This is a genomic window from Robbsia andropogonis (assembly GCF_034047095.1).
In the GTDB taxonomy this organism is placed as follows: Bacteria; Pseudomonadota; Gammaproteobacteria; order Burkholderiales; family Burkholderiaceae; genus Robbsia; species Robbsia andropogonis.
This window is the reverse complement of sequence record NZ_CP139169.1, coordinates 57672-115342: the sequence shown is the minus strand read 5'-3', so window position 1 is coordinate 115342 and position 57671 is coordinate 57672. Positions and strand designations below refer to the sequence as shown.

Genomic DNA, 57671 nt, shown 5'->3' with positions numbered 1-57671 from the left:
CCGCCTGTAAAGCGGTGTGCATCGTTTGCGCGTCACGGATTTCGCCAACCATGATCGCGTTCGGATTCTCGCGAAGTGCGGCACGCAACCCGCAAGAGAACGTCGGTACGTCGTCAGAGACGCTTGGTCCCACGCTGCGCTGCGTAATCAGAGACTTTTTATTGGCATGCTCGACTTCGACCGGGTGCTCCAGCGTGATGATGTGAAGTGCCCTGCTTTCGTTGAGATGATCGACGATCGAACCAAGGGTCGTGGTTTTTCCAGAATTGGTCGGACCAGTGACAAAGAAAATCCCACGGGGACGGTCCGTCAGCTTGAGCAGTATCTCTGGCAGCCCCAGCGATGCGAATGGCAAGACGCCGGCCAAGCGTCTAAGAACCAGCTTGAGCTTGCCCTGCGAAAGAAAGACATTGGCACGACACCGAACGCCCGCGATAACCACGGCAAAATCATCCGATCCATCGTTGGCCAAAAGATATTCATGCACATCTCGGCCTGGCGCGCGTAAATGCGCAAACCATGACCGAAGTGCCTCGCTTGGCACCTGTACATCGATAGGGACCAATCCTTCACTGCCGCGCGACCACACGACGCGATCCTCCGCGAGGTGAATATCAGACACCGCGGCATCCGCAATCAGAGCGGCCAGAATATCGTTGAGGGCAGAAGCCATTGCGTTCCTAAAGTTGATATCAATTTGGTTGCACAACCGCCATTTCGACGCTACTCCCCCATGGCGTAGTACTGCGCAAGGCCATTGAGAACGGCGATGCGGTCATAGAAGAGTCGACCTGGTTACTCACTTGGAGCGGAAGTCCCCAGGCATTGGCGGCATTGGACGTATCGAGGCCGAGGTCGATCAATATCGCCGTGCTGGTCAGATTGGTGAATGTGTCGACGCACGGCAGGCTTCCTGAATATGTCGTCGCACAACTCGCATCGCGAAAGTAATTGGTCTCGGAAGCCACATCGGCGTCCGCGATCGCCCGAGCCGCAAAAAAAGACCGCAACTGGCCCTGAACGGTCGCCATCGTAGTTGTCGTCTGCTGCATCAGTTGTGCCTCAATCGACTTGCCCGACACCTTTATCCATTGCGCTTTTGCATCCGGATTGAACGTCCCGGCGACAGCGTCCAAGGTCGTACCGTCAGCGCTCGACGCCGGCGGCAGCCACACGTAAATGTCGTGGTAGCCGATGCACGATGGGCTATTTGGCTCGTCGCACGGCAGCCCGAGCCGCTGAGTTGAGGCAACCTGAACGCCATACGCCGACGCGCCCATGACGCTTTTTATGTTCGAGACCTGGACCGCATCGGATATGGCATCGATACTCCCGGCTTGAGCGACGTACCAATTAGCGATTCTCATTTCTGTCGCATTCAGGTAGTCGAGCCTGGCGCGCGTGCTATTCCACGTGCTCTTGTGGACCAAGGCCGCAGCCGTCGCCATGCAAACCGCCAGAAGGAGGAGCATCAGGAGCAAGGAAGCCAACCCAATAAAACCTTTTTGGTGGCGCGCGGCCTTTGTCCGCTGCGAGGCGGTCGCCATGATCAGCTTCCCGAATCCTCGACCAGGACATCGAACGTACTGGACGCAGTAGATCCGGTGCTGATGGTGCCACGGCAGCGACCCGTGTCGAACGACGCGTTGGCGGTGGTCGAACCGTTGCACTTCTGTAAGGCCGTATTAACGATGCCGGCAGGCAGATTCGTCGCGTGCAAGAAATAGTAGTAGCCGTTACTGCCGCCAGTCTCACGGCTGAAACTGATTTCCGCGGAAGGAGCCACGTTCGACATGATGAAGGCGCTGGTAGTCGAGTCGTAATTGACCGGCTTCATATACGGACCATCCCATTGCGACTCGCCGTCTTGGCCACAATACATATTCGACGCGGTCGCGGTGGTCTTGGACCAAAGGGCCTTAGGGGAGATCGGGTAGCATCCGACGTCCATCTTCATCTTTTGCAAACCCGAAGATGCGGTTTCCATCGACTGCCACAACGCGGTGGCCTTGGACGAGTCGGTATTGAAGTTGTACATCAACGTGCCGCCGATGATCGCCATGATCGCTAGGCCCGCCAAAATCTCGATCAGCGAAAAGCCTCCTTGAGCGCGCTTCGACGATGAGCGCGCGGCTCGGACGCGCCGTTGGAGCGGCCGATTGAGGCGCGCTTGACCACGAAGAGACTTAGTTTTTAAGGTATCCATTTTCCGTTTTCGCTGACTTTTTAAAGGCTTGCCAAGACTGGGGCCGTCATCGGGTACACCGTGATGAAGAAAAATACGAGGACGATCAAGGCCATAAAGACCAAAGCGACCTTGTCGACAACATGCGCCAAGTTGTCCATCGCGAATGTCAGGTCTTGTTTGAGAGCAACGGTAAACCGCAAAAGCCCGTCCGCCAGATCGCCCGAAAGCTTGGCGCCACGAAAACCAGCTACCACCCAAGTAGGAAAACCGGCATTCGATATCGCACTTACTTCATCCGCCCCCGCCGACAACCGTTTTGCTGCAATGGCGATGGCGCGTCGCGTCTCAGCACGCGCGGCACTGCGCCCCAGAGTACGTAAGGCATCACCTTGCGGTATGCGCCCGCGGTACATCAGCGCGAACGCGTGCCAAAGCGTGATGTGATCGCGCTTTTCCGAGACGTTGCGCACGATGGGGATGCGTTCGAGCTGACTCTTGAACCAGGAAGAACCGAGCAGCACCTTCAGCCCGATCGGCAGGAGCAAAAAACCAAGGCCAAACGCGATTGGCGAGCCACGTAGCACGTCGATGAACTGATAGAAGGAGGTGACGGAACCGGGCATCGTGATCGCGCCGCCGAGTTGCCCGAAGAACTTTTCGATCTTCGGTGCGAGCAAGAAGATGTAACCGGGCAGCATCACGTACGCGAAGCCAAGCATGAATTTGGGGGTGCGGAGCATGACGGTAAAGCGTCGGCGCAAATCCTCCCGGGATTCCACCTCCTCGCTCAAGCTGAGAAAGGCTTGCCCGCGCTCCGCGCCATCGGAGAGTGCTTTTACGACCATTGCTTCGCGCTGATCGAAGCCTGCCTGGGTCATGGCGGTGGCGACCTCTTGCCCATCGTCCAAACCAGCATGAAACATGGCGACCATGCTTTTCAGTCGGCCGTCGAGCAAGAACGTCTGCGCCTGCTCAAGCGCCGCTTGAATACGACCCTCACCGTTTTGCAAGCGCTGGCCAACAATGCGATAAAACGTGCTCAATTGCCGCTGATCTGGCTTGGCGCCAAGCAGCTCCGAGACCGACTCCAGTACATTGAGTTTGATCCGGATATGAGACATCCCGGTCTTCTTGATACGGTGATGCGCGAAGTTCGCCGAACGCGCCGAAATGAGACCGGTGATCGTGTCCTTATGCCGAGTGCGCGCGACGAAGGAATACATGAGATTGCGCATTATTCCTCCCGCTCCTCCAGTCGCTCGACTTCCTCATAGGAGGTAATCCCGCGCGCCATCAGACGCACGGCGCGCGAGCGCAGTGTGCGATCGGCGGGGATGAACTCCTGTGCGATCAAGTACGGCGCCGTGCCCTGGGCAATCAGACGTCGTACACGCGGCGTCATATGCAGCATTTCGTAGACCATGGCTCGCGAGCGGTAGCCCGTGAATTTGCACGCCGCGCACCCCTCGGCGCTTGCGCGATAAAGCGATGCGGGTTGAGCGCCAAGCACGGCGCCCAGATAGCTGCCAGCGCGTTCGACTTCGGTAAGTACTTCCGCTCGATCGTCGGGCACGCGGCAGGTCACACATAACGTTCGAACGAGTCGTTGTGCAACGATCACGAGCAGCACGCCGCCGACATCGCTCATATCCAAGCCCAAGTCGCGCAAGCGAGACAAGGCGCTCGCCGCATCGTTGTTGTGGAGGGAAGAGAATGCCAAGTGCCCGGTGTTAGACGCGCGCAGCAATTGCATGCCAATTGGACCATCGCGCACCTCGGCCACATAAATGACGTTTGGGGCATTACGAAGCAAACCCTTGAGCAGGTCCGCCGTACCCTCCGCCTCGGACTTGGCCATCGGCACTTGATACTGCATCCACAGGCCTTTCGTGTACTCGATTGGTCGCTCGATCGACTGAATCCAGTTCTCGACCGGATCGATCTCAGACAGCATGGCGTATGTGGTCGTGGTCTTGCCCGAACCCGTTGGTCCGGTGGTCAGGATCAGGCCGTAGGCGCTACGCATCGCCTTTCGTAGCAATCGCAAGTCTTCGTCATCGAAACCCAGCCGATCGATATCGGTTGCCTCGGCGTTCTGATCCAAAATCCGGATGACGATCGACGTATATTCATCGGACTGCATCTCCGAGCGCCGGATCATCTGAACCCGAAACGCGTATCGGTGGTATATCTCAGCGTATTCGCGCTGCTGTTCCGGTGAAAATGCGATCTGCGCCTCGATAGGGCCTTTTTTGAGTGCATCCGTGTTGCCATTGCTCACCACCAGCCGATTGACGAGGCGCCGGTAGATATCACGTTCGAGATAGCGGAATAGTTCGCCCACGCCATTGATCTTCAGTCGGACGATGCCGCCGGTATCCTTGACCATCGCCTGCAAAGCGATATCGCTCGCGCCGGAATAGCAAGCGTGCCGAATCAGGGCCATTTCCAAATTTCCCAGGCGCACCGCGGCCTTATCATCATCTTCGCGCATCGTTCGTACCGCCTCGTAGGCTTTGTCGAAAGCTTCGTCCGAACGTGCGAAATAGCGTTGGTAAAGGGTTTGAACGGTGCGCGGCGAAGCAATCCGCCATTCGATGTTGAAGGCGTTGAATTCCGATCTTGCCCGATTCGAGTCGCGCACTTCGGTGAGCGCCACGACCAGATTATTCGGTGCCTGGAACTGCACAGGCACGAAGCCCGCGAGTTTGAAGGACGGCACTTTCGCGCTGACCGTATTCGCATCAATACAGTTAGCGTCATCCGGTGAGAAATACGCGAACCCCGACATCTCCGCATTCACCTGTGCAATGCGCTCGGGCGAGAGAAATCCGTAGTCGTTCGAACGCATAATGGTGGTCAACGCCTCGCCCGTGAGGCGCGCGCGCAGGATGGAGGCGCGGATGTGCGCCTCTTTGACCCCGTGCTTGCGTAACAATCGTTCCAGCTTTTGCGCGTCGGCGTCCTCGACGGACCCCGTCGACAATTCAGCCTTTTCCGTGAGCGGTGCCGTGACCCCTAATAGATTGACGCTCACGCCGATGCGCGCGCTGTCCTGCGCCAAGACGCGAGCGGTTTCAGCGGCACTGGCCGACTCAGCCAATAAGCCCTGACGGGTGAGCGGCCCGCCCGTAAAAAAGTCACTATCTAGCGGCATCTACACACCCCTTGCAGGTTCCATAAACGTCAATCAACAAGTCGTAGTCGTACTCATGCATGTGCAATTCTTCGAGCGCGATGCCCCCGTGCCCGATGCCGGCGGCAAATGCGACAAAGCGCGGCAAGCTCGTATATCGGCCTTGAACCCTTAAGGTCGAAACCCATAAGCCGCTTTCGGTCCGCTTAGCCGTCACCTGAATTGGAAACTCGTGCATTGCGCCATTCGCGCCCAGCAAGTCCCACTTCGCAATGGATACATAGGCGGCATCCGCGCTACGCGTGACGGCGCTAATCGTTTGCGCCACACCATCCTGGACACTCATGGCGGCCGTACCGTCTCCCTTCACACTTCTTAACGCTTGGCGCAGGTGTTCGAGCTGCACCGACAGATGTGTGTGAGCCACATCGGCATTCGCAATGTCGGTCTGTGCAGCAACGCGGTCCTCACTCACCCGGACTCCGTAGTGAATGGCCAGGGCCGAACAAACCAGCAAAGTCAAAACTATGAGGCGCACATTCATACGTTGCCTGGATCACATTTACATTCGAGTTCGTGGATAGCGGTGCGCGCTGACAACCAGGCGGCGCATCGCGGAAGTTCAACGCCGCCTTCGATTGGGACGGCGCGGTAACGACCAATTGAAGCGGGACGGCCCGGTTAAGCGTGACATCGACCTTCGCGCCGCTGACATACACGGCTTGGGCTTTTTGCAGGGTCGGGGTTGGATCTATGTTGGCAAGTTCGACAAATCGAGCAAAATTCGCCGTGACCGTGGATTTCAGTTCATGGTCAATCTGCTCAACTTGCTCTCGCTTTAATGCGAGCGTTGACTGCTCGCTATGCAACGCGGCGATTTGATATACGTCGTTCGCTATCGCGCCAGCTAACGCACACGCCGAGACCAATAGCGCACCAGACCAAAGTTGACGCACCGGGACGTTACCGATGTACGGCTCAGTCGGGTAGGCTCTGATGGAGGGCAGCACTTGCCGCAGGTCCGCGGACGTGAAAAGAACCAGTTGCTGAGACGTCCAATCCTCAAAAAGGGAGATGCCCTTTTCCTCGGCGAAGCTGCGTAGCGCCAATTCCATCTCTTGCTTGCCACCGGCGCGCGGCACAAAAGCCATGTTCCCGATCTGCGCGTTATCCTTGACTTCGTACAGCACGAGAAGGGGTGCGCTTGACTGCTGGAACATAAAACCGGCGATAGCCGGGAGGCGCTTCGGTGCGCGCTCCTTGAGAAGCGCACTGAGCGCATAGGTTCCCGGAAAAAGGCGCTGCGGCGCATAGGTCTTGATCCACTCGCCCTCGGCGCCAAAGGCCAGGGTGTCGCCCTTGCTGCGAGCAACGATCTCAACCTTGAGGCCTTCCTCGCGCTCAAAGCGGGCCGTGATCTGCCCCTTCATCTCGTTGCGCTTGATGGGTGCCGTGAGGTCGTGAATCGAGAACGACAGCACCGGCTCAGCGCGCGGTGCCGGGTCATGCTCGCCCTCATAATCCTCCGGTGGCACGCTAGAGGCCACTTCCGTAACGGTGTCGGCCACAAGGTCGAGCGACCACCAAGCCTTCTGTTCGCCCTGGTCTGTGACGACCAACACATCGGTTTCGGTGAGCTTTGCCGCGACCTGCCCAGACGCTCCGGCAGCCGACGACATACCTTTAAGTCGGGCCGCAAGCTGCGAGCGGGCGCGCTTCACACCTAAACCCGCACCCTGCTTGGATGAGGCTTTTTCTTGGAGGGTACGACGGCCCAATATGGCGCGCCGGAAAAGCGATCTGCGGGGCGCTTTTTGTGAAGCCACCGGGCGCGGGGCCTCGCTCTCGTTTCCAAGGCCCGGCTCAACGCGCACGGGTTCAACGTCCGTGATGTCGTAAAGGGTGGCTCGGCGCCGATTCCTAAAGTCGAAGAGACTCATCAGAGCGCCTCGCCTACCAATGGCTCGTACGCCGGAGCTGGCAGGATCTGCGCTTGCAACATCATGACGTTCTCGCGCGTCGTATGGGAGTTATTTACGCCGCCCAACACCTTGCCAAGCACGGGAATGTCGGTAATTCCGGGAATGCCGTTATTTGCATCATTTGCCGTCGAATAACGGTCACCCCCCATGATGACTGTTTGACCGTTAGGCACCTGCACGGTCATGTCCGACTGCTTATTCGTCTGCACAGGTGCGGTCACATTGCCGCTGTCGAAGGTCTGGAACGTCCCGACCGTGTTTGTCACGGGGATCAGACGGATTTGAACAAGGTTGTTACTAAGAATATCGACGGTGGCGGAGATATTGACGCCATCGAGCGCATACACGATGGTCTCGCTGCTCGACGAAAAGCTGCTCGTGCTACCGGATACGGTGGTGGTTTTCTGCGGCAGATACGGGATCTTGCGACCATCGAACAAGGTCGCTGGTGTGTGGTTCACCGCCACGATCGACGGCTGCGTGACCACGCGAACATCCGTGACCTGCTCCAACGCAGAGAGCACACCCGAGATCGAATTCGTCGTGAGTGTGCCTGTAAGCGCTGCCGTGCCGGTGACCGCACTGGTCGTGTCCAAGGCGATGCTGGAGCCGTTCGCGCGCAGAATCTTGTCCCACTTGATTCCGTACTGCATCTCCTGGCCAAGCGTCACATCCACGATGCTGGCCTGCAACTGGACTTGGCGCATTTCGTCCCGCGCGAAGATTTTAAGAAAATCGTGGATTCGCTTTAAGGCAATTGCATTGCCACGGGCGAAGATGAAACCCGTCGCCTTGTTGATCGCGACTTGCACGTTTTCCCCGCCCACACGCTCCAAATAGGTGGTCATCGTGTCGCCGGGTGTCGACGTTTCCGAGGTAATCACAAACGACGCGGTGAGGCTCGCGCCTTGCGAGCCGCCGGACGAGCCAGTGCTACTCGATGACTGTCCCGCCGACGAGCCCCCACCCGAACCGGAGCTGGACGAGCCGGACCCGGAATTAGACGGATCGCCACCGACGGTGCCAGCGGAGGACAATCGCTGCAGCAGAACTGTCGGCACTCGAAAAGTGTAAGTGCCAACCTTGGCGAAGGTCACCGTGCGACTATCGTCATTGATAACGGCCACGTACCCGGCCACCATACCTATCTGCCTGAGCGCTTCATCAAACGTCAGACCCGAGAAATCGACATTGACTGACGCTTGCGTGTCGACTTCCTTCATCGCCGAGACGGCATATCCGCGCGACTTCGCGATCGTGCTGGCGAGATCGAAAAAACGCGCATTGCTCACGCGCAAGGAGAACGTCTTGCTCGGGTCAGGGATTTGAGTTTCGTGAGCCAGAATGATGTGTTTTTGTCCGGTTACATCGTGCACCACGCCGCGGGCCGGACGGAATTGCTTGGCCCGCTCGATCGCAGGCTTGAGGGCTGCGTCGGTTTTGTCCTGGTTATAGGCGAGACTCGAGCAAGCCGACATGCCAACTGCCGCGAGCGCAACGGCTATTCGTTTCAAATAAAAGGGCATGGCTTATTCGGTCTGGTTGTTATCGTTACGCACGACAATTCGGCGGATCAATGCGGACGAGTCGACGTCGGCCGCAAAGCCATATCCAGCCAGAAGTGTTTGAAGCAAATCGCCCACGCTTGACGGGTGGAGGTTGTAGTCTTCATCGGAAACAAGATCGCGCAAACGACCGGGCGTGCCCGCCGTCGCGCTCCAATCCAGGTGCCAACCCTGCGGCTTGAGCCAGGCATCAAGCTTTGCCTGGATGTGATCGCCCTGATGAAGCACGAATGTAGGAATACCGCCGCTTGCCGACTGATCCGTCACCGATACCGACGAAGTTACGGCTCCATATGGCGAAACGTACGGTTTCGCAGCGGGCTGATCCTCCGGTCGAGGCGGCGCATTGGGCAAAATGACAGGCGGGCCGATCTTGCGATCCGCCGCAATCTGGGAATCAAGTGCGGACGGCTGCGCGGCGGATATTGGTGGCTGCGCCATTGCCGGTGCATCCAAGGATTGCCAACCTTTTCCCGCCGGCGGTGCAACGCTGCCCTGGTTCAGTTCCTGCGCGCTGGCATGCACGCTGAGCGCAAGCGCGACAGACAGGCTTGTAATCTGCAAAAGCTGAGCGATGTATTTATTGATTTGCATAGTTATTGGCCCGCACCCGTCAAACGGCGATAAATAGCCTTTGCGTAGATCATTTGTTTTTGGGGCGATCGCGCGTTGTACGCACCGACGGCACGCCACGATGGTCCAAATTCCCGGATATTCGCAGCGAGAATCCACGTTCCGACATACGCGTTCACGCAAGCGTTGAAAAGCTGTGCGCGACCGATGCCATAACGCGCAAGCGTCGGCAGCCAAGACGAATTGATCTGCATAAGCCCGATGTCCTCGCTCCCATCAGCGTTCACGTTCACCGCCCTCGCGTGCATCCCCGATTCGTGCTGCGCGATGGCCCGCACCAGAGCGGGACTGACGTGCTGAAACGCCGCTGCGTCATCGAGGCAGTCACCCCAAGCCGCATTGGCAGATATGAAACACATCGCAAATCCGATGAGCCGTCCTCTCACTTTGTGGCCTCCGGTTTGCGGTCGAAATAGCGCACGTCATGCCGACGCTTTACCGTCACCGACTGACCATCGCCGGTAGCGATGTAATCGGAGGCAATGCCATCGAATTTGTAGTACTGCCCCTTCTGCTCGCCGGTACCGGCGTGCGTAATATCTGTCACGCTTGCTTGAACGACGGTCGGGCCAAATTTGAAATAAGTCGCATTATCCTGGTCGAAAACCGCTTCCAGATGGGCCGCGTTATTGGGGGCGAAGTCATAGACCATGCCGTCCACGCGCGCCACTTCGACACTGTCGTGCTCATTGGATACGAAGAAGTCGGCGCTGCGATCAATCGTTAGCACCTTGGTGAGCTCATCCCATTTCGGATGGAGCGATCGGCCATCTTGGTCGAGCACTTTCGGCATCGGCTCCGGCTTGGCAGCGAACCGGATCTGCGTGTGGGTATCGTCACCATCGCGGATCGCTTGAGCACCAAAAACCGATGCAAGCAGCGAGTAATGGTTAGGGACCGCGAGCCCCGCCTCACCAGCGGTATTTACTTTTGCGGCAGCAGGTGGCACCGCGGTAGAACCTGCATAATTCACTGCATTGGACTTCGGAGGCAGCGCTGAAATCCTCACGTGCATCGCGTCGAAGTCGACACTCGCAAAGAGGTCCACGGCACCAAGAAGCCGATCGAGCGCATGAACCCAGTTCTCGCCCGCAGCAGAAGTAAACGTTCGCATTGCGCTCAGATCGACGCCACGCTCAGCGGAACCGCTCCATCCCTGTGGTACAAGGGTCTTCACGATAGCTGCCACCGGCAGCGTGAGCGTCAATGCACGCACGGTTTCGAGCTGCCCATGCGTGCCTATCAACGTCAGGTGATCAGAGAAACCCGTAAAGCCTGCGGGTTGGTCATCCTTCGCCACACCGGACGGGCCTCTTTGGCCGGCGAATTGATTCAAGCGATTCCAGTGTGCAGACGCCGGTTTCCCATTCACATCGAAGGAAAGGTCCATCGGCGTGCCGGCCAGGACCAAGTACGGACCTTGGACCTCGGCACCGGACGCCTTGATCGTTTGTCCCGCACGCGGTTGTAGATAGGTGCTGCGGCCATCGTTGAACACGAGAGCCGGGCGCGACGCCATATCGCCTGCGAGCGTATAGTCGAAGTCAAGCGGATCGGTGTCAGCGGCATACGCTGCCCGCAGGAGTGGCACGACAAGCAAGGCCAGGAGGCGTGTGGTACGCATTTATCGTCCGTTCTCGATCTGGGCGAGGTGTGTCACAAAACTAGCGAGATATGCTTGGCCAGGACCGGGGTTGGCGGAGTGGTAGTAGGCAATTGCTTTTGCAATGGAGTGCGTACGCGCGAAGTTTTCGTTGAGAATGTCTTCGGCAACGCGGACATTTGTCTGCGGATCAAGTGCATCCCACGCCGACGTAAATCGTTGTCCCTGATAGCACCAATTGATTTGCATAATGCCAACGTCGAAATCGCACCGACCGACGCGGCGCAGAGCCTCGATCGCTGTGAATGCTTCCTCGCGGCTTCGAAAAAAAGCACTACGCCCTGCCACGTTTAAGGTCCAAGGCCAGGGACGCCCATGCCAAGCGCTCTCGTTGAGCGCGATGCCGGCCAATACCTTGGGATCAACGCGCGAGTGCAGTGCATCGAATATGGTGGCCGTTGTGGCACACGCCCAGCCACCGCGCCCCTCAGTCATGGCGCTTTGGGCAGCATCCGACAGCACGGGCGGGCGCAGCCAGCCGGCCTGCGCAAATAATTCCGAAATCTCGACTGGCTTACCATCGACGTTCACCGTGGCGCTGACCCCCTTGGATGCGAGGACGACCTGCCCGACAAGCTGCTGTGCCCAGTTGTTGAACGGGCGAGCCCCGCAATAAAAAACCGGTGTGCCTGGCAAAGCCAGCACAGCTCGGCTGCTCTCGCCCTCAATCACGATGGCCGTCGGGCTGATTACGGCGGCAATACGCGCCTGCGCCCGGCTTGGCGTGGCCGCGGCCCAAAGGGTCGCGCCGAGGATAAGCCATACCCATCTCACGCTATTCATAGTGATAGGGCTCCAGCACGAGGTCGTGCGTCACCTTCAGCATGAAATGCTGACCTGGCTTCACCGTAAGCGTGGGCTGCATGTTCTGGTAGCGCTGCAGGACGGATTGAGCCGTCTGGCCCGCTACCTGGCCTGCCGTGCTGCCAACTTGCTGCACACCATATGCGCCGGTGGTGGTGGATGTCGTAGACGATCCGTCAAACTTGTTGACCAGTACGGCCGTTAGGAAAGAGACACCAAATATCCGGAGGAAATGATTATTCACATGCGCCGAAAAGCCGTTGTACCCGTTAGGGTCCGCGCCCGGTGCACCGTCTAGCGGTACTTCCTTGCCATTTGGCAGGCGCATCTCGGTCGCGGCGACTAATAAGCTTTCTTGGCCAGGTGCGATATCGCTGCTGTATGGAGCGGTGATCGTCGTGCCGCGCGGAATCATCAGGCAATCGCCGTGCACGCTGTCGTACACGTCTTCATTGACCATCAGCGCGATCGTCCCCGGGCGGTCGGAATTGCCACCCTCCATGGTCAGGACGTCAATGTGATGAGGTGGCGCCAATGTGCAACCACGTTCTTGCCCGACGAAGGTCGAGGTTTTGAATCCCGCGCCCGATTTCGATAGCGTCGCGGTGTCGGCCAAGAATTTTGAGTCATCGGATTTGCCGCTCGGATGGTTCGCACTCGTGCTTTGACCGGATTGCGCGAGCTTTGCTGCCATCGCTGCAGCCTGCGTTGAAGCGTTTTCGACAGCGTCCTGCCCTGCTTGCTTTTGCGCGAGCGCCATCGCGCCTGGTGTCAAAGTCGCTGCGACGCCAGCAGCCGCAGCGGCGCCGCCGCCGCCCTCACCCTCTCGACCTTTTTTAAAGATCGGCGCGCTGTAGATGTCATCCTCTTTTCCGCCAGACGACGCTTGTCCGCGGTTTGCCGCTTCCTCGCGCACAAAGCCGTCTGCCGTCAGCTTAGGTTCGTCATTGATTGCAGTGACTGGCGTTCTCGCCTGCGCCTGCTGCTTGCGCTCCTGCGTTAAGGCATCGCCTTGCTGTTGACGGATGATAGAGTCGACATCGGTCTCCGTGGGACTCGCTGCTGTCGTCTCGGCAAGCTTGGCGTCACGCGCAGCCTCTTTTTTACGCGCAGCCTCGCTCGCGTCCTTTGTTTGCGAATAAAAGCCGAGGGCGGCAACGACGATGGCAACCATGACGCCGATAATGATGAGCACCTTGCGTGGCGGCTTGCCCTTTTTCAGGGCCTCATCGTCCAAATTAAATGGGTTCTCTGCCATGATGTATTCGCTCAGAAGAGCCCAAGTACCCGGTGCTTGCCGCGGTACACATGGATTTCCTCTTTGCCGGAGCGCAGCACCATCTCGCTCGCCAAGCGTTGCACGATCAGATAGTCGCCGTGGGTGATGCTGTTCGGCGTTACCCAATCACCGTCTTCTTTCACGAGCGCGACGGCAAAGGGAGCGTTCGAGGGCATGCGCAGCCAAATAGCGTGTCCATCGTCAAAGACGGTCAGGGGCTTGAAGTTCGCGCTGCCTTCAACGGTGTAATCGAAGTTCAACTGATCCGGCGAGGCGTTGACCGCATTCGGGTTGCCCGACCCCACGCGCGTGGGCGAATCAGATCCCGCATTTCGCTCACGGACTTTATCCATAAGGGACTGCGGGTAGTTGAAACGGACGACTTGGTAGTAGAAGCCACCGATCGGAGAGGACACGACGGTAAAGTCGTACTCTCGCTTGTTCGTCGTGATGTGAACGGTATTAACCAGGCCCGGCTTAGAAGGCTTGATATAGATGTGATTCGCGCCGTCCGTATCGATGTCCCATCGAACCGAGTCGCCCATTGCCGGCGGACTGGCAAGCTGCTCCCCCGTCGCAAGTTCGATCGTGGTCAACTTCAGCGGAGCCGTAACTAGCTTGAAGATTTGATCCCGACTGTAGGTAAAGACAGCGATGCGTGCATCGTTGGGCAAAGTTGTCGCGTCCGCACCGCCATTAAATGGATTCGTTGCATTCATGGGATCCGTCAACGCTTGCACCAGTGCACTCGTACTGTCGACCGATGCCGCTGCGGGTTTGGATTCGCGCGCGTAAGCACCGTGCAACATAGAGGCGATCAAGAGCGCGACGCAGACTCGAACGCGGTAATAGGTCCGATGGCTCATTGCGTCTTTTGCAAAGTAAAGTAAGGATAAAAAACACCGAACGGATTGGCGGTGAGCGCGTCGACGGACGTTGGCGGGACGATCTGATACCGAATCGTCAACGCGTAGCTTTGCGTGACAGGTGTGGCCGTCGGATTGTCGGAGGTCGACGTGGTGAACTGCACGACGGCCGTCGAGTCGTCCAGCAATGAGACATCCGTGACTTTCGGCTCGCGCACCAGACGTGGATTGAGCGTGATCGACGTGAACGGTGCGTCGTTTTTGATCCAGGTGCCGAACTGATTACGCGCGTTGTCGGTCATTTGCTTGCGGACCGCATTGATGTTCTTGGCCATCCGCGAATCGTTAAGCGATCGCGAGAGAACCGGCTCGATCGTGAACCAGCTCACAACGGTGTCATGCAGTGCTTTACGGATTTCCTGGTCGCTTGGCTTGTAGGTCACAAGCTCGCGTACAACTGCGTTGCCATTGGTATCGGCGCTAACGCCGAAGACCTTGACGAGCGACGGCGCCGGGTTGCGCGTCAAGATCGCGCCGCCCGCTACGAAAACGAGGATGAAGCAAAACGTCTTCCAGTGGTTGGCCTCGACGCGTAGGCGCGTGCTGGTGTCAAAGATGGCCTGCAGAGGCTCATCTTCGGAATATTTTCCAGGCAGCGGCGAAAGCGCTTCCTTCTTCTTGTTGCGAAATAAGCGAGGCATGAACGCGTGACCCAATGGGGAACGGCGTTCATTTGATCAGGGAATGCAGTGCTTAGAGGGGGCAAAAGAGATGGTATTTCGAGCACGATTCGCTCGCACACGCGGACGATTCGCTGGCAAGATTGGCCGATATCGGTAGCTCCGACTTGACGGGACGCACTTTAATGAGATTCTCACAGGGCAAACTGCGAAAGCTCACTGTTTTTGGTGATCATTCGCAGTCTCATCCAATAGGAGTGAAACTAACGTAACACCCCAAAATATATTATTGCAATACGCTTTCAGTTGCGCATCCTTATGAAGTTCAACGTTTTGTTTATCGCGTTTTGATGAAGAATCTTCAAAATCACCTGACTTTTACTCAGACGAGGCAGAAAAATGACCGATAAAGCTGTTGTCTCCCAAGACTCGGTATGCTTGGACGCTAACCAGATTAAGTGGGGCACTTTTTTACGGGAGCAGTTCCGAGCAATTGATCGCTTACATCCCGGTCGAACGCAGACACTGGCTATTATTCACAAAAAAGCTGTGATGATGAAGAACAGCGGTGCTCTCAACGATCTCTCGTCTGACAAGATTGTGGCAAAAGCGCTAGACGAAAGCCAGTTCACCGCGCGTGCCTATCGGGAAATTTCCGGCTGGCCCGAGGGTTTGGTTTCATTTTTTAGTACTCCCACGCGCTTTAGCATAAGGCTAACCTACGACATCAAGAAGCTCATTAAAAAAAACGGCATGGACAAAGTTATCGAGATTAGTAACGTGCTTCTTCCATCCATAAGGCCAGAAATACCCTGCGACACAAGATTACATCTATTAGCGGAAAGTTTGGCGTTGAACGCGCCACTTCTCAAGAACAACAAGGTTATAAAAAGACACGAAGAATTCGTTATTTCTTTCAACCCGAAAATGAATACGATTTTCCTGCACCCTACGGACCCATTGAAGGCTGAGTTTTTTGCAGAGCGGACTTTCGAAATTTTATCCGACTTGATGGACCCGAGAAAACAGAAAGCCGCGTTCCCCAGGTAATAACCCGTAGGGTCCTGTTTTTAAATATCGGGGCTTCAAATACATTATGCCTGGATCGCATTCTTTAGCGGCAATGCGTGCTCTCAATCCATCATGGAAACCGAGCCTTTGTCGTTTAACCATTCAATTCCCGAAGGCTTAGGCAACGCGCCGGCGACGCGATTATCCGCATAAGATACATGCTTCCTCGCGCCCCCCCTGAAAGGCGAGGACTCCTCCTGTCAACGCTTAAAGTTAAAGTCGGGTGACTGCCCCTGGTAGCAAGCCTAAACTGGTTTTTGATCGGAATGCTCGTCAAACCCCGTCCTTCAGGGCGGGGCAGGATGTCAATAAAATGTTGAGAGCCAAGCCAGGGTTATTCTGGGTCTTGATCAAGGTCTAAGCGCTTTTGCGGGTTAGTGACAAATTGGAAGCTTAGAGAGCTGACGGCTCGACCATTTTTTAACGCCTTCCAATCGATAACCAAATCCGCCTTTTTGTTCAACTCCATCACAGCTCTATCAATAACTCGTCGCTTTATATCAGCAAAACGATAGGTGTCTGGAATTTCAAGTGAATGACGAAAATCATCGAGCGTGATCAACAGCCTGCCCCGATCCTTTTCTTTCATCAGTAACTCTAGCAGGCGCCAAGTATAGATTGATTGTATGCCCCGAGAGAACTCCAAAGGATAAGTGACAAAGCGTTCACGCAACATAAATATATGCGGTGTCAAATCCGGGGCGAATGAAATCTCCGCCCATCCCTCGCCCTCGTGGTACACCGCTTTCCAAACCCAATTCAAAACGACTTTTTTTCGCCCATCGAGGTACGTCAATGTTCTGCGTTGTAGGCTTGCGCATCCATCTTTAAGACCTTCGTATGCTGCGGTGGCTTGTCGATCACCTTCTCGCGGCGCCAGTGCAGCTAGAGCAGCGAATTCGTCGGCTCTTACCTTTACCGCAACGTAACCTTTGCCCCCATTTTGAGCCATAGGCGACTTTCGACTGTCAATGCAACGCATGGCTGCCATCATCACGCGCTTTTCATTCAAACTAAGCCCTTGTTGGGCCATGATAAGAGCACGGCTCATGGCCACCGTTCCTTTGACCTTTCCATCAATATCGGTAGCAGGACCATCATCGGGAGAAATGATGATCGGCTCCACGACCACTATCTCAGCCCCGCTATCGTCGGCGGTTTGCTCCGGAACTGGAGTGCCTAATTTATTCATCGAATTATGACAGGACGCAAATTGGTGTCACCATTATAAGGTGACACAGTAACAGCGCAAGTCACCTTTGTGGATAACGGTCGGGAAATGTCCACGCAAGGTCGGGAAATGTCACCTGGAGGTCGGAATTTGTCACACCCAGCCCGGAAAGTGTCACCTTTCGATTTCAGAATCTGTCAAAAAGATCAAACGAAACAATTAGATGCAGAGGGCTGGTGCGCGTTTACAAAAGGGTTTACAAAAGGTTCTACAAATTCTTTTACAAAAGAACGTTAATAAAAAATTTTCCAAACAAGCAACCCCCTTCAACCCGCTAAGCGTCCCATGAAATCTATACGCGTACAGCCGACCATGGTGAACGAGGCTAAGAAACCTTCGCAGTGGCCCGTTATCTTCAAAAGGTGACAAATTCCGACCATCTTTCTCGGATCGCGCATGCAAATGTGACAGATTCCGACCCGAAGATGGGTTCGAAGACTACCAATTACCTGAATGGTGACAAAAACCGACCCGCTTTTGCTTTGATCTCAACCGATGAAAGGTGACAGAAACCGACCTACGCTGTGAGATAGTGCTAATTGATGGCCAGCCCGGCTCAAGCACTCTGGTGGTCGGAATGTGTCACCTTTCATGGGTTCTCATACCGGTCTAATTCGGATACGTTTTCCAAGTGACCTTCCTGATCTAGTGTTTCTTCATCGTCTGGTCGGAAAATGTCACCGTTGTATTTTCAAGCCTACTAACGCGCCTGGAGGGGCAAATCTCGGAGATATGTTGCGCGTAAGGTCGGGGACCCACCTTGGCGTTCTTCCTCAACACAAGTCTCTGTAGCCTGATAATTACGACTTCAAGCTGCGCTCGAAATTTTATTTCTCCATTAAAATCAATGAGATAGACATTGCGCGGTAAATGAGCGATAGTATTTACGTGCTGGCCCCTTTCTAAACATGCCTGTAGAGCGGCGTTCGAGTCCAACGCGCCGCGGTTCGTGCGTAGTCTCCGACTCAAAGCAAATCCGTCTACCTTGCACCGCGTTTTCTGATTTTGGCGAACCGTGCCGACCGGCCGGGACTAAATCATGGATCATATTGCCCGTGCACTTGGTGGAAACCATTTCGCTGAATTATCGTGATCTCAAAGGTGACAAATTCCGACCAGCCGGTTGATTCTGGAGATCGGGCAAAATTCGCGTTGCTTTAAACGTCTTAGAAAGGTGACAAATTCCGACCGGACCAGCTACTACTCAGTCGATTCTGCGCTCCCTGAACCTTGCGGCCTTTCTAGGATCTCTTCAGGAGCGAGCGAGGACAACCACTCCTTAACGAGGCCATCAATTTTCTCCACTAGACGTTGTTGCGCCGCGGCTGTGACTCCACCTATCTTTATCTCAGCGCGGCCATCGGAAAACGCTTTTAGTTCGCCGAGTTCCAAGCCGTTAGGAGCGGCGAACTTCACCCTGGTGTCATAGTGATTGCGAGGGGATTTTGCTGCGAGTTTTTGTTTCGCTGCAACCTGTTCTAGTTTGCGAACCGAAGCACGTCCTTCGATCACCTCGTTAAGCCAGAAAAAAGCACGATCTTCGCCGAAATTATCAAAAATCAACTTGATGTTATACGCATGCGATAACTTCACAGTGTCGGCGTATGCCGCCATCTTGATAATTATTGATCTAGGGAGTTCATTTAACAGCAGCGTCTTATTTAGGACGGCCTTGTCGACGCCTACACTAGCGGCCAACTCTTTTTGATCGCGGTAAATCTGATGAGTCAGAACGCGACTCCAAGAGACGGCATTGTCAAATACTGTCTGGGTCTCTCGTTCGTCATTTGCTCGATACGCAATCTGGAACAGATCCCGGCTGGATAATCCCGGACGATAGGATCCCTGCATTGCTTCCCACCCTACCAGTCGCGCCGCACGTAATCTGCGTTCGCCGTCCACGATTACCTTTTTGCCCGGATATTCGACTAGGGTGGTGTAGATAACCGGTTGTAGCTGCCCGTCACTTTTCAGTGAAGTAGCGAGAGCTTGTGTACTGTGTTCGCTATAGAAGCTTCGAGGATTTTGGGGATTCGAGATGCAGTCCGAGAGTGCGATTGAGTGGACAGGGTGCGGGTCAACGGTCGAGACCGAACTTACCTTTCTGGTCTCATCTCTCTCTTCTTGACCACTATCCGATGGATGAAGCAGGTGATCTTGCACCGACTCGTGGCCGGCGAGGTTGGCAAGTCGCTGGCTGACCTCGCTCCGTTCAGCAGTCATCCCAGCGCGAACCCTGCTTTTAAGGTCGATTTTTTTTATCACCTTATTTTTCCTCCAACAATAACAAGAGTTCCGAGAACAGTGATCTAACCTCCTCCTGAGCTTCCTTTAAGGACCTGATTCCTTTGGCGTCGAATACTGTTCTGCCTAAAACGGCGGATAGTTGGTACGCTATTCGCTGTTTGATGGTCGATTTGAAAAGGCGGACATCGGACTCCGACAACAACTCTTTCATTTCTTTGTGAAGAGTTGTCTTAACGTTTGATCTGTTTAATAGAAGTGCATATTTGCCTTCCGGCTGTAGTGCTCTGGTCCGCTCCACAAGTTGCATCATCCCTTCACTGCTCCACAGATCCAGAGGGGAGGAATCTGTAGGGATTATGGTCGCGTCGGCGACCAAAAGAATTCGAGCGGTTGTGGGCGTTTCAATACTTGGTGGACAATCGACCAGGACTATTTCGGCGTCTTCGGCGAGTTTCACCGCCGCGTTGCCAATCTGTTTGCCGTGTCCCGCGATGCTGACAATGGAAAATGGTAAAGGTTGATCTTCGTTAGCAACCGCACTCCAGCGAAGACACGAATTTTGCGCGTCAGCGTCGGCCACCACTGTTTTATAGCCCTGTTCGTGAAAGGCCCCTGCCAAGTTCATAGTGGTCGTGGTCTTACCAACGCCGCCCTTTTGATTTGCAACAGCTATGACTAAACCCATGAGTTTTCCTTGCGATCACCGATGACGACGGCACAGCAAGCTAGCCGATCTCCACGTGGAGATCGGCTGCTGCCAATTACTACACGCTATCGAAATCTAACAAAAAAATCAATATTTTTTTAAATATATAGATTTTGCTATGTAATTTGAATAGAACAAGAACGACGATGTGCCTCTTCTCCGGATTTGGAACGTAACAATGTTCTGAAAAGATGGGGCGGCTCAAATGGTAGCTAGCGAGGCGCGGTCGTTCCGGTCATAGAAGGCCAACTGGTCGAGCTGATTGTGATGTGGCGGGTTACTGCACCGCTGGGAGAGGTGATAGATGGAATGGACGATCTCCACGTGGAGATTCTCCGCCGGTTGGTGTTCGCTACCCTACGGCGATTGGTTCAATCTCCACGTGGAGATTCCCGGGGTGGATGGGAGCTTCCGATTTTCGCGCTATATGCAACTAGCATCCAACGAATGTCTGACGTTTTTGTGAGCAGGAAAAAAGCCGCACGAGGATCTTGGACGGATCGCCGGGCGGTGACGCGACTTGTGCGAACCACGTAGGTGACTACTCTAAGTTAGGTGAACGACGATTTTGGTATTTCTTTGTTTCCGTCAAGACGCGCGTGATTTCGCTGTCGACGTATATCGTCGTGGTCTGAAGAGACTCGTGCCCCAGTATTTTCTGCATGACATCAAGCGGAATGCCTGCAGACACGCCTAATGTGCCGAACGTGTGACGCAGTGCGTGAGGTGTGAGGCGTCCAATCCGTTGACGTTGCGCGTCAGAAAGGAATAGCGGATCACTCAGCAGCTGTTCAAGTATCCAATTGACAAGTTGGTTGCCCACATTCGGATGGTAGCTTTTTGTGCCATCGGCATGCCGTGCTATCGCGCGGGGGGTGGGGGGCACGACGACTGGGGCGAGCAGTGGCCCACTCGCGTCTTGCGCGTCGAAGTCCAGGTTTCGATCCTGCCAATGGCGCCTAAGCGCCTCGACCGCTTCCTCGCTTACCGGAACTGTGCGCTCTTTCATCCGTTTGCCGATCACGGTGAGAGCCCATATTTCGTCTTCGGAATGAGGGATGGGTTCAAGGCGCAGATACTCCCTTTGGGCGGAAAATACCTCCTCGCGCCGTAGGCCGCAATCGCCCGCAAGAAGAAGAAAAGCCGCTGCAACGCGCCAGCGGACCGCTTCCGGCTGTAGAGAGCGGGCAAGCGCCTCGGAACGCACGATATGCCATAGCGTTTCGGGTAACGCTTTGTCGACCTTGATCTGACGCTCGCGTCGAACGATCGAGGGGTCACGTACCGCTTTCCAGGGGTTCCCATCGAGATACCGCACGTCCACCAACCACGAAAACGCCGCCTTGATGACCCGGACCGCGTAGCGCTGACTTTCAGGGCTGAGTGCAGGGGATGAGAAAGGGCGCCAGCGAGAGGACATCCGCGGCGCCTTCGGTCCGACGAAACGCTCAGAAGGATTCTGAAGAAAATCCTTATACGCCTCGCAATCCTCCACCAGGATTGAACTCAAGGGTTTTTGGCGAATGGTCACTGACCAAAGAAGAAAACGTTCCAGTTCCTTGGTATAGGCGCGCAGCGTCTTTGGTTGCTCCCGATATAGATGGAGATACGTTCGAATCGCTTCCAAGTCATTGGATGCGCCGATATAGGAAAAAAGCTTGGCGCGATTGATGCCGTCAGCACCGCTGAGCGGCGAGGCAAGTTTGATCCGCTCTAGCGGTATGAGGGTAGCGCTGCCGGGCTCGAGCGTGACCGTCTCGGGGAGGGCAAGAGGGTCGTTCGTCTCGGCCGCGATCGTTAATGCTTGCCCAATGGACGGACGATGCGTGTTGAGCCAGTTTTCGATGATCTGAGCGCGTCCGTAACCGATGCGCTGCACGGCTCGCCACCAACTACCCCCGCGGCGGTTGCAGAATGCGACCAATTCACCGAGCGTGCGAATGCCGGCACTTTTGATATTTCGTGCGACGAGTGGCCGGAACCACATGCCGACGCCGTGCTCCGCTTTGGGCGATGCGGCGGCGAGTTTGGCGGCTTCGAACACCATCTGAAGGCTAACGATGGTCAATCGCGGCTCGCCGTGCGTCCTGATTGAGGCTTTGAGGTGAGTGGCCAGGGGAGCGCTGCCATGCTCGATCGCAAGATCGACGAGCGTTTGGAGCATCTCCTTGAGGTATCGCTCCATGGCGCTGGGGGTGGCGGCATGAGGATCTTCGTCCTGATCGTAATAGGTGCGAGCGAGGACTTCAGGGCTGAGTTTCTGTACGAAACCGCGAAGCGCCGCATAGTCTTTTGCAGAATATTGCCGGGTGACGAGTAAGTTTTCGGTCATTGCAATTTGCAACTAACTGTCATGGGGAGGCGCTGGTTAAGAACGATGCCACGCGTCGGATCAAGCGGCCGACAACAGAGGGCTGAAATCCCGCGCAAACCCTTGCTGGACGGGACTTTCGGGCCGATGGATTTTCGATAGTGCCAAAAAAGGGAATCAAATGCAATGGTGATAATAATAGTTATCACCATTGAAACCAACCAGGAAAGTGCTAGAATTTGGACATATAGGATGACCAATGCACAGCTATCTGACCCCTGACAACATCGCGCTACTTTTCCCTGATCTCAATAGCGCAGCGCAGGGGATGACGATCAGCCACTTCATCGAGGTGGAGGACGGCATAGAGTTGGTCGGCATCGACTTCGCCGGTACCCACACGGTAATGTTCTTTTTTGAAGCGTACGCCTACGTCGGTAACGATGAGACAACGATCATCGACATGGCGCAGTCATGGGGACGGGGCGTCTTGCCGGCGCGCGGCGCGCGGATCGTAAAATTTTTTCGATTGGAAGCAGATCGAGAGACGAGCTTCAATCCTCAAAGTTGGCCATTGCCCGTGCCAGGACTGATCTGGCAATTTATGGATGCCTTGGAGATTGCGTTACGGGAGCACGCCGTTCTTTATGCGACTGTCCCACAGTATTTCTTCATCCCACAAACCGCGGCATTGGATCGCATGTATAATCGATTGGTAAGGCGATTCACCGACCCGTCGCGGGGCATGACCGTGAGGGTAGTCGCGCAACCAGAAAACGACGAAGGAGGCTTTTATGGCTTCGAACGCATCTAAGACGCTTCGTCCGGGCGTGGTGTCGCTGCAAAAGCAATCGTATGATTGGCTTGTATCCAAAGTGATGCGGGCGGAATCGGGTGCAAAAGTGTCGATCAACGAACGTAGTGTAGTGATCCGCAGGTCGGTGCGTGGGGCGATCTCGCCGCGAAGCTGCAAGAGCTGATAGGGGTTTCACCGTACAACAGAGCGGTTCTGTGAGGCTCTCTAGAATTCAGAAAAGAAAAAAAGCGCGCCAAGTGGTGCGCTTTTTTGTTAGGTTAAGAGCTTGGCAGACACGACAGCCACGCACGCGGTGTCGCAAATGGGGTCCGGGGAGCAACGGAATAGCCAATTCACTTAGGCGGTCATTTTGCCCGCCAGATAAGCGATAGCGCAATTTGTTGAGATCAGATTGGGGTTCCAAGCCGGAACCGCCGAAAATTCCGCCGTTCCACATTGTGAACATCAATCGGCTTGTTGCCTGAGGTGACGGAGGAGTCATTCAGTCAGTAAATGCCTGCCCGAACTGCCGCGCACGCTTGACATCATCGGTGTGCTGGTAGATCGAAGTGGTCGAGATCGACGCAAGAAGGAATTGACCGGCCGCACCGACATCGAAATCGAGAGCAGTAACCAGTGCGCCCGGCTGATCGCCAACGTGATCATCTTCTACAACTCGGCGATTCTGTCGCGGCTGCTGACGAAGTGCGAAGCCAGCGGCAACACCAAGGCGTTGGCACGGCTAACACAGATATCGCCGGCGGCTTGGCGACATATCCTGCTGAACGGGCACTACACCTTTCAAAGTGACAACAAAATCGACCTGGACGCGCTTATCGCCGGGCTCGAATTGGAGTGACGGAAATTTCGGCGGTTCCGGCTTGGCAATGGCATTCGGTTAAGGCTTCGGCGCGGCACCAAACGAATTCCATCGCGTGCGGGGCTTGAAGGAGCGTCGCGGGTAGCGCCGCCCCGGGCGATTGCGTTGCCTGATTCGGGCCACTGCCGCCATCGCCTTATCCAGCCAGTCCGCAACAGTACGCCCTGCCATCAGAACAAGATTTTCCAGGTGGCGTCCGACAACAGACAGGCAATGCTTGAAATTGATCTTCAACGTCTTGCCGGATTGAGGCCATGAGATCGTGCGGCAGGATTCCTCTGGCCGGCCATTGGAAGGTAGCCGGTTGCGGGTATCTATTTCAAACAGTCGGGCAAGGTTGATCAGCAGGAAATGCCCATAGATCTCATGCTTTACACCGCGCTCCGTTTGCGAATGAAAGTCCTCCATGCCGATGATCTCTTTCGAAATCTTGTACAGCTCTTCGATGCCCCAGCGCCCGTGATACAGATCCGGAAAACAGTCTGCAGGATAACCGGCCTGATCCATCAGGGTCGTGGCATACACGTGGGTTTCATCCTCGATACGGCACTTCACCAGCCTGACTGAAAGCGGCTGAGGACCCACGGTGTGTCCGCGTTTTTTGAGCCCATGTTTCACTGCGGGCGACGGGACGTACTCGATAATGGCGTCCCTGCGCTCACTCCCCCAGAACGCGGCCACTTGCGAATTGGTGGTCCCCTGCTGCAGGCGGAACACCGCGTATTGTCCGCTGGCCAGAACCTGATGCAGCATCAGGTAGCTGAAGTAGCCCCGGTCGAAAATGACCAGATCTCCCTCCTCCAGTTTTGCCAGATGGTCAGGCACACAGCGGCGTTCATCGTTGTGGGGTACCAGTACGAAATCGTAGATCAGTTGTTCCTGCAGGTTGTACAAGCCGCTCACCATGCCGCAAGGGTAATGCCGGGTCGTCTCCCGCGGAGTTTTATAGCCGTATTCCAGCAGGCCGCGGGGCGCATTGATTTTCGAGCCGTCTATGGCGAAAACGCGATGCCCTTTCCAGTTCGGGGTATCCCGGTGAGCATGCCACAGTGAAATCAGTTCGTTGTTGAGCGTTTTAAAAATGGCTTCTGGAAGCTTTTGCCGGGCCTCACACAGCGACGAAGCCGCAACAGCATCGGTACGGGGCAGAGTGATCCCTTTGTCCGAACAGGACTCCCAGAGTGCGCACAGACTGCTGCCATAGCCCTGCCGGTTTCTACTCAAAACCAGCTTCAGGATGAATACGACCAGCAGCCGGGTATCGATCACGCGCTTACGTTTTCGCCAGATTGGATCCATGGCTTGACAGGTTTGCTCAAACAGTTCGCCGGCTTTTGTCCAAAACACTGATATTTCTTCATGAGGCATCGGGAAGAGGAACCTTGCTCGATTTTTTGAGAAAACTAGCATAGCGCTTAACCGAATGCCATTGTCCGGCTTGGAACCCCAAATCCGGTTATACGGGGTTGGGCGAATTATCATCGGCATATTGTTGCGAAGCGGACGTTCTCGCATGTCGACCATCGGATCTTCTATATCTTGTGGCGTTGGGCGAAAGCTCGTCACCCCAAGAAAGGGCTACGGTGGATCAAGCAGAAATATTATGCGATGGTCGGCAATCGCGACTGGTGGTTCTCTGCTCGTAACCCCGTGCCTGATCAACGGCCTTCATTTTATCGGCTCTTCCATGCGAGCTCGGTGGCTATTGTGCGGCATATCCTGGTGCATTCGGACCAGAATCCGTACGATCCACTGTGGTACTCGTATGTGGCTAAAAGTGCCCAACGCCCATAAATGGAAAATCCATCCGTAACCCTTGTCAGATGAGGCTTTGGGGAGGGCGGGCGAGTCGTTACGCGGGCGAGCGTCGCGTGAAGACATGCTCGATCTGTTGCGTGCGCCGCACTTCGTCGTCGTCGAGATAGACCGAGGTCGTGGAAATCGATGCGTGCCGCAGGTTATCGCGCACGGTCGTGAGCGTTGCCCCACCGGCCAGTGCGTGTGTCGCGTGCGAGTGTCTCATCCAGTGCGGCGTGGCCTGTCGCAGTTTGTCTGCGAGAGGTGGATGGTCGGCTTCGATGGCATCGGCCGCGTCGCTAAAGAACCGGCGCAGCATCTGCCTCAGGCGCGGCGTGGTGATGCCGCACGGCTCGCCGAGGTGACCCAGTATCGGCGTATCAGGTGCCCATCGGGACGGCGTGACGGGCAAACCGCGTTGTGCCAGATACTGGTCCAGCGCGAAGCTTGCGAGTGACGGCAGGACCACCTTGCCGGGTTTCGCTCCCTTACCCGTGAGGTGAAGCCAGCGCTCACCGCGTGCGCCATGCTCGATGCCGCCGAGTGTCACACCAACCAGTTCGGCGGCCCGCAGGCCGGTCGCGTAACCGAAGTCGAGCAGAAATCGCAGGCGCTGTGCAGCCGGCACTGCCCAGCCATACGACCACTCGAGCCCGTCGGCGATCGTGCGTACCAGCTCCCATTCGCCAGTCGTAAAGGCCCGGGATCTGTCCAGTTTGCCCTTGCGGCGCGCACCACGCACCTTGAGACCCGCGAACGGATTGGCCAGCACATAACGTTGCTCGATCAGCCAGCGGAACATGGCGCCGAGCACCGACAGCGCATAGGCGATGGAATCCGACGACAGTTGTCAAACGAACTAAACATGGAACCTTGATCTGGACTGAAACCCGCGCCAGACAGGCAACTCTCCGGTCTGAGTTCCAATTTTGTGTCAATTTTGATTGACTTAAAGTTGGAACTTCGCATGAAATTGAACTAAAGTTGAAGCATTCTGGACGTTCCAACTTTATGTCATGACCAGCCCGATTCCCTTGCCCATTCGGCGCCTTCCCAGACAGACCCTCCATCATGCCTGGGCACCAAAACTGCGACGTCCGATTCTTTTCTCCTCGGTAATGCAGCTTCGCCTGTGGATCATTCTTGAGGCAAATCCCGGGGTATCGAGCTACTGTGAGCGGCCTGCACTATCCGTCGAGGCCGTGACGGAGCCGTTAGCTGACTTCTGGATCATGCGTGACGGCAGGGAGCGGTGGCTGAGCGTTGATGATAGTGCCGACGCACAGGACGAAGCACACAAACCGCAACCCGCCGCGCTAACCGGCCGGTCCGCGCCAGATGTCGAAATCATTTCCACGAAGGAAATCGAACGTCATCGCATCTGGATCCAAAACTGGATGCTATTGCTTCCCTATCTGGCGACAGGTGCACATTTGATCGAACCTACATTGCTCGCGAACGTCGTCGAGTTTTTTGAACGTTCCGCGACAGTGGATGAAGCGGAACAGGGCTTTCCCCGTATCGACCCGGTGCTTGTCCGAACGGCGGTCATCGCCGGACTGCATGGCGGTCAGCTCATCAGTCCAGATCTGGTCACGCTTGCGTTCAGCCGGCACACACGGGTGAACCGATATCATCGTGAGCAAACGCATGATGCGCAGTGACATTCCCGAACAACTGGCAGATTGCAGCGCGTGGCCCGGGGTCGATCCATCGGCAATTGATCCTGCTCGCCTACTGGTCTACCAGAAACGCGAAGGTGCCATCCAGGCGTACCTGCGTGGCACGCCGCCTGCCGAGCTGAAGCGGCAGTTCGACATCAACCGGAGCACACTGACGCGGCTTCTGAAGCGGTGTCTTGCGCCCCATCCCGATGGCAGGATCCAGGGCTTTCGCGCGCTCATTCCGCATTCCCGAACGAAAAGCTACCGCCGTATTGCGCCAGCGATTCGGCGCTCACAGCGCGGGGGTCTTACTGGCGCCTTGGGGCAGTTGTTCGAACGGCTGCCTCAACTGGCCCAGATTCTGGAGCGCGAAGTCGGTGCTGGTACGCTAGGTATTGCAAAGAACGGAAGGCTCTATGGGCTACGAAATATTCAGTCAAAGCTGATCGCCGCCTGCCGGGAAGCCGGTCTGGGCACACAGGCCTATCCCTTCAGCCAGGATGAGATGGGATACCGGTCATTGGCGCGCTGGGTGAAACGCCGCCTCGAAGCGAGGGTACCGGTACGACGCATGGACAGTCGCGAGTGCGCCTGGGAAACCACCATCCGTCCGTTTTCCGTGGTTGAACTGGATGGCCACAAGCTGGACCTGCGGCTGAGGGTTCGTTTTACTGAACCCTCCGGCATCAGCGTCGATCTTGAAACGGAGCGTTTGTTTGTAGTTACGCTGATCGATGTCTGCACCCGCATCGTGCTAGGCTGGCAGGTCGTGCCCGCGCCCGAATACAACCACCACGATGTACTTGCGGCGATGCAGGACGCACTGCGTCCACGCCGCAAACGTGACCAGCTACTCATTACCGGGCTGACCTATCGTCCGGGGGCCGGTTTCGCGTCGGAAGCCTGCCCGGAAGTCGCCGGCGCATGCTGGGATGTCCTGAAAGTCGATAACGCGGCGGCACACTTGAGCGAGGAAACTTTCCTTCCGGCCTGCAGGTTCATCGGTTGCCGGCTGGAAGCCGGGCCTGTCGGGCAACCAACGACACGACCCTTCATCGAGCGTTTTTTCCTGACGCTGACGGACCGCATGTCCAGACAGGTGGTTGGCACCACCGGTCGCAACTCGGAGGATCCGGCGGGCAAGCGCGGCAGACGCGTAACCGTGGAACAGCTGATCACCCTGCCCGAGCTCGAGGAGTTGCTGGATGTGACCATCGCGAACTATCACGCAACGCCACACGACGGCCTGAACGGACGCACGCCGCTGGAAGCGCTGCAACTGGCCATCGACTATCAGCAGACTGCCGTGCGTACGTTGCCCCAGTTGCTGCGCGCCCGGCTGCACCAATTGCAACCGGTTCATCTGTGCGCGGTACGAGGCAGCGTGGCACGTGGCGTCGCGCCCTATATCAGCCTTTACGGCGCGAGGTACAGCAACGAGGTCCTGCAGCGCACGGCCGGGCTCAGCGGTGAAAAAATTCGCGTCTATCCGAATCCTGCCGACATGCGCGAGGCGTGGGCCTATTTGCCCAACGGTGCCGAGCTCGGCCATCTCAGCGTTCTTGAGGGCTGGCGCTACAGCCGGCATACCATGCGGGTGCGCAAGCATATCCTGCGACAGCGGCGGCTGGGCAAGCTCAAGTTTGCCGGCGAGCAGAATCCGGTACAGGTGTTCTCCGAAGCCCAGCGTAACATCAGAAAACGCGGCCGCAAACAGGCCACTGCCATCATGCAACTTTCGCAGCAGCCCGCAGATGACGGGCCGGATAGCGCGTCGGCGGTTGCGTCCCAGACGCCCACGCGTTGTCGCCAGGCAGATGTCGTGGTAATGCCCGTTGATCTGGGGGATCTGAAGGTACAAAACCGCTGACAGGGAGAACCTGCATGTCCGACGACATTCGCCGTCCCATCGCCTACGACGAACATCCGCTTTTCCGGCGCAAGTATCGGGTTCCCACGCCCTCCATCGCTGCCTTTCGCAAGCTCATCGATGAATGTCTGTTTCTCTACATCACCGGGGCTCTGATTCACGGTCGCCCCCGTATCGGGAAGACTTACGCCATCGAATTCCTGCGCCAGGATCTTGAACGGCGATATCCGAAAACCTCCGTGTATGTGTTGCGCTGCCCGCGCTCACAAACGGCCTCCGAGAACAACTTCTTTTCGGCACTGTTGCATGCCGTCAAGCATCCCGCGCAAAGCGGTGCGTCCCGGGCGGCACTGCGTGGGCGTCTGCTGCACAAGCTGCGACAGGTGGCCGAGAACAAGGGGGACGATCGTGTCATCCTGTTCGCAGACGAAGCGCAGAACCTGCGTGAAATCGAATACGAATGGCTGCGTGACCTGCACGATGAGATGGAGAGCAACGCGTTGCGGCTGTTCACTTTTCTAGTGGGGCAACCGCAGTTGCTCGCACAGAAGTCTGTCTTCCAGGCGCAGGACAAGCAGCAGATTGTAGCGCGATTCATGGTCGAGGAGCTCGCGTTTCGGGGTATTGTCAGTGCAGCCGAATGTGCGGCCGTTCTCGCGACCTATGACAGCGGCGAATGTCCCGCGAACTCGGGCTGGAGCTATGCGCGATTCTTCGTTCCCAGGGCGTACGCAGCGGGGCTGCGTCTGGCAGAATCTGCAACCCGTTTGTGGGATGCATTCGAGGACGCACACATCAAGGCGAATCTGGAAGGCCCGGTGGATGTGCCCATGAAATACTTCACCGCCTCGGTCGAAGCCGCGCTCCTGCTCGGTTCATCCCGCGACAGCGAAACCCTGAAGTTCGACACGCTCTTCTGGAACGAGATGGTCGAACAAAGTCGTTATGTGCTGGGGCAAAAGGCAGGTCGGCCGATACTGTCCGCCATCACACCGCGCTGAGCCTCGCGTCATGACTACCACGGTCGCTATACCGCCCGACTGGAGCGATCACGCCTGGCAACCGCTGGTGTTGCCTACGCATATTGACCAGGCGCGCTATACGACCCGTCCCGACTGGAGCAGCGATGGCGAATCCATGTGGATGCGGGTGTCGAAATTCTCGCTGTTCAACCGGCTGCCGCTGCACGCGCTGGCAAGCCTCGTTGCCGTACGCGCCAGTGAAGCCAGTAGTGGGGGCGTGGATTTTCGGCGTGCCGACCGGTTTGTTCCCTCCCGACTTTGTAGCCTGCTTGAGATTGCGGAGGCGGCCGTGCCGAACGGATTCTGTCTGCCCTCGGCCCACCCGGCACTGACATGGGCGGCCACCGAATTGCGCTATTGTCCCGGGTGTCTTGAACAGGGGTTTCACGCGGCGTGGTTTCAGTGGCGATTCGTCGAACGATGCCCGACACATGGGTCCCGCTTGCGCAGTGGCTGCCACAAATGCGCGGCGGTCATACCGTATGCGCTCGACAGCAGTCTGACAAGGCACCCTTTATCGTGCTCCCACTGCGGCACGTTCTGGGTGCGGCAACTCAATCGTCCCGCCGGCCGCTGCGTACCCGTCAAAGGCCGACTGGCCCGAATCTTCAAACGTTGGCAGATCCATCTCGCCGATGCGATGATGCCGGTCATCGCCACGCCGTTTCCGTCATGTGCTCCCGCCACCGGAAAAGTCGCGCGTCAACGGGCTGCAGGCATCGAGATCCGGATGACAGGACTAGCCCGCTGCATCCAGATGCTGAACCGGCTTTACGATGTACCGCCCCCCTCACTTGTGGAGCTATCCGGGCGGTATCGCGTCGAGCTCGACATGGTTGAAAAAATCCGACCTGCTCCGTCACCAGGCGAAGGCAGCGGAGCGGAAGTGATTGCCTGGGCCAGCGCCGACTGGCCGCATTTTGATAACGATTTTCGGGAATACGAGCGGGTTCTGAAGCATGTCGGTCGCGACCTCTTTGGGGATACCTGCCGGATTGCCCTGACGCGTCTACCCCTGCCAGACCGCTACGGCGCGATGGTCATCCACACCCAGGACGTGAATGCCGATCTGGCCACGGCGCTGGGCTGGTCAATCAGTTGGTACGGCTTCTCGCGCACATTCGCACCAGAACGCGAGCCCCACATGCCGGCCATGGGCCTGACCGGGTGGCTGGCCCATGCACCACACCGTCCCGCTGAATGTCCTCCTGAGCAGTGGAGGGAGCAGATGTCCGCGTGGCTGGCGCACGATCTGGCCAGATCCGCCCGCGCGTGGACGCGCATCGTGCGGTTCATGCGTGCCCGAGAAAAATATCTGTTTCACGCGCTACTCATGCGACCGGCAGAACTGGCGCGCCTGCACTCGCCTTTTCAGGACGGTACACCATCCTGTTACACTCGAAAAAATTTCGAAGAAATCGATGTAGTGAGATAATTCACGTTATCGCGTTATTCATTTTTTGGATGAAAAGTTAACACCATCGAAACGCGTCACCCCCAGGAGCCCGCAGGGCAGGGTTTCCCCGATGTCGACGAGCTCGCCATGCTTCGCGCCTGGTACGCAGGCCTGTCCTCGCGCGCAGCCATGGCCCGCTACCTGGGCGGGCGCAGGGCGGCAGGGGAATCGTCGAGGGGTCTCATAGGCGACATCCGCCGGCAACTGATTGCCTTTGCGCATAGCCGGCATCGCCCCGATCTGGCAGCCGTCTTCGAGCATACGACCACACAACGACACGCTCGGGCGGACACGGTCGAGCGCACGATCAGGATGCTTGGCTCGTTGCCTTTGCCGCAACCGCAAGTGACTGACGACGTCGCGCTGTGGTTTGCGCCGCGCACAGTGCGGGCGCTGCATGCTCACGGCATCCGCACACTCACGGATCTGACGGTACGCATTCCCCGCCGGCGCCAGTGGTGGACCAGGATCAGGGGGCTCGGAGCGAGCAGCGCTCGGGCCATCGAAGCGTTTTTCGCGGCGCGCCCAGCCTTGACTGAGCGTGCCCGCGCATTGATCACGCTTACGCACCCAGCCGGTATCGCGCCGTGGGAGCAGCTACGGCTGCCGCATGAAGTCGACGGTTCGCAGGGCACGTTGCGCGGCGCCCCGCGCGAGACCTGCACGCTCAATGCCACGAACGACTACGAAGCCGTGCAGGCGTGGCTCGCGCTGCACGAGACCGTCACGACGCAGCGCGCCTACCGCAAGGAAGCCGAGCGCCTGATTCTCTGGGCCCTCGTTGAGCGGGGCCGCGCGTTCTCGTCGCTAACAACTGATGACGCGATTGCATACCGGACGTTTGTACGGCGCCCCTCGCCACGTGAGCGGTGGGTTGGTCCGCCGCGCCCGCGCGATTCTGTCGAATGGCGCCCCTTCACGGGCGGCCTGTCGGCGCGCTCGACCGCCTACGCACTCACGGTCCTCTCGGCGCTGTATCGATGGCTCATCGAGCAGCGCTACGTACTGGCCAACCCCTTTGCCGGCATCAAGGTGCGCGGTACAGCCCTGCGCCCCGAGCTCGACACTGCGCGCGGCTTCACCGAAGGCGAGTGGCTGCTGCTGCGGGCCATTGCAGACGGTCTCGAATGGTCGTATGGCTGGTCCGCGCCTGCTGCACGGAGGCTGCGCTTCCTGCTCGACTTCGGCTACGCGACGGGCCTGCGAGCAAGCGAACTCGTCGGTGCCGTGCTGCGCGACATCCGTCCTGACGGGCACGGCGACCCCTGGCTTCACCTCATTGGCAAAGGCAGCAAACCCGGCAGGGTGACGTTACCGCCGCTGGCCACCGATGCGCTTGATCAATATCTGCTTGAACGAAGCCTGCCGGTCTCACGGGAGCGCTGGAACCCGGCCACTCCAATCCTCGCCGGCCTTGGCGAGCATGAGGACGCAGGTATTACGGGCGCGCATCTGTGGCGCGTCATGCGCCGGTTTTTTAGGGAAGCCGCTGGCGTACTTGAGGGAGAGCATCCGCTCCTGGCAGAAAAACTGCGCCGCGCGAGTCCGCACTGGATGCGCCACACGCATGCGACTCACGCACTCGGTCGCGGCGCGGAGCTGACGAGCGTACGTGAGAACCTGCGCCATTCGTCCATCTCAACGACCTCGATGTACCTGCGCGCAGACGACCTCAGGCGCTCCCGGCAGTTCGCTGAGGCCTTCGGGCGTTGCATCGGGAAACCGCGGACACAGTCTGATTTGCAGTGAAACCTGCCCCTTCGATCATCATGTCTTCGATCAATACGGATCATCTTGCTCCCACCGTTACGCCCGCAGGTCATCTTCTTGCTATGCCGCAAACCGATGCGCCCCCCGTGCCGGAAGACATCGCGCTCGACCGCGCTTTCCAGGCCGGAGCAGGCCACGGCCTGCTCCATCTCGGCAGCACAGTAATCGGGCGGGCATTGCCCCCCGCCTGGGGCTGGTGGCGGGACTTTGCCATGCGTTACGTCACCGTGTTATGCACGACGCTCACCGACGGGAACATCGCAGTCATCGAACCGAACGCCAAGGACATCGGAAAGATGATCGAGGATGCGCCGCCCATGACGGGCGCCGAATATCTCACGCCGGAAGTGCTCGCGGCACTGTGGCGCGAGATCGGCAACGCCCTGCGCCAGGAGCTGGCCAGCGCGGGTGGCTCGCTTCAGGCATTTCTCAAATCGCGTCACCCCACCTGGAATCTGGTGGGCCGGGTTCACTTCAATCTTGCCGAGAACCGGAAAGACCCGGACGCCCCCTTCGCCTTTCTGGCCACCTATACGACGCGCGTCTCGGCGCATGGCAAGACCCAGCATCAGCCCCTGTCGCGCTCGCTCGAGGAATTCTCCGGCGCGCGCAACAAGGCACAGCTTCTTTCGCTGCTGGGTCCTGTTCAGCAGGCGGCCGAACGCTGCGACTGGGTGCGCGCGTTGCTTGAGTCGCGCGAGATCTATCATCCGTTGCGCTGGACGCCCACCGAGGCCTGGCACCTGCTCCAGGATTTGCCGGCACTCGAGGCCGCCGGCATCATTGTCCGGCTACCCGGTACGTGGACGACGGGTCGTCCCGCGAGGCCGGGCGTCACGGCCAGCGTGGGCACGAAACCGCCGTCGCTCGTCGGCAAGGATGCCTTGCTTGATTTCAACGTCGCGGTCTCGCTCGAGGGCGAACTATTAAGCCCCGCCGAAGTACGGACACTGCTGAAGGGTGCCGACGGTCTACAGTGGATCCGAGGACGCTGGATCGAGGTGGATACCCATAGGCTCGGCCGTCTTCTGCAACGCTTCGAAGATCTCGGGCGGGCCGCACAATCGGGGCTGCCATTCAACGACGCGCTACGCCTGCTGGCCGGCGTATCGGGCGATGAGGCCGATGTGCAGGAAGAGCACGACTGGGCACAAGTCGTCGCCGGATCCTGGCTGGCCGAAACCCTTCAGAACCTGCGTCAGCCGCAAGGCCTGGCGCACGTCGAACCCGGCCCCGGGCTGCGCACGCAGCTTCGGCCTTACCAGCAGGCGGGCGTGCAGTGGCTCTACCTGCTCAGCCGCCTCGAACTGGGCGCGTGTCTGGCAGACGACATGGGGCTCGGCAAAACGATCCAGGTCCTCGCGCTGCTCCTGATCCTGAAGCGCGAACAGCCCGCTCCGCAGCCAAGCCTGCTCGTCGCGCCGGCCTCCCTGCTGGCCAACTGGGCCTGGGAAGCCGAACGGTTTGCGCCCGGTCTGCGTGTCTTAGTCGCCCACCCCTCCGTCACGCCCACCGAGGTCCTGCGCGACCTCGATGAGGCGAAGCTCGCCCAAACCGACCTCGTCATCACCAGTTTCGGCGCGCTGCTTCGCCAGCCTGCGCTCGAGAGGATCCGTTGGCGTCTTGCGATCATCGACGAAGCACAGGCCATCAAGAACCCCGCGGCTAGGCAAACCCGGCAGGTCAAGAAGCTTCAGGCTCAGGCGCGCATCGCCCTGACCGGCACCCCTGTCGAAAACCGCCTCTCGGACTTGTGGTCCATCTTCGATTTCACGCATCCGGGCCTGCTGGGCTCGGCGAAGGATTTTGCCGGATTCAGCAAGCGTCTCGCGAAAGCCGGACACTTCGGTCCGCTTCGCTCGCTTGTGCGACCATACATCCTGCGCCGCCTGAAGACGGACAGGAACGTCATTGCCGATCTCCCTGAAAAAACCGAGCTTAAGGCCTGGTGCCACCTGAGCCCGTTTCAGGCCGCGCTGTACGAGCGCGCGGTCAATGACCTGGCCGCTGCGCTCGACGGGGCAGAAGGCATTGAGCGCAAAGGGCTCGTATTGAGCTACCTGATGCGTTTCAAGCAGATATGCAACCATCCGTCCCAGTGGCTCGGCGATGCGGCATGGAAGCCTGAGGCCAGTGGTAAATTTGCGCGTCTGCGGGAACTGGTCGAGGTGATTGCCGCGAAGCAGGAGAAGGTACTGGTATTCACTCAGTTTCGCGAAACCACCGAGCCCCTGGCCGCATTTTTGGGATCACTGTTTGGCCGCGAAGGTTTGATCCTGCATGGCGGCACCCCTGTCGGCAAGCGGCGCGAACTGGTCAGGCAATTTCAGGAAGACGAATTGACGCCCTTCTTTGTGCTGTCGCTCAAGGCAGGGGGAGCGGGGCTGAATCTGACTGCGGCTTCCCACGTGATTCATTTCGATCGCTGGTGGAATCCGGCCGTAGAAAATCAGGCGACAGACCGGGCCTTTCGCATCGGCCAGCGCCGCAACGTGCTGGTGCACAAGTTCGTCTGCCGGGGCACCGTTGAGGATCGGATCGACCAGTTGATCGAAACGAAACAACAGTTGGTGACGGATGTGCTCGAAGGCGGAGCGGAGCTGCTGCTCACTGAAATGAGCGATCGGGAGTTGCTGGATCTCGTCAGGCTCGATATACATTCCGCTCAGGAAAACTGATCACAAAGAGTGAGTCCAATGGGTTATTACGGTGGGTGGAAACCTTACGTTCCGGTGGCTGAGCGCCGACGAAAAGCTGCAAAGCTGGTCGCGAAAACCGTCAAGGCCGGCAAGACACTGTCGCCGATCCCGCCGTATCGCGGCGCCATCGCGAAAACCTTCTGGGGCAAGACGTGGTGCGATAATCTGGAGGGCTACAGCGACTACGGTAACCGCTTGCCGCGCGGGCGCACCTACGTGCGCAACGGATCGGTGGTCGATTTGCAGATCACTTCAGGAAAAGTCCATGCGCAGGTCATGGGCTCGAGCCTCTACACGGTCAATGTCGACGTCGCCGCGTGCACCCCTCAACACTGGCGTACGCTGGTCGACGGCTGTACGTCATCGATCGATTCCATGGTCGAGCTGCTGCAGGGCAAGCTCTCGGGTGCGGTAATGGAACGGATTTGCAAGCTAGGCACGGGACTGTTTCCGACACCGAAAGAAATCCGGTTCGATTGCGGCTGCCCGGACTGGGCGTCGATGTGCAAGCATGTTGCCGCAGTGCTGTATGGCGTAGGCGCACGGCTCGACCAGCAGCCCGAACTGCTCTTCACGCTGCGGGGTGTGGATGCCACCGATCTCATCAGCAGCACGGGGGCCGGATTGTCCGCAGCGGGAACCGCGCCCGCGTCGGGCAAGGTCCTCAAGGACGCGGCCCTGGGCGACGTCTTCGGTATCGAGATTGACACCGGGCCGCTCGCCGCACCACCTGTCACCCGCAAACGGACAGGCAGGCAGTCCGCCCCGCGAACGGACCGGGTTGCCAAACCATCGCCGCCAGAGAAACCGGCATCGAGCGCAAAATCGACCTCGAAAGGCAAAGAGGCGACGCCCAGGGCGGTAGTCAAATCCATCGCTGCCACAAAACCGGCTGGCAAAGCGCGTGGAGATACGCCGAAAGCGATCCGCTCAACCGCCTCGCAAAAATCGCCCACACGCTCGCCTGCGACGCAGCGGTCCCCGCAAAAAGCAAAAGCATCCAGATGAAGACAAAGTCATGGTCACCGTCAAATATGATGATCTTTCCTCGGCCTTCGAACTTCGTCCGCTATGCATCTCGCCCAACTCTGGGCCGCATTCTGTCAGCAGCATCCGCGATGTTTCGAGTGTTTCGCGCATCGCGACACGTTCATGAAGACGGCGGGCGAGCACATCCTTGTGCCCGTGAAGAACGAACCGAAGATGGGCAGAAACGATCCATGCCCATGTGGATCGGGGAGGAAGTACAAGAAGTGCTGTGGCTCGTGACCAACTGAACCCAGTGAATCCCAGTGGCTCGTGGAGTGAAGTCATACGAGCTCCGTGCGATCATCGATTGTTCCGAAGAGTTTCATCTTTACGTCAATTGACCGAAAACCGTTGTGACATAAGGCTCACTCCCTCCGATTGCGTTGCCGAATCGAAAAAGTCTCGACTTTAGTACAATTTCGTACCAACTTTAGTTCGTTTGACAGCTGTGTGCCTGAGCATCTGGCGAAACTGGAGGAGGGAGATCTGGTCATTTTCGACCGGGGCTACTTCAGCTACCTGATGCTGCATCAGGTTATGGCCAGCGGACAATACGCGGTGTTCCGCCTGCAGCAGGGGACCACCAATTCGCAAGTGGCCGCGTTCTGGGGGAGTGACCGCAGGGACGCCATTATCGAGTACGTCCCGTCGCCCGCAGTGAAACATGGGCTCAAAAAACGCGGACACACCGTGGGTCCTCAGCCGCTTTCAGTCAAGCTGGTGAAGTGCCGTATCGAGGATGAAACCCACGTGTATGCCACGACCCTGATGGATCAGGCCGGTTATCCTGCAGACTGTTTTCCGGATCTGTATCACGGGCGCTGGGGCATCGAAGAGCTGTACAAGATTTCGAAAGAGATCATCGACATGGAGGACTTTCATTCGCAAACGGATCGCGGTGTAAAGCATTAGATCTATGGGCATTTTCTGCTGATCAACCTTGCCCGGCTGTTTGAAATAGACACCCGCAACCGGCTACCTTCCAATGGCCGGCCAGAGGAATCCTGCCGCACGATCTCATGGCCTCAATCCGACAAGACGTTGAGGATCAATTTCAAGCATTGCCTGTCTGTGGTCGGACGCCACCTGGAAAATCTTGTTCTGATGGCAGGGCGTACTATCGCGGACTGGCTGGATAAGGCGATGGCGGCAGTGGCTCGAATCAGGCAACGCAATCGCCCGGGGCGGCGCTACCCGCGACGCTCCTTCAAGCCCCGCACGCGATGAAATTCGTTTGGCGCCGCGCCGAAGCCTTAACCGAATGCCATTGTCCGGCTTGGAACCCCTAATAGGAATTTCCGCTCACCTTGTTCGCTCCCCGGTGACATCTGCTGCGGATCAAGACACGCTAGACGCAGGAAAATGGGTCATCGGGCCATCGCTGCCCTCGTAAAGTTCATCGAAAAGCGCTTTGCGAAGTGCGGTGTCTCTGGTCTCAATCAACATCAAGTTTTCGTTGGAACGATAGTGGGACTGCCCGTCCAGGTTGTAGCAACCGGTCATGACGACAAAGGAGCCATTTTTTCTCGTCAGCACGTAGTTTTTGGCATGAAGGCCTTGCCTGTCCCGAACACCAAGGTTTTGTTGCTGCTTCAAATTCTCATTTGGAGCGTACTCCCTGATCGTTAGTTGACCAGGAGGCATTGCCGCGCTATTTGCATAGACACTACGCGCCCGGCGCTCGACCAATGCTCTATTCCATTGATCAATGAGAATGTTGACGTTACAACCTTTAGAAAGCGCATTACCTATTAGTGCAAAGGCTTCTGTACCGACTTTTCCGCACGCGATGTCAATGGTCTCGCCCGCCGTGGCGCTGCGGAACACTCTTGCCAAAACATGGCCTATGGGCTTGCCTTCAATGCGACCTCTGGCGGAAAGCATGTTTCTTGTGCTGTCTGAAGGATTTTGTATCCACAGTACCTTGTGCCGGGAGCCTTCAAGCGGTACACCTGCACGATCCAGCACGTCGCGGAACTGCTCCACCGCGCCCTCCTTCGCAGGACCTTCAACGTCCAGGGGTGAGCGGACGTCAATGTCGGCCAAGGCGCGGATCGGTGCGATGTCTTTGAGGCGCGACATTATGGGCCTCTCGCCTTCCATCCGCATCTGCGCGCATTTCACCGAATGCCCATCCAACAATTCGCTGATGAAATAATCGCGTTGGCTCGCAGCCAGCCGTGAGCTTAGGGTGATGCAGCCACCATCCATCCAGTTATCCTTGGTCTTGTTTGCGATGCTCGCGCCCAGTGTAGCGGCAATGCCCCGGTCATTAATGCAGAACTTGTTGTGGTGCGACCCCGCTAAGCCCTTGGCCTTGGCCGCCACGAAGTAAATGCTGCATTTTACGTTACCGATCCGCAACTGCTCGTCGTTCTGCTGCCGGTTGTACGCTTCGATCACGGCAGGCCAAGTCGTAGTGCGTGAACCACTAGCTTCGGTCTTGAGCGACATGTTGGTCACGACGTTCTGGTACAACATCGTTGCAATCGCCGAGTTCTCCAGTAACTTGTTTTCGTTGTAGAGGAACACAAAAGTAAAGTCGCTTTCGTGTTGCCTCCTTGCCAACGCTTCCAGCATCGCGAATGTGGTACCGGAAACGTTTCCGGGCTTGGAGTCCCTTGCAGGGTTGATGTTGTAGGTGGTGAGGATAGCGAAGCGCTGCGCCGACTCGATGGTCAATCGAATCAGCTTCTTCTGACGGTCCTCGCTGGAGGGGACGGTATCCAGCACCAAAGCGTTTTCATCGACATGACAGTACCTAGACGGCCATTTACTAGCGAGTTCGGATTGGATCGTATCTGTAAGCTCGCCCATGGCTGTCGGCGCGACCGAGGGTAGCGAAGCTCTGGCAGTCTGGAAACTTGGAGACGATTTTGTATCCACTCCCGATACGATTGCGTTCTCTGTATCGATTGCTGAGCTTGTACCAAGACGTGCATTCCGAGGCGCCGATCGACCTGTGCTGGTACGTATCGGTAATGGGGAGTCGGCGGACGCTATTTCAGATATCGTTGACCTTCGGGGCGTCGGCCGCGTAGTCGCCGATGCGTCGCGGTCGGGTAACACGCTGCAGTGAGAATCCGTGGACGTTTTGGAGATGTGCATTTTGCTAGTTTCTCTTAGGGAATATCTGTACAGCAAGCGCATGAGCCTAACTATGCGCAACAACATTGATATGGCGCTTGGTCAACGGTGGTCCTTTGCGATTCGTACTCCGGCCTCTGCGCTTGAATCTACCTTATGCGCACCAAGCGCTCGCGCGCCTCAGGCGAAAATCTCACGGACTTCCTTACGGCTCCATCCTGTCAAAGACTAGAGCCGACTCAAAGCACTGGCGATTCGTCGTGTCCACAGAAAGTAAGCGCCGAGATAGATAGGTTTTCTGTGTTATGCGCAACGATTTAAGTTATCTCGTAATTGGTTTTACGGTTTCTGGTCCGGAGAATATTTGTCACCAAAAGCGAAGATAAGCCGGGGGTGGCGCAGCTAAAGCACGTTCGTAGTGACATGGACGTCATTATGCTGTTGGATTTTTTTGGAAGATGTCGATGATGCAAAGCAAACCAGTGGTTAACAATTCATCGTTTCTCAATATTAGAGTAGACCATTCATGTCCCCCTGGACAAGCGAAGGATCGCCTCTCACTGGTCGGAACCCTTCATTTTCGCTTCATTATCTCGTGTACGTTCGTTACGGGCGCATCTATTTCACGTTAGCCGGATGAACTGTTAGTTGACGTATTTACGATGGTTGGCAAACGGAGTAGTTGAAAAGGGGGAAATTGTGAAAATTGGGAATCAGGGTATTCAACAGCCTGAAACGACTGGGCAGGCCGGAAAACATCCGAACCCTCCAGCGAGCACGCCATCTGTTCGGCGGACACTATCTCCGATGCTTGATTGCCTAAGGCCAGCTTCGAGAGGAAACCTGAGTTCGACTGCATCGACTAGTCGTTCTTCACGGAGTAGCACTGCTACCCCATCTAACTCAACGAATATCCGTCTGCCAGGCCTTTCTGCGTCAGCGCGACTATCGGCAGTCGTCGTAAAAGCCGCGCTTGCACATGCTGATGGCGGCACTGTACGGCCAGAAGCTATGGTTTCCGAAGGTAATGTAATAGAGAGCGTGGACATCGGTGGTGACGCAATTTTTTCCAGGCAGTCAGCTTTGGTGAGGGCCGCGAAAGAAGAGGTATGCATTCAAACCTTCGCCTGGGACCCAAATTCACCTGGTGCTAAGAAGATTCTAGATGCACTGGTAGATGTAGTAGACGCTCGTCGCGAGCAAGCAGGGTCATCATCTGGGCCAAATACGACACTGCGCGTTATGCTTCTCGTCAACGAAGGCACTGGCTTTGCACAGACGTTCATGCGTATGACGTCCGCAAATAAAAGTAAAGGTGGCCCCAAACGGTGGCCGTCCTCGCCTGAAGCTCTCGTCGGTAACTACAAGAAAAGCCCCGATCATAAATATGCGACGCTCACCCGGGATATCGATTTCCAAGTCCGGGTGCATCAACACCGCTCTTCCGATTCGATACATGCTAAAAGTGTGATTGTAGATGGTCAGAAAGCTGCTATGACTGGAGCTAACGTACAAAGTCGCAACCACGGTAACAATCCGGCATATGACTTTGGCGTCACTATGTCGGGCGAGGTCGCACAAGGGCTACGCGAAGATTTCGCAACCAACTGGAATGCAAGTGTTAATCCAGATCAGGAAACGCGGCCTTTGGAAAGCCTGTCTGCGGCCTCGTTGCCGCCCACTGGTGTCAAAGCCGCCTCCGGAGTAAAGATGGCTGTATTGACGCGTCGTCCCAACTGGAATCTACTCAACGAAAGCAATAACAGTCCGCAGAATCAGGCGTTTCTGACCGCCATCAACACTGCGCATCAGTCAGTGCAGGTGATGACACCGAACCTGAACGCGCCGGCGGTAATTCGAGCTCTTGCTGATGCTGCAAATCGCGGCGTCGCTGTACAGATACTGGTATCGAAAGGATTTAACGACGAGCGTGTAAAGAACCGGATTGCTGGTGGTACGAACGACATGGCCATCGAGCGGCTACGCAAGCAGGTGAGAAGTAGTGACTCGCTAGATGTACGCTATTTTAAGAATCCGCAGGCGGATCCAGCGGCTCCTGTGCCACACGGCAATGAGGCCGGTAACGGGGCTAGCCACGCAAAATTTATGGCGGTCGATGGTGCAATGACGATTGTCGGTTCAGCAAATATGGACAAAACGAGCTGGCATTTTTCGGGTGAAACCAACGTTGCTATATTCGACGCTGGAGTATCCCGTCAGATCAAGGCGGCAGTCTTTGATCCGGCATGGCAGCAATCTGAAAAGAGAAGTTAATCAGGCATAGTTACGTTGGAAAAGCTGATCTGATGCAAATACGCTCGGTGGATCGGTTAAAGTAACGACTGGATGAATCTGGTAGCCGGTGATGAGCAAACGAAAGGGACCCGAAGGGATGTTCGACGGTCGTCATTTTGACTGAGAAATCATCGTTTTATATGTGCGTTGGTACCTGCGCTATAAGCTGAGCCTGCGTGATCTGGTCGAGATGATGGCCGAGCGGGGACTGTCACTGGCCCACACGACGATCATGCGGTGGGTCAGGCGCTATACCCCTGAATTCGTCAAACGCTGGAATCGTTTTGGCATACCCGTAGGGCGATCATGGCGTGTTGACGAAACCTATATAAAGGTTCGTGGCAAATGGGTTTATCTGTACCGGGCGGTGGATCGAAGCAGCCAGACGGTGGACTTCTTGCTCAGAGCCAAACGCGATGTGGCCGCAGCGAAAGCCTTCTTCAGCAAGGCCATCCGGCATCAGGGGCAGGCGCCCGAAACGATTACGCTGGATGGCTATGCGGCCTCGCACCGGGCTGTGCGCGAGATGAAGGCCGACGGCTTGCTGCCAGCTGAGACCGAAGTCAGATCGTCGAAGTATCTGAATAACCTGATCGAGCAAGATCATCGAAACATCAAGTCGAGGACAAAGGTCATGCTGGGCTTTAAGCCGCTTAGGAGTGCCGCGACGACGATTTCAGGTATCGAGTTGATGCATTGCATCCGCAAGGGCCAGTTTGATTTCAGCGCGCTCGGGCTCAAAGACAACGATACGCCAACGCTCTGGAACGCGGTTCTGTTCAGTTAATAAGGCGTACTTATCTAAAGAACAATTTTAGCCCGACCAGATATTTGCACCAGAACCAACGGTGCGCGACGAATGGCTCTCTCAATATTATTGGAAGGAACTCGCCCACGTTCAGCACTTCGCGACAGAATGGATGTGGAAGTACAATCACGAACGGCCGAACATGGGCCTCGGTGGATTCACACCGAAACAGCGGCTTGCGGCCGCAGCATAGCCTCTACTTCCGCCTCGCTTTAAATAGGGGGGGATTACCCCTGTCGAACGTGGAGCGCCAAAAAGCGTTTTGCGCACACCGGACGGCTGCTATTAAATCCGTTACCGTAACGAAAAAAATAGGCCGCGATTCGACCGGAACTCAACGGCTACTGGCAACCCGCTACTCTGGGGGTCTTCAGAATAACAGACCGCCTTATTGCGACAGAACCCTAAAAACGGAGATGTTTTACCATCGGAACTGGCAGGCCACAACGATCGAACAATTTATTGACGCAGTCGATTCCTACATTCACTGGTATAACGGAACGCGCATCAAGATGTCACTTGGCGCACTCAGCCCCATTGAATACCGAGAAAGTCTAGGACTAGCAGCATAAACCAGTCCAAGATATCCGCCGCACCCCCTGTGTATCAATTTACAACCGCTGCTGACAGCATTTTCTCCTAGAGCTACTGGGCGCGTTAGTTGGCCGCGCCGCGCCTATCGCTAAGTGTGGGGCTTACGCAGCCGCTGACCTGGCGGAGCTGAAAGAGGCGAAAGGGTTGATTTCCGCATTCGCTGTGGGCTAGAACCGGTAAGTTGCCGAAACATCGAAATGAAAGCGGAAGTGTTGCTGTAGCCAAGTTCACTCGCAATCTCCTGAACGGTGCGTCCGGCGTCAAGCTCAGTCAGCGCAACCACGAGCCGAAGGCGTTGGCGCCACTCATTGAACGATAGGCCGAGCGTAGCTTTCCATTTCCGGGATAGGGTTCGCTCCGTAGTCGAAAATAATATTGCCCAGTCGGTTAGCGACCTTCGATCGCCCGGCGCCGCCTGCAACGCAGTAATGACATTTTTGATCAGGAGGTCGTTAGATGTGGGCAAATAGCTATCATGCTGTGGGGCAATTTTGAGCTGGTCAAGCAATACTGCGGCGAGGCGGCTATCTTCCGCGGTTTTGGGCTGCAAGACCTGCCGCGCGGCAAAATCTCGCATGATTGCTTTTATAAGATCGCTTAAGACGATGGTGCAAGGGTCGCTGGGCATGGACCTGCACAAGTCGTCCCGGACATATATGGACGCGTATTTGATCTCGTGCAGAGTGCGTGACTCGTGTTCAGTTTTGGGTGGTATCCATATCGCATAGGCAGGAGGGGAGAAGTAGGGGACACCTGCAATATCAAAGTTCACGACACCGCTCACGGCGTACAAGACCTTACCCCATGGCGCGCGCTGCGACGGGAAATGAAAATCTCCGGGAAAGTCTTGCGTCCGAAACGATATCGGGTCGGGAATTGCTCCCATCACACTGAGACTGGACGAAAGAGGTGGCATGTCGTCGTTAGCTTTGGCGGAATGTCGTTATTGATCGAGTTTCAGCCACGATGCTACCATGCCCAAATCAAATTAGACCGAGAATTAAGATGCTCAACAATTGGATCGACGTACACGCTCATTTCACACCGCCCCTCAGCAAAGCCGAAAGCGATGCGCGCTGGGAAGCAATGCAAAAAGCGGATTGGGCGTGGCCAAAGCCCAACGATTGGAGCCTCGAGGTCGCATTGGCATATATGAATAGTGTTGGCATCGGTATGCAGATGCTGAGCAACATTCCGAAGACGCTCGCGGCGCTTAGGGCATCCAATGAATATGGTGCGTCAATTGTCGCTCGACATCCATCGCGGTTCGGCCTCCTGGCGGCGCTTCCGACCGATAACCCAGATGCTGCGCTTGCGGAAATTGAACGGGGATACGGCGAATTGCATGCGGATGGTTTTGCCGTGCCGTTTTGCTATAACGGTGTCTACCTCAGTGACAGCTGTCTTGAGCCTGTTTGGGAGGAGCTGAACCGGCGGAAGGCAACTGTTTTTGCACATCCGGACGCATATGCACCTGGATCTTTCGGACGTCCTAGTCCATTGCTGGATGTCGCGTTCGAGACAACGAGGACTGCTGTAGATATGGTGTACGCCGGGGTCTTTCGTAGGCATCCAGATTTTAAACTTATCCTTGCACATTGCGGTGCCGCACTCCCTGCTTTGTCGGGGCGACTTATTTTGCTAGGCACACAGCCATGGGTTCCAAACCCTAACCGACTGACTTCCGAGGAGATGAAAGATCAACTCCGAAAGTTCTACTTGGATACGGCGATGACGGGATCAGCACACACACTTGCCCCAGGACTCGCCATGACGAGTTGTGATCATATTGTGTATGGTTCAGATTGCGGTGTCCCATGCACCCTAGACGCAACGGCAATGGCGAACATCGAAGCTCTGTTAAATTTCTCAGGTCTCACGCGTGAGCATATCGAGCAAATCGGACATAACGCGCTTCGCCTTTTCCCAGACGTTGCGCAGCGTATCAACGGAGCCGTGGCCTGATGTCCCTTCGGTCAACTCAAGCGGATTTTTGAAGTCTTATGCGATGCCTCCTTAACGTGAGTAGCGCAGTCGCATATTTAAGTCCGGGGGATGGGTGTGGTGGTCAACTTACGCCGGACACTGGGTTAATTTTTTTCGCTGCGAATGCCGGTGCTACACCGTCATTGAATTGATGTTGCCGAATCCAGTTTTACCGCTGCGTCAGGTAATAGCTAATGTCGCGATGCGCTTCTCCGGCAGGCATTGTCACGTTGATGATGATTGAGCGAAAAAGAGGCGCTTTACGGTCATTGTTTAAAACGCAGACGGATTTTGGCCCTGGAGCGTCAAGTGATGCCACGGTTCCAAGCGCAGCGTAAGCTCGCGACGATGTTCGGCTGCACAAATCAGGTGTCGTTTCAGAGCAAAATGCTGTCGAATCGGGCCGAAGTTCGAAAGGAAGCGCTGTGCTCGTCGCAAATCTCTTAAGCCGCGCATGCGGCGCTCGCGTTCACGTGTTGGTTGATGGCTATTTTCGGCACGGTTATTTACGCGTGCGGCAGCCCGTACGAAGATGTGCTTCGTCTTGGCCAGCGCGGGCACTCGGGCTTTGGCAACCGGATAGCTAAGAAGCTGATCGGTCACGACGACCCGCGGTGCCGGGTGCTTGCGCAAGATCCTCTTGAAGAATTGTTCAGCTGCGGCGGTATCACGACGCTTTTGCAAAAGGATGTCGAGTTCCTGCCCTTGCTCGTCAACGGCGCGCCAGAGCCAGTAAGGCTCACCGCGTAGACGCACGAACATTTCATCGAGATGCCATGTTTTGGCGCTACGGCCGGTGATCTTTACATGTGCGGCAAATCGGGCCCCGAATTTATCGCACCACCGCCGTATCGATTCGTAGCTGACGATCACGCCGCGCTCGAGCAATAATTCTTCGATGTCGCGCAAGCTCAGCGAGAAGCGAAAGTACCAGCGCACCGCTAGGCTGATGATGGCAGGTGGGAAGCGATGGCCGCGATAAATAGACGAGGTTTTCATGCGCCAAGCTTACCTGACCGCTTCGATAACTTGACGGTGCCGGTCAAAGCGAGCGCGGTGGAGCGAGAGGCGGTGCGCATCAAGGCTGATCACGCCTTGACGTGCGCCCAATGCGCTTACGTGCTCGGCCACATTGAACGGGATGCGGGAGACGCGATCGCCGAGCGTGCGCGCTTCATTTTCATCCTGGGTTGTTCGACGGGATTGCGTCTTGCCGAAATAGCCACTGCCACCCTCGGAGGATTGAACACCAAGTGGATTGACGACGAGATCGGCACCGCCTGGACACTTGATGTGATCGGCAAGCGCAGCAAAGCCCGTACGATCCCGATCCCCCGCAAAACGTTTGCGGCCTTGCAGCGATACTTGCGGGCAAGGGGTTTGCCGGAGGATCCGACGCGCAGTGATCCAACCACGCCGCTGATCGGCCGTGTCTCGGGCGAGGATTTGCGGCCGCTCGAACCGCGCTCATTGGCGCTGGCGTTCAAGCTGATATTTACCCGTGCCGCCGGGGCGTTGCTGCTTGAAGATCCGCACGCGGCCGCACGCTTGGCAAAAGCGTCGACGCATTGGCTGCGGCACACATTTGGCACGCGGGCCATCGAAGCGGGCACGCCACTAGACATCGTGCAGGAAAACCTTGGCCATGTCTCGCCGGCGACGACCTCCATCTATGTCACAACGGAATTGAATCGTCGCATTCGGGCGCTTGAGGAGGCGTTCTGATTGCGAAGGCACGCAACGAAACCGACGAGGGGAGTCTCCTTAACGTGCTTCGTTTTCACTTTTCTGATGCACCTCGTATTGAAAGCAGAAGTGGACTGCACTGAGCGCAGCTCAATCTATGTCGGTCCATTCGGGTAGCGTCTTCGCCATTTCTCGCGCTACGCGCTTGTTGAAATCGTCCCGTTCCTTGATCTTCAACTTGACGAACTCAACGGCCTCCGTTGGACGCAATATCTTGATGCCGGTGATGCGCTGAAGCTCATCCTTTTTCCCAAGGATGCCACGGGCTGTGACTTGGAATCACCGTCGTTGGTGACCAACGTGGCGTTATATTTGGCTGCTCCACACACGATCCGCACATCGTTCTGCTGGTTCTCGTTCTCTGTCCCTCCCGGAAAGAGAGCATCTCTAACTTTAGCGAACAGCTTGGCATCACTATCACCCGCATCAATTGTGTAAATCTGCTTAGCTGCCTTTCTGGTTCGGCTCGAGTTGCCATCAGACTGCGCCTCGGCATGAGCGATCCACGACATATTGATGGAGATGACGCTATTCTTGTACCAACGCTCCAAACGGTTAACCTCTTCAAGCCTTTGCTTTGCGTTGATCAGGTTGGTGTCGATGTGGAGAACAGGGATGCAAAGCAAGCGGGGCTGGAAGCTCATATCCATGCTGACTTTCAGTGATTAATGGCGTCTAGGTCATCGAGCAGGTTAAACATCTGCCGCGCCCGTTCAACAATACCGGGAGCGATTTGTTTAGCATATTGCAAGGTGGGGTCGTCGGAGCCGATATCGGAGCTGCAGTGTAGATACGCATTCGACCAGTTGCATCCCTCGGTATCCGGCTCGCGGAGCCTATAGCTGAGGTTGAGTTGACACGTGTCACAGCCAAGAGCGCCCCGTAATTCCTTTGTCATCCAATCATTGATTATTGAGCGTGGCGCAAGTTGTCGATTTATCAAGATTCAACACCCCGAAAGCTACTTCATGCCAGCCAGACGCAACTCGCCTTTTGGCGATATGTGCCTATACAAACTCTGCAGAGTGATGCCGGGTTCCTTACACGGATCACCGACAGTCGTTTCCGGTTTTCCCATTGCTGCTAAGGTCGAATGCAGTTTCGCCGCGATGACACGGGTACTACTGTTGCCCAGCGCACATAAAAAACGTTTCGATTTTAGTACAATTTCGTACCAACTTTAGTTCGTTTGACAGAAGCGCCCCCAGTCAAGCCTTGTTCGTCGTTTTCAATTGAGAATCCCATTTCTTGTTGATAGCAGCTCCATAAAGCATCGCGAGCTTGATCGGCTCACGTTCAAGGGTATGGGGCTTTCGCAAAACCCAGCGCTGGAAAAGGGAATACAGGCCGCCTTCGCCTTCCATCAGGAAGTAGCGGTGAAAATCGAAGTCCCCGGGATCGATCTGAAACCGTTCGAAAAAGCACCCCATGAAATCGTTCGCGTCGTCGCCGGTCAGGCCCAAGTCTTCCCATAACCGTGTATCACGGGTCAATGGTTTCGACGGACCGAGCCCGACCTCGGCCCGGACGAACACCTCGATCGCTTCCCAAGATACGTCTGCCATCAGAGCACCCGATCCTCAGGCATTCCGTTCAAGGTTATGCATCGTTGCTACGTGGGAGAACGTATTCATGATTGGTTCCAGAGATTTGCACTTAGGGGGCAATGTACGAATGTCAACTTGCGCATCTTGTTCGAGGTCGTTACCGTGCGTCAAAGACTCAAACGTGTAGAATCCGTGTGCCGACGAACGTTAAAAACCATTGCAAAACTACTGCGCATGCGAGGTACGAGAGAACAGCGCGGGCGGAACGGCGTCTGGCAAACAAATAGAAACCGAGTACGGCAAACAAGAGAGGAGGAGCGAACAGGTATGCGAACAGGTCTATGGTCGAGTGGGTCGTTTGCGCGCAAGCATCTAATCCACCCCCGCATTCACCAATCGGCGGCGCACACAGCCGTCCAAACGCGCCACATAAGCGACTGTCTATCGCTGCCCACACGATCACGCTAAGCAACCCCGTAATCGCAAATCCGATCGTCCCGGCAAGGCGTCGCATCATTTAATTTCCCAAAAAAGAATCCGCTTTGAATTGCGAAGGTCGGAAAAGCCGAAACGAGCGCCAGGGAATATCGATTGAATCCCTATTACGCGGCCAAATGTGGCGATCGCGTCCAGCGCGCTACTCACGGTCAAACGTGATCCGTTCCAAAGATCGATATGGCCGCCACTCGCATCCGATGCCGCTTCGCCGGTACGTGTCCAGTAATGTGAAAACTGAATGATCCCGGTCCGGCCTTGTACCTTCGATTCCCAGTCTGGCCCGGTGATGTCCTCCGCTTTCGGCAAGCCGGCAAACGGCTGATGCTCAAGCCATTCGCCTAGCTCGTCGGCGCGTGTAGCAGTAGGCTTTCCGTCGAGAATAATGCGGCCGATCGTCGGAGAGCCCGACATAGGCGTCACGGTCTTTTGTGAAAAAGACTTCATTTCCACGCCGACGCGGTGCAGCGTGACGCTCATCCGAATAGCACATTGATCCGAGTAAGCGGGATTGTCGTACGGGTCGCCAGAAGGATAATTGGACCACAATTCTTGGAAGGTTATAGCTTTAACCGGAATTTCCTTTTGCGAGCCGGTCGATGCATGCGTGGTAACTTTGGAGTGTTTGGTATGTGGCATCGACTATTCTCCGAAGTGCTTTGCCAGCGCGTCATCGCCCCAATACACGGTATAAGTGCCAGGGGCACCGTCAAGTTATCGAAGCGGTCAGGTAAGCTTGGCGCATGAAAACCTCGTCTATTTATCGCGGCCATCGCTTCCCACCTGCCATCATCAGCCTAGCGGTGCGCTGGTACTTTCGCTTCTCGCTGAGCTTGCGCGACATCGAAGAATTATTGCTCGAGCGCGGCGTGATCGTCAGCTACGAATCGATACGGCGGTGGTGCGATAAATTCGGGGCCCGATTTGCCGCACATGTAAAGATCACCGGCCGTAGCGCCAAAACATGGCATCTCGATGAAATGTTCGTGCGTCTACGCGGTGAGCCTTACTGGCTCTGGCGCGCCGTTGACGAGCAAGGGCAGGAACTCGACATCCTTTTGCAAAAGCGTCGTGATACCGCCGCAGCTGAACAATTCTTCAAGAGGATCTTGCGCAAGCACCCGGCACCGCGGGTCGTCGTGACCGATCAGCTTCTTAGCTATCCGGTTGCCAAAGCCCGAGTGCCCGCGCTGGCCAAGACGAAGCACATCTTCGTACGGGCTGCCGCACGCGTAAATAACCGTGCCGAAAATAGCCATCAACCAACACGTGAACGCGAGCGCCGCATGCGCGGCTTAAGAGATTTGCGACGAGCACAGCGCTTCCTTTCGAACTTCGGCCCGATTCGACAGCATTTTGCTCTGAAACGACACCTGATTTGTGCAGCCGAACATCGTCGCGAGCTTACGCTGCGCTTGGAACCGTGGCATCACTTGACGCTCCAGGGCCAAAATCCGTCTGCGTTTTAAACAATGACCGTAAAGCGCCTCTTTTTCGCTCAATCATCATCAACGTGACAATGCCAAAAAAATGCATAACAAAGCGCAGAAAAAAATAAAGTTCCGCCGTGAAACGGACGTTAAGCAGTATCACCCGTATCGCGATATGCGACACGATGGGTTCACGCCAGGCGCCGGATCCATCCGCGCGCTACCGGGGTTAGGGAAAAACAATTTCGTACGAGAGCCACCATGCGTTCCCTCACGTTGCGCAAGAAACTGCTTCTTCCTTTGCTCATTTGCTGTCTCGCGTTGACCCTGCAGGCCGTCATCAGTTCACTTCAGTTGCGCAATAGCCAGCTCGCCTCGCGCAAGCTGGATCTCGAACACGTCGTCGACACAGCGGCAAGCATTGCCAAGTTTTATGCCGACGAGGTGAGCAGCGGCAAGCTTACAGAAGCACAAGCCAAATCGCGTGCAATCGAGTCCATCGGTGCACAGCGATACGGTAGCACCGGTTATGTCACAACCGTTGGTACGAACTCGGTCGTCATCAACAATCCCTTGAGCCCGAAGATTAATGGCAAGGACATGTCCGGTTTCCAGGATGCACGCGGACAGTATATGTACCGATCTATCGCTGCTGCCGGCGCCATGCCTCGCGGCGAAGGTTATATCGAATACTGGTGGCCCAAGCCAGGCGCAACGGAACCGAGCCCCAAGATTGGCTATGTTGCTCGCTTTGAACCATGGCAAATGGATTTCGTCGCAGGGGAATACGTTGATGACATTAATGCCGAATTCTATAAAGGACTAGCCAAGTCGGCCGCCATGCTCGTCGTGCCTGCACTCGTGGTGGGCGCTGTCGCTTGGCGCGTATCGGCTCACGTGTATGGATCCATCGGTGGTGAGCCGGCCGCAGCGGCGCTTGTTGCACAGCGTATTGCGCACGGCGATTTGACAGCGGACATTGACATACGGCCCGGCGACACGAGTAGTCTGCTGTTCTCGCTCAAGGAGATGCGTGCGCAGCTGGCGCGAACGAACGCCTCGACAACGTGACAATGCCCAGCATCGCGGCCAGCGGATAGTGGAGCCGTTTGAACACTTTCGACATCGCCGCAGTCAGCTTTTGCTTCATGGATCTGATTGTTCGCTCGGGGTATTCAGAATAACAGATCCCCTTATTGCGACAGAACCCGACATCTTACGTCAACAACCACAACAATTTGACAATGCCCCTTTACATCTACGGCTGTAGTACTAAGTAGGTTTCAGCTTTTTGAAAGATACAATCATAGATTAATTGGATTCTGCAACACTCAATAATAATCGTTATTCCCATTCTATATTTATTCGATAAATAATCCGAAATTTCAAAAAAAAATTCCCTTAGGAGTGCGGCACAGATACAATGGCAAGCCTTGGCGTTCAAAATTCGGAAAATTCATGGTTTCGCAAGAATTCGCTAGTAAAGCAACTGGATAATTCATCACGCAATTGCCGAATGCAGTCGTGACCCACGACTGCATCTCTTCAGGATGTTGACGAAAAAACGAAGTTCATATTTTCATATAATAAGGACTGTTATATGTCTATTCGACATCATTACTTAATGACACCAGGCCCATTGTCATTAACCGACGACGTCAAGGCGCAAATGCAGTTTGATATGGGATCCCGCGATCAGAGCTTTAAAGATATTACCGCCATGATGCGTGAGCGAATTTTAGATCTGATCGACGGATATGGCTCACATTCCGTAGTGCCAGTCCAAGGTAGCGGTACTTATGGTATTGAGGCCGCGTTGACGTCGTTCATCTCATTGTCTGACAGACCTCTCGTGTGTATTAATGGTATCTATGGTGAGCGGATCCTAAGAATTCTAGAATTACGCGGGATTCAGGCGGTTTGTATGAGGGCGCCGAGTCACGAGCCGCTGTCAGTTGCCGACATCAGCACATATTTAGAAAATCATCGGTCAATTACGCATATCTGTTTTGTTCACTGTGAAACAACTACTGGTGTGCTTAACCCATTCGAGGCCATTGTTAATCTCGCGGCGCGGCGCGGGATAAGAACAATTGTAGATGCGATGAGTTCTTTCGGTGCGATCGATATCAGCGCAAAAAAAGTTCATTTCGACGTACTGGTCACGTCTAGCAACAAATGCATTGAAGGTCCTCCTGGTGTAGCGTTCGTCATAGCGAAGCTCGACTTGCTCAGAGCAAGGGATCATTCGGTCAGTTCGTTTGTTCTGGATGTCCATGATCAATGGAAAAGTCTCGAGCAAACCGGAGAGTGGCGATCTACGCCGCCCACGCACGTAATCCAAGCTTGTACTAAGGCTCTTGAAGGGTTAGATCTGGAAGGTGTGGCTAATCGAGGGAAACGGTACTGCTCGGTGCGGGATGAAATCATTCGTGTAACCGCGCGTTATGCCTCTCCACTGCTGACTGCTGATGTACGTTCACCCGTTTGTGTGGCGCTCACTGCGCATGGGATTATTGATACGCCCAAAGATTTCGATGCACTGTACCTGCATCTCGCCGACTACAATCTCTATATCTATTCAAAAATGCATGCTTCGACACGCAGTTTTAGAATCGGATGCATCGGCGCTATCAAGCCGCGATGGATACATCTATTAGGCAATGCATTTCAAGATTTTTTTGATAAAACGAATAGCGACCCCATGGTACCAGAACGTTTTGTGCCGCCACTTGACACAAGGAGCTTGTAATATGTCACACACTATTCGTGATAACAATATGTCTTCGGAAACAGCTCTTTTGCATGCAGCGTATCGTCACGACCCCATCACGAAGGCCGTTGCAGTGCCGATTTACCAAACGACAGCGTACGAGCTTGACGGCGATCTGGCAAAAATCGCGGATATTTACAATGTGAAAAGCGACGGATTTACATACACGCGGATCATTAATCCTACTACGCGTATTCTTGAGCAGCGGTATGCAGTTTTCGATGGTGCGGTAGATGCGTTAGCCGTGGCATCCGGGCAAGCTGCGACTTTTCTTGCGCTAGTAAATTTGTGTAGTGGACGACCGGGTGACAATATTGTTGTTTCGAAGTATTTGTATGGTAACTCATGGAATCTATTATTTAACACCTTCAAACGCCTCGGCATTGAAGCGCGACCAGCAGATCCACGTCAGCCGTCATCGTTTGAGCAACAGTCCGACCAAAGAACCATCGCCTTCTTTGGCGAGATTTTCTCTAACCCGTGCCTTATTCCTTTACCGCTTAGAGAACTTACCGACATCGGCAGGCGTTTCGGTATTCCAGTAGTCGTTGATAACACAACCACCCCTTTTGTGTGCCATCCCGCCAAACTTGGTGCAGCCGTTACGACCTACTCCGCAACGAAGTATATATGTGGCCACGGTACAACCCTCGGCGGGTTGATAACCGATAACGGTACATTCAACTTCGAGAATTCGAATCGTTTCCCGATTTTCAATGGCCCCGATGAGGCGCATGGAGGTATATTATGGCATGAGGCTGTTAAACAACTAGACGATTTGAGTCGAAGTCCTTTCTTGTTGAAAGCGCGCATGACGTGGCTTCGCGATACCGGTGCCGCAATCAGTCCGTTTTCGAGTTTTCAACTAATTCAAGGTTTGGAAACACTTCATTTACGCATGAAACGCCATTGCGAAAACGCCTCAGTCGTGGCAGATTTTTTGCAAAGGCACACCAAAGTCAAGAGTGTTTCGTATCCGGGGCTCTTCACCGGGCAAGATCGCGAAATAGCCGACGAATTGCTGGACGCTCGTGTCGGTCATGGTGCCATGATTATGTTTGAGCTGGATAGCGAGGCTGCAGGTCGAACGTTCATGCAGAATATCCAGCTCATGTATCACGTGTCTAACGTCGGTGACGCACGAACACTCGTGACGCACCCGGTTTCGACCACTCACACCACAGTTCCTAAAAAACAGCGAGAGGCCGCCGGAATATTTGACGGATCAATCCGTATTTGCATCGGCATCGAAAACGTTAACGACGTACTTGATGACATCAAGCGCGGTCTCGATGCCGTTTGACTAATAATTCGGCATGGAGAATCAGTTCATGGAAACGTCTAATTCTTGGAAGCTAAGCAACAAACGGTTCGAGGCATTTCAGTTTTCTAACGATATAACGCGGGAACTAGCTAAGCTACGAACGGACAACATCACAGGCGCTCTTTATATAATAAAAGATTATTTAGTTATACTTATTTTTATATTTTCTACTGTGAAAATTAGTGCATGGTTTTACCCGATTGCCGTGCTGATGATTGGCGCACATCAGCGAGGACTTACAACTATCTCACACGATGCTGCACATCGAATACTCGCGAAAAATACGTGGTGGAACCACTTTCTGGGCACAACGTTTGCAGCATACCCAATTTTTCAGCGACATTGGGCCTATCGTGTTTCTCATGTGCATCTCCACCATCCGCATTTGGGGGATCCCGAAAAAGATCCAGATCTACAATTCTTTATTGCTTCGGGTGTTTATGAGATTCGAGATCCCCGCGCGTATAGGTTTTCTATTATCTGGAAAGCTATGTTGGGCGGAGCCACACTGAACTATTTGAAATACCTATGGCACAACCGCTTTTTCATTCTGAAGAAACAACACAAGGGCGTCAATAAACGTGGTGCCCTTATCGACACCTATGCTTTTTTCGCTTTCTGGGCGATCGTCACAGGGGGCTTCGTAATGAGTGGTAACGTGCACCTACTGCTTCTGTTCTGGTTGATTCCTTATTTGACCGCTTTTCAGATACTAGGTTGGTTTACTGAAATCGCAGAACACTCTCCAATGTGTGAGACAGAGAAGCAAAACATCTATCTTACTCGGAATAGAAAAGGCAATTTGATAGAACGGCTACTCTTTGGTGTGAATTTTGACGAGTACCATTTGGAGCACCATCTTTCGCCCGGTGTACCGTTTTGGCTTCTAAAGCGAGCGCAAGAAATCCGTATGCGGGACCCGCACTATGCCGAGATTGCAAAGTCTTGGGGCGGTTTGTTTGTATCCGGCCCTCATGGGCAACCCAGTGTGATCAGCCAATTGCTCGATCGCAATAAGCGTCTCTACGACGCGCAACGCGCGTCGCCTGGCACTCCGGAGCAAGCGTAGTGATGAAAGAATATTTTGATGCGTCCCTGGCTGTAGTAGGGGTGTCGGCAAATCGGCATCTGCATGATGGTGTTCACCGTGATTGGTTACGTCGGCGTTATATTGAGGCTCTAGAACGTTACTCGTCCGTTGAGTGCGTGATCCTCCCTACTATTGACGGTGACCTGTCCAGAGATGGCACCCTAAGAAAATTTCGCGAGGTGATGCGACGCCTTGACGGCCTCGTACTGACTGGTGACGAATCAGATCTTGACCCGGATATCTTCGACAACGAACTAGCCTGGCATCGCTCCGTCGACGACGTTATTCCCGGCAAGCGGGATCGACCCAGGGATCGGCTTTCGAGTGTCGCGTTGTCAGTTGCGATCGAATTTGATATGCCGATTCTTGGGATCTGCCGTGGATTGCAGGAAATGAGTGTTCACTGCGGCGGCAATCTGCATTCCGATTTATCCGTGTTTAGTCAAAGTGTTTCACACAGTGAGCCATCTGACGTCCCTCGCGACCAACAATATCTTCCCACGCATACGGTCAGCGTCATGCCAGTCGGACGGCTGTCACCAATTGTAGAAAGCGCCGAACTGTACGTTAACTCATTGCACAACCAAGGCATCAAAACCTTGGGTGCCAATGTGCAGATGGAGGCAGTTGCTTCGGACGGCGTGATTGAAGCAATCTCATACAAGAAATCATCAACATTTCAGCTCGCGGTGCAATGGCATCCTGAATGGCACGCGACCAGCGACGTAACAAGCCGTAAATTGTTCAAGGCGTTTGGAAATGCATGCTTAGATTACCAGTCGACTAAGCTACCACACAAGCGACCGAATGACTCAAATCAATGAGTTGTGTTTTATCTATTTGAATTATGTGTTGATGGAATCTTGCGGAATTATGGATTTACATTTGTTGATCTTGTTTATTGTTGCTTTCACCTCAGCGGTCGCTGTACCAGGCCCAAACATAGGGTTTGCGGTTGCGCAAACTCTCAGATATGGACGAGAAACGATTGTCCCTTGTTCACTTGGTTTTGGGTTAGCAACCGCAATCCACGCAATAGTCGCGCTTTCGGGTGTTGGATTGATCATTCGTGATCATCGCTCGATTCTTAATTACCTCCGGTGGTTCGGTGCGATCTACCTGGCTTATATTGCGATCACTGCATTTTTCGC

General features: G+C 55.6%; 49 protein-coding genes and 6 pseudogenes (2 of these 55 cut by a window edge). 26 read left to right on the top strand and 29 right to left on the bottom strand.

Annotated features, from left to right (window positions below; all coding sequences use genetic code 11):
- The 15 genes from SJQ66_RS13220 to SJQ66_RS13150 all read right to left on the bottom strand — a co-directional run.
- On the bottom strand, window positions 1-472 hold the 5' portion of the coding sequence (locus SJQ66_RS13220) for a type IV pilus twitching motility protein PilT (protein ID WP_456153916.1). 389 nt of this gene lie to the left of the window's left edge; 472 of the gene's 861 nt are visible here — the first part of the coding sequence; its start codon is at window positions 470-472; the stop codon falls past the left edge of the window.
- 220 nt (window positions 473-692) lie between these two features.
- Window positions 693-1547 carry a hypothetical protein gene (locus tag SJQ66_RS13215; protein ID WP_320534240.1) on the bottom strand — a complete coding sequence of 285 codons (855 nt, stop codon included), beginning with the start codon at window positions 1545-1547 and terminating at the stop codon, window positions 693-695.
- Between the two features lie 2 nt (window positions 1548-1549).
- Complete coding sequence (locus tag SJQ66_RS13210; protein ID WP_320534239.1) at window positions 1550-2206, bottom strand: type II secretion system protein; 657 nt, start codon at window positions 2204-2206, stop codon at window positions 1550-1552.
- Window positions 2207-2226: 20 nt separating this feature from the next.
- Window positions 2227-3423 carry a type II secretion system F family protein gene (locus SJQ66_RS13205; RefSeq protein WP_320534238.1) on the bottom strand — a complete coding sequence of 399 codons (1197 nt, stop codon included), beginning with the start codon at window positions 3421-3423 and terminating at the stop codon, window positions 2227-2229.
- Window positions 3423-5345, bottom strand: a complete 1923-nt coding sequence (locus tag SJQ66_RS13200) for a GspE/PulE family protein (protein ID WP_320534237.1) — start codon at window positions 5343-5345, stop codon at window positions 3423-3425. The genes SJQ66_RS13205 and SJQ66_RS13200 overlap by 1 nt, the downstream gene beginning before the upstream one ends.
- Window positions 5332-5799, bottom strand: a complete 468-nt coding sequence (locus SJQ66_RS13195) for a hypothetical protein (protein ID WP_320534236.1) — start codon at window positions 5797-5799, stop codon at window positions 5332-5334. The genes SJQ66_RS13200 and SJQ66_RS13195 overlap by 14 nt, the downstream gene beginning before the upstream one ends.
- A complete protein-coding gene (locus tag SJQ66_RS13190) occupies window positions 5792-7003 on the bottom strand; it encodes a hypothetical protein (protein WP_320534235.1) in 1212 nt (403 codons plus the stop codon). Before SJQ66_RS13190 ends, SJQ66_RS13195 begins: the two co-directional genes overlap by 8 nt.
- Window positions 7004-7263: 260 nt before the next feature.
- Entirely contained in the window at window positions 7264-8832 is a 1569-nt protein-coding gene (locus tag SJQ66_RS13185) for a type II secretion system protein GspD (protein ID WP_320534234.1), read from the bottom strand.
- Window positions 8833-8835: 3 nt separating this feature from the next.
- Entirely contained in the window at window positions 8836-9465 is a 630-nt protein-coding gene (locus tag SJQ66_RS13180; RefSeq protein WP_320534233.1) for a hypothetical protein, read from the bottom strand.
- A 2-nt stretch (window positions 9466-9467) separates the two neighbouring features.
- Window positions 9468-9863, bottom strand: coding sequence for a lytic transglycosylase domain-containing protein (locus SJQ66_RS13175; protein WP_253466191.1), 396 nt, complete (start codon window positions 9861-9863; stop codon window positions 9468-9470).
- A gap of 23 nt (window positions 9864-9886) precedes the next feature.
- Window positions 9887-11128, bottom strand: a complete 1242-nt coding sequence (locus tag SJQ66_RS13170; protein WP_320534232.1) for a TrbG/VirB9 family P-type conjugative transfer protein — start codon at window positions 11126-11128, stop codon at window positions 9887-9889.
- Window positions 11129-11950: a transglycosylase SLT domain-containing protein gene (locus SJQ66_RS13165; protein ID WP_320534231.1), complete on the bottom strand. Its 822-nt coding sequence runs from the start codon at window positions 11948-11950 to the stop codon at window positions 11129-11131. It lies immediately after the preceding gene.
- Complete coding sequence (locus SJQ66_RS13160; RefSeq protein WP_320534230.1) at window positions 11943-13229, bottom strand: TrbI/VirB10 family protein; 1287 nt, start codon at window positions 13227-13229, stop codon at window positions 11943-11945. The genes SJQ66_RS13165 and SJQ66_RS13160 overlap by 8 nt, the downstream gene beginning before the upstream one ends.
- Window positions 13230-13240: 11 nt before the next feature.
- Complete coding sequence (locus SJQ66_RS13155) at window positions 13241-14116, bottom strand: TrbG/VirB9 family P-type conjugative transfer protein (RefSeq protein ID WP_320534229.1); 876 nt, start codon at window positions 14114-14116, stop codon at window positions 13241-13243.
- Window positions 14113-14817 (bottom strand): VirB8 family type IV secretion system protein, encoded by a 705-nt coding sequence (locus tag SJQ66_RS13150; protein WP_320534228.1) that lies wholly within the window; start codon window positions 14815-14817, stop codon window positions 14113-14115. The genes SJQ66_RS13155 and SJQ66_RS13150 overlap by 4 nt, the downstream gene beginning before the upstream one ends.
- A 378-nt stretch (window positions 14818-15195) precedes the next feature.
- Here SJQ66_RS13150 and SJQ66_RS13145 point away from each other — a divergent pair, with 378 nt between their 5' ends.
- Entirely contained in the window at window positions 15196-15846 is a 651-nt protein-coding gene (locus SJQ66_RS13145) for a hypothetical protein (protein ID WP_253466173.1), read from the top strand.
- A gap of 355 nt (window positions 15847-16201) precedes the next feature.
- Here SJQ66_RS13145 and SJQ66_RS13140 read toward each other — a convergent pair whose 3' ends face one another.
- From SJQ66_RS13140 to SJQ66_RS13125, 4 genes are all read right to left on the bottom strand, one after another.
- Window positions 16202-17059, bottom strand: coding sequence for a replication initiation protein (locus tag SJQ66_RS13140; RefSeq protein ID WP_253466169.1), 858 nt, complete (start codon window positions 17057-17059; stop codon window positions 16202-16204).
- Window positions 17060-18298: 1239 nt separating this feature from the next.
- Window positions 18299-19363, bottom strand: coding sequence for a ParB/RepB/Spo0J family partition protein (locus SJQ66_RS13135; RefSeq protein WP_253466165.1), 1065 nt, complete (start codon window positions 19361-19363; stop codon window positions 18299-18301).
- A gap of 1 nt (window position 19364) precedes the next feature.
- Window positions 19365-20030 (bottom strand): ParA family partition ATPase, encoded by a 666-nt coding sequence (parA, locus tag SJQ66_RS13130; RefSeq protein ID WP_253466161.1) that lies wholly within the window; start codon window positions 20028-20030, stop codon window positions 19365-19367.
- Between the two features lie 562 nt (window positions 20031-20592).
- Entirely contained in the window at window positions 20593-22383 is a 1791-nt protein-coding gene (locus tag SJQ66_RS13125) for a site-specific integrase (protein WP_320534524.1), read from the bottom strand.
- Between the two features lie 238 nt (window positions 22384-22621).
- Here SJQ66_RS13125 and SJQ66_RS13120 point away from each other — a divergent pair, with 238 nt between their 5' ends.
- Both SJQ66_RS13120 and SJQ66_RS13115 read left to right on the top strand, forming a co-directional pair.
- Window positions 22622-23176: a hypothetical protein gene (locus tag SJQ66_RS13120; RefSeq protein WP_320534222.1), complete on the top strand. Its 555-nt coding sequence runs from the start codon at window positions 22622-22624 to the stop codon at window positions 23174-23176.
- A 568-nt stretch (window positions 23177-23744) separates the two neighbouring features.
- Window positions 23745-24017, top strand: a pseudogene (locus SJQ66_RS13115) (Tn3 family transposase); the annotation flags it as partial.
- Between the two features lie 39 nt (window positions 24018-24056).
- On the opposite strand, the gene SJQ66_RS13110 reads toward SJQ66_RS13115, so the two are convergent.
- The gene (locus SJQ66_RS13110) at window positions 24057-25562 is read right to left on the bottom strand and encodes an IS4 family transposase (protein WP_320534523.1); all 1506 of its coding nucleotides are present in this window, start codon (window positions 25560-25562) and stop codon (window positions 24057-24059) included.
- On the opposite strand from SJQ66_RS13110, the gene SJQ66_RS29705 reads away from it, so the two are divergent.
- Complete coding sequence (locus tag SJQ66_RS29705; protein WP_407691494.1) at window positions 25467-25832, top strand: group II intron maturase-specific domain-containing protein; 366 nt, start codon at window positions 25467-25469, stop codon at window positions 25830-25832. The two genes, SJQ66_RS13110 and SJQ66_RS29705, sit on opposite strands and share 96 nt — an antisense overlap.
- A 58-nt stretch (window positions 25833-25890) precedes the next feature.
- Here the strand turns inward: SJQ66_RS29705 and SJQ66_RS13105 are convergent.
- Window positions 25891-26682, bottom strand: a pseudogene (locus tag SJQ66_RS13105) (tyrosine-type recombinase/integrase); the annotation flags it as partial.
- A gap of 169 nt (window positions 26683-26851) precedes the next feature.
- Here SJQ66_RS13105 and SJQ66_RS13100 point away from each other — a divergent pair.
- The 9 genes from SJQ66_RS13100 (at window position 26852) to SJQ66_RS13060 (ending at window position 38257) form a co-directional block, all read left to right on the top strand.
- Complete coding sequence (locus SJQ66_RS13100) at window positions 26852-27499, top strand: hypothetical protein (protein ID WP_320533911.1); 648 nt, start codon at window positions 26852-26854, stop codon at window positions 27497-27499.
- Entirely contained in the window at window positions 27474-29369 is a 1896-nt protein-coding gene (locus SJQ66_RS13095) for an integrase (protein WP_320533910.1), read from the top strand. Before SJQ66_RS13100 ends, SJQ66_RS13095 begins: the two co-directional genes overlap by 26 nt.
- 14 nt (window positions 29370-29383) lie before the next feature.
- Complete coding sequence (locus SJQ66_RS13090) at window positions 29384-30370, top strand: ATP-binding protein (protein ID WP_320533909.1); 987 nt, start codon at window positions 29384-29386, stop codon at window positions 30368-30370.
- Window positions 30371-30380: 10 nt separating this feature from the next.
- Window positions 30381-31826 (top strand): hypothetical protein, encoded by a 1446-nt coding sequence (locus SJQ66_RS13085; RefSeq protein WP_320533908.1) that lies wholly within the window; start codon window positions 30381-30383, stop codon window positions 31824-31826.
- Window positions 31827-31934: 108 nt separating this feature from the next.
- Window positions 31935-33596, top strand: a complete 1662-nt coding sequence (locus tag SJQ66_RS13080; RefSeq protein WP_320533907.1) for a site-specific integrase — start codon at window positions 31935-31937, stop codon at window positions 33594-33596.
- A 20-nt stretch (window positions 33597-33616) separates the two neighbouring features.
- A complete protein-coding gene (locus SJQ66_RS13075; protein ID WP_320534384.1) occupies window positions 33617-36295 on the top strand; it encodes a DEAD/DEAH box helicase in 2679 nt (892 codons plus the stop codon).
- 18 nt (window positions 36296-36313) lie between these two features.
- Entirely contained in the window at window positions 36314-37324 is a 1011-nt protein-coding gene (locus tag SJQ66_RS13070; protein ID WP_320533906.1) for a hypothetical protein, read from the top strand.
- 63 nt (window positions 37325-37387) lie between these two features.
- A complete protein-coding gene (locus tag SJQ66_RS13065; RefSeq protein ID WP_320533905.1) occupies window positions 37388-37585 on the top strand; it encodes an SEC-C metal-binding domain-containing protein in 198 nt (65 codons plus the stop codon).
- A gap of 210 nt (window positions 37586-37795) precedes the next feature.
- Window positions 37796-38257 carry a transposase gene (locus tag SJQ66_RS13060; RefSeq protein ID WP_320534522.1) on the top strand — a complete coding sequence of 154 codons (462 nt, stop codon included), beginning with the start codon at window positions 37796-37798 and terminating at the stop codon, window positions 38255-38257.
- 426 nt (window positions 38258-38683) lie between these two features.
- Here SJQ66_RS13060 and SJQ66_RS13055 read toward each other — a convergent pair whose 3' ends face one another.
- Window positions 38684-40162, bottom strand: coding sequence for a phospholipase D-like domain-containing protein (locus SJQ66_RS13055; RefSeq protein WP_320534521.1), 1479 nt, complete (start codon window positions 40160-40162; stop codon window positions 38684-38686).
- Between the two features lie 1281 nt (window positions 40163-41443).
- Here SJQ66_RS13055 and SJQ66_RS13050 point away from each other — a divergent pair.
- The 4 genes and pseudogenes from SJQ66_RS13050 to SJQ66_RS13035 form a co-directional block, all read left to right on the top strand.
- Window positions 41444-42706 (top strand): phospholipase D-like domain-containing protein, encoded by a 1263-nt coding sequence (locus SJQ66_RS13050; RefSeq protein ID WP_253467371.1) that lies wholly within the window; start codon window positions 41444-41446, stop codon window positions 42704-42706.
- 148 nt (window positions 42707-42854) lie between these two features.
- Entirely contained in the window at window positions 42855-43514 is a 660-nt protein-coding gene (locus SJQ66_RS13045) for an IS6 family transposase (protein ID WP_320534526.1), read from the top strand.
- A gap of 58 nt (window positions 43515-43572) precedes the next feature.
- Window positions 43573-43728 (top strand): annotated as a pseudogene (locus tag SJQ66_RS13040) (integrase core domain-containing protein); the annotation flags it as partial.
- Between the two features lie 211 nt (window positions 43729-43939).
- A pseudogene (locus tag SJQ66_RS13035) lies at window positions 43940-44107 on the top strand (IS3 family transposase); the annotation flags it as partial.
- 110 nt (window positions 44108-44217) lie between these two features.
- Here the strand turns inward: SJQ66_RS13035 and SJQ66_RS13030 are convergent.
- On the bottom strand, window positions 44218-44706 hold the full coding sequence (locus SJQ66_RS13030; RefSeq protein ID WP_320534525.1) for a helix-turn-helix domain-containing protein: 489 nt from the start codon (window positions 44704-44706) through the stop codon (window positions 44218-44220).
- Window positions 44707-45134: 428 nt separating this feature from the next.
- Between SJQ66_RS13030 and SJQ66_RS13025 the strand changes: the two genes are divergently transcribed.
- Complete coding sequence (locus SJQ66_RS13025) at window positions 45135-46094, top strand: amidohydrolase family protein (RefSeq protein WP_320534520.1); 960 nt, start codon at window positions 45135-45137, stop codon at window positions 46092-46094.
- A gap of 103 nt (window positions 46095-46197) precedes the next feature.
- Here the strand turns inward: SJQ66_RS13025 and SJQ66_RS13020 are convergent.
- Both SJQ66_RS13020 and SJQ66_RS13015 read right to left on the bottom strand, forming a co-directional pair.
- Window positions 46198-46338 (bottom strand): annotated as a pseudogene (locus tag SJQ66_RS13020) (IS3 family transposase); the annotation flags it as partial.
- A gap of 50 nt (window positions 46339-46388) precedes the next feature.
- Entirely contained in the window at window positions 46389-47114 is a 726-nt protein-coding gene (locus SJQ66_RS13015; protein ID WP_320534515.1) for an IS6 family transposase, read from the bottom strand.
- On the opposite strand from SJQ66_RS13015, the gene SJQ66_RS13010 reads away from it, so the two are divergent.
- Window positions 47085-47840, top strand: a complete 756-nt coding sequence (locus SJQ66_RS13010; protein WP_320534519.1) for a tyrosine-type recombinase/integrase — start codon at window positions 47085-47087, stop codon at window positions 47838-47840. The two genes, SJQ66_RS13015 and SJQ66_RS13010, sit on opposite strands and share 30 nt — an antisense overlap.
- 194 nt (window positions 47841-48034) lie before the next feature.
- Here the strand turns inward: SJQ66_RS13010 and SJQ66_RS13005 are convergent, their stop codons facing one another.
- The 4 genes and pseudogenes from SJQ66_RS13005 to SJQ66_RS12990 form a co-directional block, all read right to left on the bottom strand.
- On the bottom strand, window positions 48035-48511 hold the full coding sequence (locus tag SJQ66_RS13005; RefSeq protein WP_320534518.1) for a hypothetical protein: 477 nt from the start codon (window positions 48509-48511) through the stop codon (window positions 48035-48037).
- 311 nt (window positions 48512-48822) lie between these two features.
- Window positions 48823-48972, bottom strand: a pseudogene (locus SJQ66_RS13000) (recombinase family protein); the annotation flags it as partial.
- Between the two features lie 97 nt (window positions 48973-49069).
- A complete protein-coding gene (locus SJQ66_RS12995; RefSeq protein ID WP_320534517.1) occupies window positions 49070-49426 on the bottom strand; it encodes a DUF1493 family protein in 357 nt (118 codons plus the stop codon).
- A 495-nt stretch (window positions 49427-49921) separates the two neighbouring features.
- Complete coding sequence (locus SJQ66_RS12990) at window positions 49922-50542, bottom strand: type VI secretion system amidase effector protein Tae4 (RefSeq protein WP_320534516.1); 621 nt, start codon at window positions 50540-50542, stop codon at window positions 49922-49924.
- Between the two features lie 104 nt (window positions 50543-50646).
- Here SJQ66_RS12990 and SJQ66_RS12985 point away from each other — a divergent pair, with 104 nt between their 5' ends.
- The 7 genes from SJQ66_RS12985 to SJQ66_RS12955 form a co-directional block, all read left to right on the top strand.
- Window positions 50647-51372, top strand: coding sequence for an IS6 family transposase (locus SJQ66_RS12985; protein WP_320534515.1), 726 nt, complete (start codon window positions 50647-50649; stop codon window positions 51370-51372).
- A 222-nt stretch (window positions 51373-51594) separates the two neighbouring features.
- Window positions 51595-52404, top strand: coding sequence for a cache domain-containing protein (locus tag SJQ66_RS12980; protein ID WP_320534514.1), 810 nt, complete (start codon window positions 51595-51597; stop codon window positions 52402-52404).
- Between the two features lie 529 nt (window positions 52405-52933).
- Window positions 52934-54085, top strand: coding sequence for a 2-aminoethylphosphonate--pyruvate transaminase (locus SJQ66_RS12975; RefSeq protein WP_320534513.1), 1152 nt, complete (start codon window positions 52934-52936; stop codon window positions 54083-54085).
- Window position 54086: 1 nt separating this feature from the next.
- Entirely contained in the window at window positions 54087-55409 is a 1323-nt protein-coding gene (locus tag SJQ66_RS12970) for an O-acetylhomoserine aminocarboxypropyltransferase/cysteine synthase family protein (RefSeq protein WP_320534512.1), read from the top strand.
- A gap of 28 nt (window positions 55410-55437) precedes the next feature.
- Window positions 55438-56499: a fatty acid desaturase family protein gene (locus tag SJQ66_RS12965; protein WP_176026234.1), complete on the top strand. Its 1062-nt coding sequence runs from the start codon at window positions 55438-55440 to the stop codon at window positions 56497-56499.
- Window positions 56499-57344, top strand: coding sequence for a gamma-glutamyl-gamma-aminobutyrate hydrolase family protein (locus tag SJQ66_RS12960; protein WP_024906150.1), 846 nt, complete (start codon window positions 56499-56501; stop codon window positions 57342-57344). The genes SJQ66_RS12965 and SJQ66_RS12960 overlap by 1 nt, the downstream gene beginning before the upstream one ends.
- A gap of 49 nt (window positions 57345-57393) precedes the next feature.
- Window positions 57394-57671: the beginning of a LysE family translocator gene (locus SJQ66_RS12955; protein WP_024906151.1), read on the top strand. Its footprint extends 328 nt past the window's final position; 278 of the gene's 606 nt are visible here — the first part of the coding sequence; its start codon is at window positions 57394-57396; its stop codon lies beyond the right edge, outside the window.

Coding starts and splice junctions, on each gene's coding strand:
- SJQ66_RS12985 (WP_320534515.1), top strand. CDS start 50,647: ATGAAAACCTCGTCTATTTATCGCGGCCATCGCTTCCCACCTGCCATC.
- SJQ66_RS13065 (WP_320533905.1), top strand. CDS start 37,388: ATGCATCTCGCCCAACTCTGGGCCGCATTCTGTCAGCAGCATCCGCGA.
- SJQ66_RS13110 (WP_320534523.1), bottom strand. CDS start 25,562: ATGGTCGACATGCGAGAACGTCCGCTTCGCAACAATATGCCGATGATA.
- SJQ66_RS13205 (WP_320534238.1), bottom strand. CDS start 3,423: ATGCGCAATCTCATGTATTCCTTCGTCGCGCGCACTCGGCATAAGGAC.
- SJQ66_RS13185 (WP_320534234.1), bottom strand. CDS start 8,832: ATGCCCTTTTATTTGAAACGAATAGCCGTTGCGCTCGCGGCAGTTGGC.
- SJQ66_RS13075 (WP_320534384.1), top strand. CDS start 33,617: ATGTCTTCGATCAATACGGATCATCTTGCTCCCACCGTTACGCCCGCA.
- SJQ66_RS13200 (WP_320534237.1), bottom strand. CDS start 5,345: ATGCCGCTAGATAGTGACTTTTTTACGGGCGGGCCGCTCACCCGTCAG.
- SJQ66_RS13010 (WP_320534519.1), top strand. CDS start 47,085: ATGGCCGCGATAAATAGACGAGGTTTTCATGCGCCAAGCTTACCTGAC.
- SJQ66_RS13055 (WP_320534521.1), bottom strand. CDS start 40,162: ATGGGCGAGCTTACAGATACGATCCAATCCGAACTCGCTAGTAAATGG.
- SJQ66_RS13070 (WP_320533906.1), top strand. CDS start 36,314: ATGGGTTATTACGGTGGGTGGAAACCTTACGTTCCGGTGGCTGAGCGC.
- SJQ66_RS13145 (WP_253466173.1), top strand. CDS start 15,196: ATGACCGATAAAGCTGTTGTCTCCCAAGACTCGGTATGCTTGGACGCT.
- SJQ66_RS13140 (WP_253466169.1), bottom strand. CDS start 17,059: ATGAATAAATTAGGCACTCCAGTTCCGGAGCAAACCGCCGACGATAGC.
- SJQ66_RS13125 (WP_320534524.1), bottom strand. CDS start 22,383: ATGACCGAAAACTTACTCGTCACCCGGCAATATTCTGCAAAAGACTAT.
- SJQ66_RS13150 (WP_320534228.1), bottom strand. CDS start 14,817: ATGCCTCGCTTATTTCGCAACAAGAAGAAGGAAGCGCTTTCGCCGCTG.
- SJQ66_RS13030 (WP_320534525.1), bottom strand. CDS start 44,706: ATGCGAGATTTTGCCGCGCGGCAGGTCTTGCAGCCCAAAACCGCGGAA.
- SJQ66_RS12990 (WP_320534516.1), bottom strand. CDS start 50,542: ATGCCACATACCAAACACTCCAAAGTTACCACGCATGCATCGACCGGC.
- SJQ66_RS13190 (WP_320534235.1), bottom strand. CDS start 7,003: ATGTCGTCGGCTGCCGGAGCGTCTGGGCAGGTCGCGGCAAAGCTCACC.
- SJQ66_RS13120 (WP_320534222.1), top strand. CDS start 22,622: ATGCACAGCTATCTGACCCCTGACAACATCGCGCTACTTTTCCCTGAT.
- SJQ66_RS13165 (WP_320534231.1), bottom strand. CDS start 11,950: ATGAATAGCGTGAGATGGGTATGGCTTATCCTCGGCGCGACCCTTTGG.
- SJQ66_RS13180 (WP_320534233.1), bottom strand. CDS start 9,465: ATGCAAATCAATAAATACATCGCTCAGCTTTTGCAGATTACAAGCCTG.
- SJQ66_RS13100 (WP_320533911.1), top strand. CDS start 26,852: ATGACCAGCCCGATTCCCTTGCCCATTCGGCGCCTTCCCAGACAGACC.
- SJQ66_RS13015 (WP_320534515.1), bottom strand. CDS start 47,114: ATGAAAACCTCGTCTATTTATCGCGGCCATCGCTTCCCACCTGCCATC.
- SJQ66_RS12980 (WP_320534514.1), top strand. CDS start 51,595: ATGCGTTCCCTCACGTTGCGCAAGAAACTGCTTCTTCCTTTGCTCATT.
- parA (WP_253466161.1), bottom strand. CDS start 20,030: ATGGGTTTAGTCATAGCTGTTGCAAATCAAAAGGGCGGCGTTGGTAAG.
- SJQ66_RS13210 (WP_320534239.1), bottom strand. CDS start 2,206: ATGGATACCTTAAAAACTAAGTCTCTTCGTGGTCAAGCGCGCCTCAAT.
- SJQ66_RS13080 (WP_320533907.1), top strand. CDS start 31,935: ATGCTTCGCGCCTGGTACGCAGGCCTGTCCTCGCGCGCAGCCATGGCC.
- SJQ66_RS12975 (WP_320534513.1), top strand. CDS start 52,934: ATGTCTATTCGACATCATTACTTAATGACACCAGGCCCATTGTCATTA.
- SJQ66_RS13170 (WP_320534232.1), bottom strand. CDS start 11,128: ATGCGTACCACACGCCTCCTGGCCTTGCTTGTCGTGCCACTCCTGCGG.
- SJQ66_RS13175 (WP_253466191.1), bottom strand. CDS start 9,863: ATGTGTTTCATATCTGCCAATGCGGCTTGGGGTGACTGCCTCGATGAC.
- SJQ66_RS13090 (WP_320533909.1), top strand. CDS start 29,384: ATGTCCGACGACATTCGCCGTCCCATCGCCTACGACGAACATCCGCTT.
- SJQ66_RS13155 (WP_320534229.1), bottom strand. CDS start 14,116: ATGAGCCATCGGACCTATTACCGCGTTCGAGTCTGCGTCGCGCTCTTG.
- SJQ66_RS12965 (WP_176026234.1), top strand. CDS start 55,438: ATGGAAACGTCTAATTCTTGGAAGCTAAGCAACAAACGGTTCGAGGCA.
- SJQ66_RS13085 (WP_320533908.1), top strand. CDS start 30,381: ATGACTACCACGGTCGCTATACCGCCCGACTGGAGCGATCACGCCTGG.
- SJQ66_RS13005 (WP_320534518.1), bottom strand. CDS start 48,511: ATGGATATGAGCTTCCAGCCCCGCTTGCTTTGCATCCCTGTTCTCCAC.
- SJQ66_RS13215 (WP_320534240.1), bottom strand. CDS start 1,547: ATGGCGACCGCCTCGCAGCGGACAAAGGCCGCGCGCCACCAAAAAGGT.
- SJQ66_RS12970 (WP_320534512.1), top strand. CDS start 54,087: ATGTCACACACTATTCGTGATAACAATATGTCTTCGGAAACAGCTCTT.
- SJQ66_RS12995 (WP_320534517.1), bottom strand. CDS start 49,426: ATGGCAGACGTATCTTGGGAAGCGATCGAGGTGTTCGTCCGGGCCGAG.
- SJQ66_RS13025 (WP_320534520.1), top strand. CDS start 45,135: ATGCTCAACAATTGGATCGACGTACACGCTCATTTCACACCGCCCCTC.
- SJQ66_RS13050 (WP_253467371.1), top strand. CDS start 41,444: ATGGTTTCCGAAGGTAATGTAATAGAGAGCGTGGACATCGGTGGTGAC.
- SJQ66_RS13160 (WP_320534230.1), bottom strand. CDS start 13,229: ATGGCAGAGAACCCATTTAATTTGGACGATGAGGCCCTGAAAAAGGGC.